Below are 42572 nucleotides of genomic sequence, written 5' to 3' on the forward strand. Positions count from 1 at the left end.
TCGTCCAGCAAAAGGTCGATCCGCTCGCGCGCTGTCAGCTTGCCCTTGGCGTGCTGGGCCGCCACACGCGCCTCGCCGCCGCCCGCACGCGCATGTTCGCGACGACGATCCAGTTCCTCGAGAATATGCTGCACGGATGGACTCCCCTACGCCGGCCGGCCTCGTGATCACTGGGGCCGTCTTGTCGATCGAGGGGTAGAGCCGCGCGGCCGGGCTGGCAAGCCAGCCCCTGCGGCAGCGCAACAACGCTCTTGCGGCTGACGATGCTCAGCGCAGCGCCGTGAACCACCGCTCCAGCGCCAGGGCCTCGATGGCCAGGTTATCTGCCCGCAACCGGGCCTCGGCGTCCTGACCCCAGATATCGGCCTGGAAGGTCTCTTCCAGACGCGACAGATCCAGCGCCCCCTGGCCGTCCAGTTCGCCCGCGCGAATGGCAAGGGCCAGGACCGTCGAGCCCAGCAGACCGGCGGCATAGGCGACACCGGCCAGACTGAAATCGTCCAGTGACAGCGCCAGACCTTCGACGGCGTCGAGGGTCTGTTGCGGTTGCGGCGTATGGATGATCCCCGTCACGGGCGTGAAGGTCACGCCCAGCGTCTTGCCGGCCCAGTCCAGCACCGGCTGCCACTCGCGCGTCTGGCGCTCGACCAGGGGTGTCGGATGGTCAGCGCGGTAACACAGCAGGTCGGATCCGGCATAGGCGGCGACCTCCCTGGCAACCTCAGCGCGGGTCTCGGAAATGCGGTCGATGGCGGTGAAGGCCAGGCGCGTGGCCGGCATGATCGTGGAATCGATGACCTTGGCCTGAGCTTCCCACTCGTCGGCGACCAACTGCGCCAGGGCCTGACTGGGCAGCACCAAGGGCGACCTGGCCGGCGATTTGGGCGTACGACCGTCCAGCAGTACGGCGAAACCGCTCTCGACAAGTCCAATCGTCGCCGCCTTGTAGAACCGGCGGGGCTTTTCGATTGGCGGGGTCTTTTCGGCCACGGATAATGGTCCTTTAAGCGGCGGTTTTGCGGATCCGGCGACGGATCGTCATCTTCCGGGCGTTGAATGATCAAGAACGGCCTCGAACACAAGGCCCGGACACATCAGGCCGGACACACAAGGAGAGAGCGCACTTGTCCCTGCCCTCCAAGGATATGATGGCGGCCCTGGCCGTGACGCGCTTTGGCCTCGGCGCGCGTCCGGGCGACATCGCCGCCGCCCGGCGCGATCCGCGCGGCTCGCTCATCGCCCAGATCGACGGACGCGGCGCCGATCAGCCGCAGGACAACCCGGAGACCTCGGCCCAGCGTTTCATCGCCATGCGCGCCTATCAGGAGCTGCGCCGCGAAGCCAGGGACGACGGCGACCCCAAGACGGTCGCCGTCCAACAGGCCAACAAGGCCATTCGCGAGAAGGCCGCCGCCGACTTCCTCGCCCGGGCGAGACTGGGGGCCGGCACGCCGGACGGCTTTCGCGAGCGCTGGGCATTGTTTTGGGCCAACCATTTCACCGTCTCGGGCACCAAGGAGCTGACCGCCGTCATGGTCGGTCCCTTCGAGCAGGAGGCGATCCGGCCCTACGCCTTTGGCCGTTTCGAGGACATGCTGGTGGCATCCAGCACTCATCCCGCCATGCTGACCTATCTGGACCAGAGCCAATCGGTCGGGCCCGGCAGCATGGCGGGCGCCCGCAATGGCCGACGCGGCCTGAACGAGAACCTGGCCCGCGAGATCCTGGAACTGCACACCGTCGGCGTCGAGGCGGGCTATGGCCAGGCCGACGTCACCGAATTCGCCCGCGCCCTAACCGGCTTCACCGTCGGGCGTGAAAACGAGGACCGGGCCGGCCAGTTCGTGTTCCGGGAAAATGTCCACGAGCCGGGCGCCCGGAGCGTCATGGGCAAGACCTACAAGGACGGCGACATGGGCCAGGGCCTGACGATCCTGAAGGACCTGGCGGCCCACCCGGCCACGGCGCGCCACGTCGCCTTCAAGATCGCCCGCCACTTCGTCGCAGACGATCCGCCGCCGGCCCTGGTGGCGCGACTGGAGCAAAGCTTCCTCAAGAGCGGCGGCCGGCTGGACCGCGTGGCCCGCACTCTGGTGGAGTCGCCCGAAGCCTGGGATCCGGCTGCGACCAAGTTCAAGGCGCCCTACGAGTTCCTCATCTCGTCCTGGCGGGTGATCGGCGCGCAGCCGTCGGCCTATGAGCGCATCACCGTGCCGCTGATCGGTCTCGGGCAACGCGGCTTCTCGCCGCCTTCGCCCAAGGGCTGGTCCGACATGGCGGGCGAATGGTGCTCGCCCGACGGCCTGATCAAGCGGCTGCAATGGAGCCAGGCCTTCGCGGCTGTGGTCGCCGACCGCTTGGATCCCAACGAGGCCGCCTCGGCCGCCCTGGGCGCTCGCCTCACGGCCCCGACCGCCCAGGCGGTGGCGCGGGCCGAGACCCGCAGCGAAGCCGTCGCTCTGTTGCTAATGAGTCCGGAGTTCCAACGCCGATGACCGATCTGCCAATGATGAACCGTCGCCGCGTGCTGGCTTCCGCCGCAGGCCTTGGCCTGTCGGTCACCTTTCTGGGCCGCCCCGCCCTAGCCGGCACCGACAGCGCGTTGGACAAGCGCAAGCTAATCGTCGTGATCTGTCGCGGCGGCATGGACGGCCTGTCGGTCAGCCCACCGGTCGGCGACAGGGACTATGAGGGCCTGCGGCGGGGCATCGCCGTCAAGCCGGAGGATGGCCTGAAGCTGGACGGAACCTTCAGCCTGCATCCGGCCCTGACCTCGGTCCACGCCCTAGCGCTGAAGGGTCAGGCCCGGATTGCGCCGGCAGTGGCCTCGCCTGACCGCGCCCGCTCGCACTTCGAGGCTCAGGACGTGCTGGAGAGCGGCTCGGCCCAGGTCTATGCCACTACGTCGGGCTGGCTGAACCGCGCGCTTGAAACCCTGCCCGCCTCGCGCAGGGCCGGCGGTCTCTATGTGGGCGCGACAACGCCCCTGATCCTGCGCGGCAAGGTCCAGGCGGCCAGCTGGTCGCCGGGCAAGGGCGTGGACGAAATCGCGCGTCTGCCGACCCTGCTGCAGGACCTCTACAAGACCGATCCCCTGATGGGTCCGGCCTTCGCGCGCGGCCTGGAGACCGAAAGCATGGCCCAGGTCGCCATGACCGCAATGCCCCCCCCCGTCGAGAAGGACGGCATGGCGGCGTCCGGCATGATGGCCCAGCCGGCCGCTGGCCGGGGCGGACGCGAAGGCCGCGACGCCGCTCGCAAGCTAGGCGCGACCCTGGCGGGTTTCATGGTCCAGGACGGCGGCCCGCGCATCGCCGCCATCTCGCTGGACGGCTGGGACACCCATGCCGGTCAGGTGGGCCAGATCAATACGCGCCTTGCCTATCTCGACGCGGTGCTGTCGGGCCTCAACACGGGTCTGGGCGACGAGTGGAAGAATACCGTGGTGGTCACGGTCACCGAATTTGGCCGCACCGCTGGAGTGAATGGCACCAGCGGCACCGACCACGGCACGGCCTCGACGGCGCTGGTGCTGGGCGGCGCGCTGAAGCCGGGCGGGATCATCGGCGACTGGCCGGGCCTGTCCCAGATCGCCCTCTATGAGAACCGCGACCTGGCGCCGACACTCGACATGCGCGGTTTGTTCAAGGGCCTGCTGGGCGACCATATGGGCGTCGATCGCGCGGCGCTAGAGACCAAGGTGTTCCCAAACAGCGCCGAGGCGCGGGCTGTGACGGGGCTCGTCTAGAGCCCAAACCGTTGTCATCCCGGACAAGCGCATAGCGCGCAGATCCGGGACCGCGGCAAGCGCGACGCTTTGGGCGGTCCCAGATCTGCGCTTCGCTACGGCCGGGATGACAAGGTTTTGGACGCGGCGCTAAGCAGGCACGACGTCAAACGCCATCGTCAGGCGATGCTCGGGCGAGGTGAAAGCCCGGGTGCCGTGCCACATATAGGACGGGAACAGCACCAGCATGCCAGGCTCTGGCCGGACCTCGTGCTCGGGTTCCAGCGCCGGGCGGGTGACGCAGCCGGGCTGACCGAACTTGATCCAACCTTCGCGCTTGTCGTGATCAGCTACGCCGCTGGGCAGGTCCAGATAGAAGGCCGACGAGATCCACCCCTGTGGGTGCACGTGGTCGGCATGGAAGCCGTTGGGTTGCAGGCGCACCGACCAGCCACCGCTGAACCGAAAGTCACCAGTCGCCCGGCTCCGCAGCGGATCGTCACCCGGAGCAACTTCGGCGAGATATTGGGTCACGACCTTGCGGGCCTGAGCATAGAAAGCTTGGAACAGCGGGTCGGGCGACTGGTGCAGCGACGGAACCTGGCTGCCGCCGCGGAGCGATTGCTGCAGCGGGTGGGTCTTCAGGTCGTGGCGCTGCGCCAGGCGCGCGCGCAGGGCGTTGAGATAGGCCTCAAGGCTCTCCCAACCATCCGGCGTCGGCAGGGTGTAGGACCGCACCAGCGTTAGGTAGTCGGCCAGCACCGCTCGGCGTGGGTCGTCGGTCAGCCGCCAGGCCGTCGATTGCAGAGCCAAGGCGTACTGATCGAGCGGCGCGGCGGCGCGCTGGCGTTGGGCGGCCTGTGCGGCAGCCAAGGCGTCGCCGGCCGCCAGATGGGCTTCGGCGAGGGCCGTAAGCACCTGCGGCGCTTGCGGGGCGAGGCGCTCAGCGGCTTGGGCGTGAGCCAGCATGGCCGTGACCTGGCCCAGCTCTCCGGCTATGTGCGACGCGGCCAGCAGCAGGAGGGCGTCGTTCGGTTGCCCGATCAGCGCGTCGTTCAGGGTGGCGGAGGCGGCGGTCTTGTCGCCGGCGAACTCCTCGACCGTGCTCTTGAGCAGGATGAGCTGACTGTCCGAGGCGCGAGCCAGCGACTCCTTCAACGGCTGCAACGCGTGCTCGAGATCGCCCGACCGCATCCAGCGCAGCTGGGCCAGATTGCGGTGGGCGGCGGCGAAGGCGTCGCGGCGAGCAATGGCGGCTTTGAACGCGGCTTCCGCCTCATCGTAGCGGCTCTGGCCCTGCAGGGCGCGACCCAGCACCAGCCAGGCCTCGGGCGCATCCAGACCCAGGGCGATGGCCTTGCGGACCGCCGCCTCGGCCTCTTCCGCCTGGGCTAGGTCGCCCAGGGTGGCGGCTAGATTGTACCAGACAATGCGGTCGTTCGGCGTTGCGGCCACGGCCCGGCGATTGAAGACCACAGCCTCATCGTGGCGGTCGACGCCTTTCAGCGCCGCCGCATGGACGACCAGCATTCCGAAGCCCGCCAGCGGCGAGGCCGCAAGAGCGCGCGTCAGAGCGACCGCATCGGCCGCGCGGCCTTGGCCCACCAGGGCCCAGGCTTCGCGAACGACGTCAGCCGTCATCGACGCTTGATCTGCTTTTTCGCGAACGGATCCTGATCGGCCTCGTCTTCCGAGAAGCCGAACTTGGCGAAGCCGGCCTTCAACTCGGGGCTGATCGGCGCCTCGATGAACAGCATGCCGACTGAGGGGTGAGGCAACATCACCGAACGGGCGTGAAGTTGCAGCTTCAGACCCTCCGACAGCTGGGTCGACTTTTCGTCGCTGTACTTAGGATCGCCCAGGATCGGGTGGCCGATGGCCTTCATGTGGGCGCGCAGCTGGTGCGTACGGCCGGTGTGCGGGCGCAGGGCCATGAAGGTGACCCGCGGACCGGCGCGGCTGATCGAGACGAACTCGGTCTCGGCCGGCTGGGCGTCCTTGTCCTTGGGCTCGGCGGGCACGACCAGTTCGCGATCACCGACGCCGCGCTTGGCGAGATGCAGCTCGATGACGCCTTCGACGGGGTGCGGATTGCCCTGGACGATGGCCCAATAGGTCTTCTGAGCCTTGCGCTTGGCGAACGAGCCCGAAAGCCGCGCCGCCGCGCTGGGCGTCTTGCCCAGCAGCAGCACGCCGGAGGTGTCGCGGTCCAGGCGGTGGACCAGCTTGGGCCGGTTGACGCCCTCGCCCCAGGCCGACAGCAGCTTGTCGATGTGGTGGGTGGTCTTGGTGCCGCCCTGCACGGCCAGGCCGGCGGGCTTGTTCAGCGCCAGGACTTCCTCGTCCTCGTACAAAACGAGCGACTTGGCGAAGGCGATGTCGCGCTTGGACAGGGCCTGCTTCTCGTCCGGATCAGGCGCCTCTGGCAGCGGCGGCACGCGCACCTGGCTGCCGGCGACCAGCTTGGTGTCGGCCTTTACGCGCGAGCCATCGACCCGAACCTGGCCGGAGCGGAACAACTTGTTGAGCTGGATATGGTTGAGGTGGGGCCAGCGGCGCTTGAACCAGCGGTCCACCCGAGTCCCGTCCTCGCCCGCGTCCACATAGAGCGTGCGTACTTCTTTCATGCCGCGAACATCCTGCGGGCAATCAGAAGGCCCGCGAAAAGGGCCGCCACGGACAAGAGCACGCTGGCGGCGGAATAGGTGAAGGCCTGGCCGTAGGCGCGCTTCTGAATCATCAGCGCGGTCTCCAGCGAAAAGGCCGAAAAGGTGGTGAAGCCGCCCAGCACGCCGACGGCGAGAAGGACGCGCACTTGCTCGTGATTGGCGTTGCCACGGTGGGCCAGCCACGAAGCAAGGACGCCCATCAGAAACCCGCCGACCACATTGACGGTGAAGGTGCCATAGGGCCAAGCCGATCCCAGCAGCCGGTAGGCTTGAGCGCCCACCACATAGCGGGCGACCGAGCCGACGGCGCCGCCGGCGGCCACGAGAAGCAGTTTGGTCATTGGCTCCTTATGCGCCGAGCGCGGCCGAACGCCAAGTCGCGCGCCGCTTCACCGACGGGGCCCGTCTTTTGATAGCGCGATCCCGGTACATATCCCGGAGGTCGTATGCGCGGACTGTTTCTGCTGACGCTGGCCCTGATGGTCCCCGGCGGTGTCCAAGCCACGCTGCCCCCGCCGCCCGGTGGGCCGACGCCTGCTCCCCGTCTCGTCAGTTTCGCCCCACCGCCTTCCGTCGTCGTCTGCAAGGGCGGCGAAGCCAGGGTCGTCGAGAGTGCGCCGATCCATGCCCGCATCTGGCAACCCTGGATTCCACCAGTGATAGGCCGAGCGGCCCACCAGATTCCTCCGCCGCCCGCGCCGCCGACGGCCGACATCTATACATTCTCGATCGATGCTGACGGTGCGGTCATCGACCTGTCCCGCCCTATGGCGCCGACGATGTGGCCGGGCGATGAACAGGCCGCCGCGCTAGCCAAATGGCGGTTCGCGCCCGGCGCGCCGATCAAGGGATGTCGCCTGGATCTGGCCCCTACCACCGTCGCTCTCTCATAGGCCTCGCCGGCCAAGCTGTTCGAGATGATCGCGATTCAGGGGCGCCAAACGCCCGCGGTCGTACGCGAGGCCCTGTCGAAGCTGGGCGATTGCCGTCAACAGCCACAGCGACGGCCTCAGATTGTGGCGTATCCAGACCTGCGTGCGCTCGACAACACCAGCATCTCGCCGGCCTGGGCCGGTATCCAATATGGCGTCGACGCCAATGGCGCGGTGCGCGACGTGACCATCGTCGCGCGCTATGGCGAGGCCGCCTTCGCCGATACCGCCGCCGCCTCCGTCGCCGAAAGCCGCTTCCTGTCGGGCTCGCCCCGCACTGGCTGCTATGCTGTCTTCTCGGCGAGCGCCAGCGCCACGCCGGCGCGCCCCAGACCCCAGCTCAAGGCTTACAAGCGCTCGGGCGACGCCTGCGAAGCCACGCGGGAAGCCCTCAACATTCCCGAAGCCAAGATGTATCCGCCGGCCTACGGCGCGCGGAAGGTTCCAGGCTGGGCGATCCTGCGCTTCGACGTCGCGCCGTGGGGTCTGGTCGGCAATATCGAGGTGCTGGCCTCGCAGCCCAGCGACGCCTTTGGCGTGGCCGCCCGCTGCCTTGTTGCGAACGCGCGCCCGAGCCCGCCCGCCAGCGGTTGTCGCGGTTGTCTGGTCCCGGTCATATACAAGATCCCAGAACCGGCCGAAGAGGACTACTGAGCCCCGCCAACCGCGTTCTGGATCGTGGTGAACCGACACGGTAGTCGCATTGGCAACCTTGTTTCCGAACGCCCCGTTAAGTGCGGCGCAGGCATTCTGGGCGCTCCTCTTGTGAACCGAGCCCATGCCCTTCGACAGCCACGTCCAGGACGATACGACCCAGCGTCTCGCTCTGCCCGCCCCAGTCCTGCACCGGCTGGCCGGGACCGAGCTGATCGCGCGCGGTTCTGTCAATGTCATCAGCGTCAGGGCGATCCGCGCCTGGGCCGGCGACTGGTGGTCGCAGAAGCGCGGCGACGTCTGGACCTATGTCGAGCGCAAGCTGTCCGAACACCTGGACCGCAACGACATGCGGGCCCGCATTTCCGACAGTGAATTCCTGATCGCCATGAACAGCGACCAGGGCCTGGCCGCCCAGGCGACCAGTGTTCGCATCCTGGAAGACGTGCTGACCCATCTTCTCGGCTCGGTCGAGGCGAGCGACATGGGCATCAGCTCTGTGATCGGGCTGGAAAACGGCGAAGCGGTGTGTCGCCGGATCGACGCCGCCACGGTGCTGGCGGCGCGCGCCCGGCGAGACTCCAGCCGCTCGCCCGTGCGCCGCGAGGTCGAGGCCGCCGACGAGTCGAGGCGCACGCCCGTGGCCTTCACCACGGCGGCCGGCGCGGCGCTGCGCGTCGACTTCACCCTGGAACATGTAATCAGCCTGCGTCGCAACGTGGCCACGGCGATCCGCATCGAGCCGGTGGTCACCCATCTGGCCAGCGGCCGTCAGGCCAGCTCGCGCGCGGTCAGCCGCCTGCCCGACCGCGACATCGCCTTCATCGACGAAGCGACCCTGAAATATGCCGCCCTGTTCGCGCGCGGCGCCCAGGGCCACAACGTTCCCGACCTGATCCTGCCCGCCTCCTTCCGCACCCTGGGCACCCAGCGCGGTCGCGACATGCTGACCGGCACGCCGGGCCTGTCGCTGGCCCTGCTGCGCGGCGGCGTGATGATCGAGCTGATCGACATCACACGCGGCACGCCTTCGGGTCGCCTGACTGAGGTGGTGGGTCTGCTGAAAGCCCTGACGCGCGGCGTCATCGCCCGGGTTCCGCCCGAGAAGGACGCTCTGAGCGGCCTCAAGGACGCACGCCTTGCCGGCCTGACCCTGGACGCCTCTGACCTGGTCGGTCCCGCCGAACGGGTCGCCGCCGACATCATGGCCTTTGGCCGCGACGCCAAGGGCGTGGCGCCGATGACGACGCTACAGGGCCTCGCCGCCGAGGGCTATTTCGCGGCGGCCGAGACGGCGGGCATGACCCACGCCGCCCTGCGCGCCAGCCACCCGCTGGCGCCGGCGACCAAGGCGGTCGCCTAGATCAGACCGCGCCGCGGCCGTGGCCGACCGAGCGAATGATCTCTCGGGCGACATAGGCGTCGGCGTCGCGCGGCGCGGCGCCCTTGCCGAACACGACTTCCAGCGAACTGGTTACGGCCGGACCAGGGCCGAGATTGAAGCTGGTGCCCAGACCCAATCCTACCGAACTGCGCCCGCCATAGCTGCCTGACCCGCCGCCGAGCGACAGGCGCGGGCCATTGCCTGCGCCGCTGCTCGACGTCATCCGGTCGGAAACCCTGAACCAGTCATAGCCGTCACGGACCGCCAGTTCGGCGGCGCGCAGCAGCGCGTAGTCGGAAACCTGCTCGACAGGCGCGCCCGGGCCTCCCTGGAAGGTGACACGGTATCTCCCGGGCTCGAGCCGGAACTCGGTATAGCCGACGCCCGCGGGCGTGGCCTTGGCGGCATAAAGGGTGGGCGCGCTGGCGCAGCCGCTCAGCAGCGCGAGGGACAGAACCAGACCGACGAGGCGTTTCATGGCGTTTTCTCCTGCCCGTTTAACGGCTTGGCTAGGCGCGCTGTTCCGGAAGGGACAATCCCAGCTTTTCCAGCATGCCCGTCATGTCGGCCGGGATTGGCGCAGCTATCCGGCGCTCGCCGCCTTCGGGATGGGGAAACACCAAGTGTGCCGCGTGCAACATCAGGCGCGGAACCGCCGTCCCGCCGAGCATCAGCGCCCCGCCATAGCGGCTGTCGCCCGAGATTGGCCGACCAATTGAGGCCATGTGGACCCGCAACTGATGCATGCGGCCGGTGTCCGGCGACAGTTCGACCAAGGCGGCGATAGGATTGGCCGACAGGGTGCGATAGCGGCTGCGAGCGGTCTCGGCGTCGGGGTGGTCAGGCGGGCAGACCCGCATATAGGCCTCGCGGCCGATGGCCTCGCGGCGCAGCGGGCTGTCGATCATGCCACCCTTGGGCTCCGGCGCGCCCGGCGCGACGATGGCCATGTAGGACTTGCGGAAACGCTTGCCCATCAGCGCCTTGCCCAGGAACGCCGCTCCCGGCTTGGTCTTGGCGGTCAGGATCACGCCGGAGGTGTCGCGGTCCAGCCGGTGGATCAAGCGCGGACGGGGCCGCCCCGGGCGCGCGAAGGCCCACAGCAGGTCGTCGAGCGTATGGGCCTGGATGCGACCACCCTGGCTGGACAGGCCCGAAGGCTTGTTCAGCACGATGATGCTGTCGTCCTCATGGATCACCCACGACCGCGCCAAGGCGATCTCGTCCTCGGTCAGTGTGATAGGGGCGTCAGAGGCCTTGGGTTTCGGCTGGGCGGGCGGACGGCGAGGCGGGCGCGGGGTCATCGCCCGTCTTTGCGCAGCTTGTCCCACGCGTCCAGCCGTTCGCGCACCTTTGCCTCGGCCCCCACCGCCTTTGGCTCATAGAACCTCGGCCGCGCCATGCCGTCGGGGAAGTAGTTCTGGCCCGAGACACCGCCTTCGACGTCGTGGTCGTAGGCGTAGCCGTCGCCATAGCCGAGCGACTTCATCAGCTTGGTCGGGGCGTTGAGAATGTGGGCCGGCGGGGCAAGCGAACCGGACTCCTTGGCGGCGCGCTTGGCGGCCTTGAAGGCGGCGTACACGGCGTTGGACTTGGGCGCGCTGGCCATGTGGACCACGGCCTGAGCAAGGGCCAGTTCGCCCTCGGGCGATCCCAGAAAGTCGAAGGCGTCCTTCGCCGCCGTGGTCAGCAGCAGGGAAAGCGGATCCGCCGCGCCAATGTCTTCGGACGCCATCCGCACCAGACGCCGCGCGATGAACAGCGGGTCCTCGCCGCCCTCCAGCATCCGCGCCAGCCAGTAGAGCGCCGCGTCGGGATCACTCCCGCGCACCGACTTATGCAGGGCCGAGACGAGGTTGTAGTGCTCCTCGCGGTTCTTGTCGTAGGCGGGCCGACGCTTCTGCAGAAATTGGCCCAGTTGCACGGCGTTCAACGGACTGTCCGTGCCCACTGACAGCAGGGTCTCGGTCAGGGTCAGCAGATAGCGGCCATCGCCGTCGGCCATGGCGATCAGGGTGAAGCGCGCCTCGGCGTCCAGGGGCAGCTTGCGACCCTCGACCCCCTCGGCCTTGGCCAACAGGGCTTCCAGCGCCTCCTCGTCCAGCCGCTTGAGCACGAAGACCTGGCAACGCGACAGCAGAGCGCCGTTCAGCTCGAACGACGGGTTCTCGGTGGTGGCGCCGACCAGGGTAATCACCCCCTCCTCCACGAAGGGCAGGAAACCGTCCTGCTGGGCGCGATTGAAGCGGTGAATCTCGTCGACGAACAGCAGGGTGCTCTGGCCTGCCAGACGGCGACCGCGCGCCTGCTCGAACGCTTTCTTCAGGTCGGCGACGCCTGAGAACACCGCCGAAATCTGCTGGAACTCGTAGCCGCCGGCCTTAGCCAGCAAACGAGCGATGGTGGTCTTGCCGGTGCCAGGCGGGCCCCAAAGGATCATCGACGACAGGCGTTGGGCCGCCGCCATTCGGCCAATGGGGCCTTCGGGCCCCAGCAGATGCTCCTGCCCCACCACCTGCTCAAGCGTCTGGGGCCGCAGGCGTTCGGCGAGTGGTGTCGGCGCGTGCGGCGTCAGGCCGGCGGCTTGGAAAAGATCGGACATGGCTTTGGTCTACGAAATCCAGCGACCCATGACCAACGAAGAAGACCCGGCGCGAGGTTCCGCGCCGGGTCTCGGTTTCGACCGATCAGGTGTTGAATCGCGCCGTGATCCGCTGGCCGCCGCGCTCAATGGTCACGGTCCAGGCCCGGCTGCCGCTACCGGACAGCGCCGCCAGGTCGGCCACGGTGTTGATCGGGCGGCCATTGACCTCGCGAATGAAGTCGCCCGGGCGCAGGCCTGCGTTGAGCGCAAAGCCCTGGCCGATCTTGCTGACCAGCACGCCTCGGCCCGCGAAGGGGTCGGCGCCCAGGTCCTGGGCTACGGCGGGCGACAGGTTCAGCACCGTCGCCCCGTCGAAGGGATTGCGACCAGTCAGGGTCTTCTGGTCGCGGGGCGGGTTTTCAGGCGCGGCCTCAGCGCGGACGGTCAGGGTCTGCTCGCGCTCGCCCCGACGGATCACCATCGGCACGCGGTCGCCGACCTTGTGGGTGCCAATCGCGAAGGCGCCGCCGCCTTCGTCGTTCACGACCTTGCCGTCGATCGACAGGATGATGTCGCTTTCCTGCAAGCCTGCCTTGTCTGCCGAGGAGCCGGGATAGACCTGGGCCACCAGCACGCCGCGCGGCGCAGCCATGCCCAGGCTGCGGGCGATCTCGGCGGTGACGGGCTGGCCCTTCACGCCCAGCCACGGACGCACGACACTATTGCCGCCGCCTAGAGCGGCGTTGACGACCTGCTTGACCACGGCGGCCGGGATGGCGAAGCCCACGCCGCTGGACGAGCCCGAGCGCGAGATGATGAAGGTGTTGATGCCGATCAGGTCGCCATCCATATCGACCAGCGGACCACCGGAATTGCCGGGATTGATCGAGGCGTCGGTCTGGATGTAGCTGCCGAAATCGGCCGCGCCCACGTCGGTGCGGGCCAGGGCCGAGATGATGCCGTTGGTCACCGTCTGGCCGACGCCGAACGGGTTGCCCAGGGCCAGGACCAGATCGCCGACTTCCAGCACTTCCTGGTCGTCGATGGCCATGACCGGCAGGCGCTCGCCCTTGGTGTCAATTTTCAGCACAGCGAGGTCAGCGCGCGGATCGTCGAGCAGGACGGTGGCGATGAATTCGCGGCGGTCGGCCAGCTGGACGGTGATCTCGCCCCGGCCTTCGACAATGCCCTCGATATTGTGGTGGTTGGTGATGATCACCCCATCAGCGCGGACAATGGCGCCCGAGCCCAGAGAGCCTTGCACCTGTTCGCGCGGCGCGCCGCCGCCTCCGCCCATGAAGAAGTCCCAGAACGGATCGACGCGCTGGCGCACCACGCGCTTGCTGGCGACGTTGACCACGGCCGGCGCGGCCCTTTTCACCACGGGCGCGAATGAGGCCTTCATCGAGACGGGATCGCTGGGGGCGCGACGCGTGGGCTGCGCCAAGTCCGGAATCGACTGGGCGCTGGACTGGTCTTGCGGCGAACACGCCGCCAGCAGGACAAGAGCGGGAAGCAAAGCGCGATGGGCTCGCATGGGTGTGGAGCATCTCCTTGGAAGCGACCCGGACATCAGCCGAGCTTTCAGGCGCATTGATGGCCGCGCGGTGACCTAACCTGTCAGGCCGGGCGCGGTTCCGCTGAGATAGGGTGTGCGAAACGGAACGCCAGACCCGTCGCGGCCAGCATCAGCGCCGCGGCGATCAGCACCGGCAGGCCCGGCATGTGCAGGGTCGCATCGTTCCGCACCGCCCAGGCGAAGGGAGCCAGATACAGCGTCGGCCCGATGATCGAGGCGATACCCATCATCGCCGAATTGGCCCCCTGCAGCTGTCCCTGCTCCTGCGGTGAGACCCGGCGGGTCATCAGCCCCTGCAGACCCGGCTGGATCAGGCCCGAGAAGGCGAAGATGGGCAGGCCGCACAGATACAGCCATCCGGTCGGGGCCAGGGCGTAGATCAGGAAGCCGACACAGCCCGAAAACAGGCCGATCATCAGCGCGCCGCGCTCGCCGACCGCTTTGACGATCCGTCCGACCAAAAACGCCTGCAGCAGGATGCCTGCCACGCCGCTGCCCATCAGGGTCAGGCCGATCACCTGCGGCGACCACTGATAACGGAAGCCCATATAGAGCACGAAGACCGACGGCAGGACGTTGTGGGCCAGCTGGAACAGGAAGCCCACGCCAGCCAGACCCATCAGGTTGGGCTTGCTGGCCAGCAGGTTCAGCGAACCGACCGGATTGGCCTTCTTCCAGTCGAACCGCTTGACCCGACGCTCGGGCGGCAGGGATTCGGGCAGCACGAAGTAGCCATAGAGCCAATTGCACAGGGCCAGGGCCGCGCAGACCAGGAACGGCAGACGATGGTCGAACTGCCAAAGGAAGCCGCCCAGAGCCGGGCCGAAGGTGAAGCCGACGCCGAACGCCGCGCCCATCAGACCAAAGCCCTTGGCGCGGTTCTCCGGCGTTGTGACGTCGGCGACATAGGCGCCGGCCGTCGAAAAGCTGGCCGCCGTCATGCCGTTGAATATCCGGCCGATGAACAGCCACCAAAGGCTGGGCGCGAAGGCCATGAAAAGGAAGTCGATCCCCAGGCCGAAGATCGAGGTCAGGATCACCGGACGACGACCGAAGCGGTCGGACAACATGCCCAGGACCGGCGAGCAGAAGAACTGCATCACCCCCCAGGTGGTGGCGAACAGCACGGTCCAGTCAGCCGCCGCAGCCGTGTCGCCACCGCCAAAGCGCTTCAACAGTTCCGGCAACACAGGGATCATCACGCCCAGCGACAACACGTCGAGGACGGCGGTGATGAAGATGAAACCGAGCGCCGCCTGTCGCCGTCCGCCCTTGATGGTCTGAGTCATGTGTCGCCCTCCCCGGCGGCCCCTAGTTGCCGTTCCGCCGCCTTGACCGCAAGGCCGTCTAGCAGCTCGCGCCACCATTCCCCGTGCCGGCGCAGGAACAGGCCGTCGGGGAAATTGTGACGCGCCACATGCGCCTTGGGCACGCTGTCCCAGCCACGATGCTCGACGGTCACCCGCGTTTCGTCCTCGACGGCTTCGAAGCGCACCTCGACCTCGGTGTCCATCTCGGGCGCGAAGGTCGCCTGCCGCCAGCCGACCATCAGGCGCTGGCCCGGCTCCCAGACCCTCACCTTGCCGACCTCAAACACCTTGCCGGACGCCAGGCGCTCGACCAGGCGATGACCGTCTTCGTCCTCCTCGAAGGCCATGGTCCCCGGCGACTTGGGCGTGAAGGCAAACAAGGAATTGGGCCGCCACCAGGCGCCGATCTCGGTGGTGAAGGCCTCGAACACCCGGGCCGGCGGCGCCTTGATGCGCAGGGCGACGACGACGCGCGAGCTCATGAGCCCTCCACATGGGCCTTCAGCGCCGACAGCTGGTCGACCCAATGGGTCTCGGCGATCTCCAGCCAAGCCTTGAGCTCGTCCATAGGTCCGGCCCTCAGGTGATAGACGCGCACGCGGGCGTCGAAATCGGGATGGCTTTCCTCGACCAGATCCGCTTGGCGCAGGGCGCGCAGGTGGCGGCTCATGGCCGGCGGGGTCAGGCCGACGGCCTCGGCCAGTTCTCCGGCCCGATGCGGTCGCTCGCGCAGCAGGTCGACGACCCGTCGGCGGTGCGGATCGGCCAAAGCGGCCAGGGTTCGATCGATGGAGGCGGTCACGAGGCCCCATTGGCGGCATCGAACGCCTTCAGCAGGGTCTTGGAGGCCACGCCTTGCCAAGCCGAGGTCAGGGCGCCGGTCGCCGTCGCCTCGCCGCAAGTCGTCAGACACAGCAGCGTCGCGCCCTTGGCGCCCCAGCCGCCCTTCACGGGCTCGAAGATCGCCGGATCGACCAAGACCAGCATCTCTTGCCGCTCGGGCGTCAGCTTGACCATGCCGAAGCCAGCGTCGGGATAGCCGAGCGTGGCGAAGATGCGGCCGGCCCGGAAGTCGACCGTGCCCATGTGAGAGCTCTCGATCGCGCCAGGCAGCGACAGGGCGATGCGGCGAAAGTCGTCCTGCGTCACACCTGCCCCGTGATCTTCAGGCCAATGCGGCGCTCCATTTCCTCGACGGACACCTCTTCGACGTTGCGCGACACCGTCCAGATGTGCCCTTCCGGGTCCCGACAGCGATAGGTGCGGTCGCCATAGAACTGAGTCGAGGGCTCGGCGATGATCTCGGCGCCGGCCGCCCGCGCGCGTTCGCAATGGGCGTCCAGCTCGCCGTCCACCAGCTGGATATGAACCGTCTGGGTGTTCTTGTGGTCGATCGAGGCCGGGCTCTTGTGATCGGCGCTCCACTCATTGCCGATCATCACGCAGCCACTGCCGTAACGCATTTCGGAATGGGCCAGATTGCCCTCGGCGTCCTCGATCAGGAAGAATAGCTCAAACCCGAAAGCCTCCTCCAGCCACGCCAGAGCCGCCTTGGGGTTGCGGTAACAGACCGCCGAGATCAGGTTGGGACGCCAGTCAGCCATCGTGTCGCTCCGTTTCGGATATCGACAATATTTAACGCATATCGAAACTATATGCGTAACCCTCTCCAAATTTCCGCTCTCCCCGGCGAAGGCCGGGGCCCAGATCAGCCTGAGCGTTTTGAAGTGGGCGCGCCTTCGGTCTGGACCGGATCTAAGGGCGTCCCGGGTTCGATCTGGATCCCGGCTTTCGCCGGGAAGAGCGGTAGGGAGCCTACCGGAGCGCCTGACCCACCACCTTCAGACTGCCGTCGCCCTTCTCTGGCCTCACGCCCGAGACCCTGGCCAGCAGCGGATAGACGTCGACATTGTCGAACATCGGCAGCACTACGCCAGGCTTAATAGAAGGGCCGTGGGCAATGAACGCCGCGAGCATGGCCGGATCATAAGGGTCGAAGCCGTGCTGGCCGCCGTCCAGGCCATCCCACTTGCCGGGCTTGGCCATCATCTTGCGGGTCGTCACGTACCAGCCGGTCTCCGACAGGCAGACAATCGCCGGCACCCGGGGATTGCGGCCGTAGTGATAACGTTTCGGGATCTGCCCCTTCTTCCAGCAGGTCAGATGCGGCAGCGGCTTGAGCAGCGCCGCCTCGACCTCGGCCTCATGGCCAGGCAGCGGCGTTAGGCCGACGACCGCACCGGTGGTGACCAGCCTGACCTTGGACAGGTCGACCACGTCATCCAGCGGCCAGCGCTGGGAAGCCGGCACCGCGGCCATGCCGTGGTCGGCGACGACGACGATATCGGTGGTCTCGAACCGGCCGCGCGCCTTCAGGCCCTCGACCAGCCTCGCCATGGCCTGATCGACCTCGACGACGGCGGCGCGCGCCTGGGGCGAGCCTGGTCCGTAATGATGCCCCTCGGTGTCGACGATATCGAAATAGAGGGTCGAGAGCCGCAGTTCCGGCCCCTTAGGATCATCCAGCCAGGCCAGCAGCGTATCGACGCGGTCGTTCGACGGCATGGCCTGATTGAAGGCCATCCAGCGCGACGGACGCACGCCATCGATTTCGGTCTCCGAGCCCGGCCAGAACATCGCCGCCGCCTTCAGACCCTGCTTTTCGGCCGAGACCCAAAGCGGCAAGGCCTGGTTCCACCAGCGCTGGTCATGCACGGCGTCAGCGTTGGACATCGAGAACCGCACGCCAGGAATATGCTCGTCTTCCATGACGTTGTTGACGATGCCGTTTCGGTCGGGCCGCTTGCCGGTGATGAGGGTGTAGTGGTTGGGAAAGGTCAGGGTCGGGAACGACGGTCGCATGCCGCCGCGCGCGCCAGCGGCGGCCAGAGCATCGAGCGTCGGGGTGTCGCCCTTGCCAAGATAGTCGGCCCGAAAGCCATCGCTGGAGACCAGAATGGTCAGCCGGCTATTGGGCGCCGCGACACGCTCGCCCATCGAGGCGCAGGCCGACAGCAGCAGCGCCGCGCCCAAAGTCGCCCCCAGGGCCAAAACGCGGAACAGGCTTTTCATCTCGCACCTTCTCGGCAGTCTCGCGGCGTCGATGCCAGCCGCACGTCTCGCCCGTATGACAGGGGCGTGTGACAGCGCGCATGACCTCGTCTTAACTTGGCGGGCGAGAACCGCACCCCCATAGTTGTCGCCTTCGACAGGATTCTCCCGTCATGGAAGCCGCCCCCGCATGAGCATCGCCCTTGAGGCCACTGGCCTCACCAAGACCTACGGGGCGGTGCGCGCGCTCGACGACTTTTCCATCGCCATACCGGCCGGCGGCGTATTCGGTGTCCTGGGTCCGAACGGGGCCGGCAAGAGCACCCTTTTCCGCATCGCGCTTGGCCTGGTGCGGCCGACCAGCGGAACCGCGCGACTGTTCGGCGCGCCAGCTGGCGACCTGACCGCTCTGCGCCGGGTCGGCGCGATGATCGAGACGCCGCGCTATCCGCCCTATCTGACCGCGCGCGACACTCTGCGGATGCTGGCCCTGGAGAGCGGAGCCCTTAAAGGCGGCATGGGGGACGCCGACATCAACGGCTGGCTGGACCGCGTGGGTCTGAGCGACGCCGCCGATCGCCCGACCAATGGCTTCTCGGTCGGCATGAAGCAGCGCCTGGGACTCGCCGCCGCCTTCTTCACCCGGCCCGAACTGGTGATCCTGGACGAGCCGACCAGCGGCATGGACCCTGCTGGTATCCAGGAAATCCGCGCCCTGATCGTCGACCTCGCCAAGCGCGAGGGCGTGACGGTGATCCTCGCCAGCCACCAGCTCGACGAGGTCAGGCGCATGTGCGACCGGGTGGCGATCCTCTCCAGAGGCAAGATCGCGGCCGAGGGCGCGGTCGACGCCCTGACCGCTGGTCAGGCGCGCCTGCGGCTGGTCGCCTCCCCCGTCGCCCAGGTGCTGGCGACGCTGGGGAGCAAGGGCGAGGCCGATGGCGAGGGCGCCGTGCTGGCCGACATCCGCAAGGACGAGGCCCCTGCCCTGATCCGATCGCTGGTCGAGACCGGGGTCGAGATTACCGAGGCCCGCTGGCGCGAGGCCGATCTCGAGGGCGTCTATCTCAAGACCCTCGAACAGACGCCGCAAGCGCCAAAGGGAGCGATCTGATGCTGGCCGACGCCATCGCCGCCGAACGCTTCCGCCTGCTGCGCGACCGCTCGGCCCTGTTCTGGGGTTTCGGCTTCATGCCGCTGGTCGGCTTTTTCCTCGCCATCGGCGGCGACCTGTTCGTCCGCAACATCGTCAAGCGGCCGATGCCGGGCGCGACCATCGATCTGGCCGCCCAGGTCATCAAGGCGCTGGGCAATGGCGCGTCGACCATGGCGGCGCTGTTCCTGATGATCGGCGCAGCCTCGATCCTGGCCGGCGACTATCGCTGGGAGACCTGGCGCCTGCGCACGCCGCGCAACAGCCGCTTCAACCTGCTGGCCGCTAAGCTGGTGGTGATTGGCGAGGCCATCCTGTGGAGCCTGGTCCTGACCGTGGCGCTGACCCTGGCGGCCGCCGTGATTGGCGCGGCCCTCAATGGCAAGGCCATCATCCCCTCCCCGCTGGGCCTTTCCGAAATCGCCGGCGTCTTCGTGGTCACCTGGCTGGAGGCGATGAGTCTCGCCGCGCTCGCCGCCTGCGTGGCGGTCGTGGCGCGCTCGCCGATGGCGGCGGTCGTGGTCTGCCTGGTGGTCCGCTTCGTCCAGTCGATCCTGGCGGCTGCCCTGGGAGCCATGGCGCCCGAGCCGACCTGGAAGGTGCTGGCCATCCCGGCCTATGACGCCGACCTGCTCCGCGCCTTCGTGACCGCGCCGTCGCATTCGGGGCTGGACGGCGGACCGGCGGGCTGGGCGCTGCTGGCTTTGTTGGGCTGGATCGCGGCGCTGACGGCCGGGGCCATTGTGCTGTTCCAGCGGCAGGATCTGACGCGGGAGTAGCGGCGGCCTGCGGGTTGATCAGCTGGCGCCAGCGCGTTCGGCGGCGTGCAATGCCCGAAGTCGCGCTTGGGGCAACACCCTGTCCGGCAGTAGCCCACGTCCGCTTCGAGACACCTCTGAAGGTGCCTATTGCGCAGGCTTGCGCTCGGCGCGGACCTTCACGCCGCGCCCCGTCAGGGTCAGCCCGTGCGGATCGAAGGTAACGTCGAGATCCGCCGTATAGGCGTAGAAGCGGCCAGCGCCGTTCGGCAACCAGTAGACGGCGGGTTGGTCATCTAGTTGGGCTGCCAGATATCTGTCGAATCCCGGCTTGATGGTCAGGGTGTGCCCATCGGGCAAGGCATAAGCGCCGAGATAGCGCGCCAGCTCGCCTTGGGACAACGGCGCGTAGGGCAAGTCGACTGGAACGGTGGGCGGCAGCACAAAGCGAAAGCCGTCGAGCATCAGGTTCGGATAGTAGGAGATGTGGTTCTCGCCGGGATAGGATTTGGCTTGCAAGGTCACGCCAGGTTTCCTCCTGAACGCTGCGGCCAAGGTCGCGAAGCCTCGTTTCATTTCACGCTTCTCCGCCTCCGTAGCGTCCTCGGCGCCGCCGACGGCCAGGAAGATTCTTTGGCCCCGCGCCCTGGCCGTCGCCTTGGCGACCCGGTCCACGAGGCCGGGATCTCGCGGAACCACCACGCTGCCGATGATATAGCCGGCGAAGGCGTCGGGATTACCCGCGAACACGTTGGCGGCGAAGACCCCGCCGAGCGAGTGGCCGAAGGGGACGGAGCCCGCCGGATCGGCTGGGTACTTCTCGTCGATAAACGGTTTCAGGTCCTGAAGCAGAAACGCCTCGAAGGCCGCGCCCCCGCCACCGGAAGTCTTTCCGTCCAAGGTAAAAGGGCGGTGGGTGAAGTCCTCGTTCCGGGAGGAACGGTTGGCCGGGAGCAAGACGGAGGCTGACGACGATCGCCGGCGCCATCATGGCCCGCGCGCTGAGAAAGACGCTGTTCGGCCCAGCCAGTCCGTAGCCGCCGTCGAGCGCATAGATGGCCGCCAGCTTCTGCCCAGGCAGAGCGACCTTGGCGTTAGGAAGCTGGACCGTGACCTCGTAGTTGCGCGCCAGTCGGTTGGAGTGGACGACGAACCGCGTCGAGTTCTGCTCGGCGACGGAGGCCTCGGAGACGACTGTCAGGGTATCGGCGACCGCCACCGACGCCAATGTTGCAACGCCGATCAACAAGCATGCCGCCAAAGTCCGGTGCATAGCCCCTCCTGCATCCCTGCATCCCTGCATCCCTGCATCCGAGGGTGAAGCTGAATGTCCTTGGTGTCCGAAAGGTGGCCCGGTGGCGATTTCCTCTCGCCGCCTCAGCAGAACGTCGAAACGTCCGCTCTCAGCCAGCACACAACTCTCTCCCCGCCCAAACCCCCAAAACGCAAAAAGGCCCCGGATCGCTCCGGGGCCTTTTTCGTTCAGCCTGGGCTGAGAATTAGTCTTCGGCTTGGGCCGAATAGTCAGGACCCGAGTCCTTGCCCTTGGCCGAGACGTCGCGGTCGACGAACTCGATCACGGCCAGCGGGGCGTTGTCGCCATAGCGGAAACCGGCCTTCAGGACGCGGATATAGCCGCCCTGACGTTCCTGGTAGCGCGGGCCGATGGCGGCGAACAGCTTGCCGACCTGTTCGACGTCGCGAACGATGCTGATGGCCTGACGACGGGCGTGCAGGTCGCCGCGCTTGGCCAGGGTAACCAGCTTTTCGACGAAGGGACGCAGTTCCTTGGCCTTGGGCAGGGTGGTGACGATTTGCTCGTGCTTGATCAGCGAGGCCGACATGTTGGCGAACATGGCGGTGCGGTGAGCGGACGTGCGGCCGAGTTTACGGTGAGCTTTACCGTGGCGCATTGTAGTGTCTCCTGGGCCTTGGCCCGCAGGCGCGATCTAGCGCTGATTGTCACCAATCCCGGCTTGTTCCCGGCCGGGGTCAGAGCGAAGCGCCGGGGCCCTCCACCGCTGTAGCGGCTTCAAAAGGCCCGGGCCGCCCTCCATCCCCGAGGGGTGGCGAGCGGCTCGGATCGAGCGCGGCCTTAAATCTTAGATCTGGTCTTCGAACTTCTTGGCCAGGTCTTCGATGTTCTCGGGCGGCCAGTTCGGCACATCCATACCCAGGTGCAGCGCCATGCCAGCCAACACTTCCTTGATTTCGTTCAAGGACTTGCGGCCGAAGTTCGGCGTGCGCAGCATCTCGGCTTCGGTCTTCTGGATCAGATCGCCGATGTAGACGATGTTGTCGTTCTTCAGGCAGTTAGCCGAACGAACCGACAGTTCCAGCTCATCGACCTTCTTCAGGAGCGCCGGGTTGAACGGCAGTTCCGGCTTGGCCTCGTCGGCCGACTTGGCCTTGGGCTCTTCGAAGGTGATGAAAATCTGCAGTTGGTCTTGCAGGATCCGGGCAGCGTAGGCCACGGCGTCCACCGGAGTGACGGCGCCGTTGGTTTCGACTTCCAGGATCAGCTTGTCATAGTCCAGCGACTGGCCTTGACGGGTCGGCTCGACGCGATAGGCGACGCGCTTGACCGGCGAGTACAGGGCGTCGACGGCGATGAGGCCGATCGGCGCGTCTTCCGGACGGTTCTTGTCTGCCGGGACGTAACCCTTGCCGGTGTTGACCGTGAACTCCATACGCACGGTGGCGCCGTCGTCCAGCGTGCAGAGCACGTGGTCGGGGTTCAGGATCTCGATGTCCGACGGCGTTTCGATCTGACCAGCGGTCACCGGGCCGGGGCCCGTGGCGCGCAAGGTCATGCGCTTCGGCCCCTCGGCATGCATGCGCACGGCGAGTTGCTTGATGTTCAGAACGATGTCGACGACGTCTTCGCGGACGCCTTCGAGCGAGGAGAATTCATGTACGACGCCATCGATCTGGATGGCGGTGACGGCTGCACCCTGAAGCGACGAGAGCAGAACGCGACGAAGCGCGTTGCCGAGCGTCACGCCGAAGCCACGCTCGAGAGGCTCAGCCACGATCCGCGCCTTGCGGGTCGCGTCGGCGCCAGTCTCGATTTGCGGCTTCTCAGGACGGATCAGCTCGTTCCAGTTTCTTTCGATCACGTGGTCGATCCCTTGAACGCGGCTCGCCGGCCGCGTTTTGCGCAGCCGGCGAAGGAGAATTGTGTCTGAAAAGTACTAGACGCGACGACGCTTGGGCGGACGGCAGCCGTTATGCGGGATCGGCGTGACGTCGCGGATCGTCGTAATGGTCATGCCTGCGGCCTGAAGGGCGCGCAGAGCCGACTCACGACCCGAACCCGGACCCGACACGTTGACCTCGAGGGTCTTCACGCCGTGCTCGGCAGCCTTCTTGCCCGCGTCTTCCGCAGCCATCTGAGCGGCGTACGGGGTCGACTTGCGCGAACCCTTGAAGCCCATCGCGCCGGCGCTGGACCAGGAAATCGTGTTTCCCTGAGCGTCGGTGATGGTGATCATGGTGTTGTTGAACGAGGCGTTCACATGCGCCACGCCCGAGGTGATGTTCTTGCGTTCGCGCTTTTTAACGCGACCCGGTTCCTTGGCCATCGTCAGGCTACCTTATTTCTTCTTGCCGGCGATCGGCTTGGCCGGACCCTTGCGGGTGCGAGCGTTCGTGTGCGTACGCTGACCGCGGACCGGGAGGCCCTTACGGTGACGCAGGCCACGATAGCAGGCCAGGTCCATCAGGCGCTTGATGTTCATGGAGTTTTCGCGGCGCAGGTCGCCTTCGACGGTGAAGTCCTTGTCGATCGTTTCACGGATCTGGAGGACCTCAGCATCGGTCAGCTGATTGACGCGGCGGGTGTCGTCCAGGCCCACCTTCGTGACGATGTCACGAGCGGACTTCTGGCCGATGCCATGAATGTACTGAAGCGCGATCAAAACGCGCTTGTTCGTCGGGATGTTGACGCCTGCGATACGGGCCACGTCTAATGTTCTCCTAGTCACGCACTAAAGACGCGAACGGCGCGCCCGGCCCGGTCTTTCGACCCAGTCCGGCGCGCACAGATCGCGCCCTTTCGCGGAAGCGCCCCGTTATAGGGATCGTTGCGCCGCCGTCAATGGTTGAATCCGCCGAAAATCAACGAATTGAAAATGTCTTACGCCGCGCCCGAAAGCGCCGCGTCGATAGAGGCTGCGACCGTTTCCACGTCCGCCATGCCATCCAGCTCGGTCAGCTTACCCTGCCCCACATAGTAGGGCAGTAGAGGGGCCGTCTGAGCGTTGTACTGGGCCAACCGCATCACGAAGACTTCCGGGTTGTCGTCGGCCCTGCCCTGCTCGGCAAATCTCTTGGAGATCCGTTCGATCAAGGACGGTTCGTCTACCTTGAGTCGGAGGACAAGGTCGATCTTCTGGCCGCGAGCAGCCAGTATTTTATCCAACGCCTCGGCCTGGGCCACGGTGCGGGGAAATCCGTCGAAGATGGCGCCGCCGGCGGCTTCCGCCTCAGGCAACCTGTCCTTGATCAGGGCGATGACGATCTCGTCGGTCACCAGCTCGCCACGGTCGAGTACACCCTTCACACGAGCGCCCAGCTCGGAGCCCGACGCGATAGCCGCGCGAAGCATGTCGCCGGTGGAAAGCTGGACCATGCCGCGCTCGGTGACGAGCCGCTTGGCCTGGGTCCCCTTCCCCGCCGCCGGCGGTCCGAACAGGATCAAGTTCATGAATACCCCTTCGCGCGTCGCCGAGTCTGCGCCCGGTCCATCTTCCCCGCAGACCTAGAGTGCGGGTGAAAAAAACGGAAGCCGGTTTTATGACAAACCGGCTTCCGAAACGCTTTATCGCCCTAGCGGCCTTTGCCGCCCCGGAGTTTCGACTTCTTGATCAGACCTTCGTACTGGTGCGCCAGCAATTGGGACTGAATCTGAGCCACGGTGTCCATGGTCACCGTCACGACGATGAGCACCGACGTGCCGCCCAAGGCAAACTGGGTCGCGCCCAGGCCCGCCATGAGGATTTCCGGCATGATACAGACGGCGGTGATGTAGGCCGCGCCGATCACCGTCAGACGGGTCAGGACATAGTCCAGATACTCGGCCGTGCGCTTGCCAGGTCGGATGCCCGGCAGGAACCCGCCGTACTTGCGCAGGTTCTCGGCCGTCTCCTCGGGATTGAACACTACCGAGGTGTAGAAGAACGAGAAGAACACGATCAGCGCCGCGTACAGCAGCATGAACGCCGGCTGGCCGTGCTGCAGCGCGCCAACCGTGCCCGGCAGCCAAGCCGCCCATGCCGGCAGAGTGGCCGTCGACAGGAAGCCCATGGCGGTCGTCGGCAGGAGCAGCAGGCTCGAGGCGAAGATCGGCGGGATGACGCCGGCGGTGTTGATCTTCAGCGGCATGAACGAGGTGTCGCCGCCGATCATGCGGTTGCCCTGCTGACGCTTTGGATAGTGGACCAGCAGGCGGCGCTGCGAGCGCTCGATGAAGACGATCGCCCAGACAGCGGCGACGGCCAGCAGCACGATCACGAACAGCGGCAGGTAGTTGCCCGAGGTCTGCGACTGCACCAGCAGCTGGCCGATGCCGCGCGGCAGGCCCGCCACGATGCCGGCGAAGATGATCAGCGAGACGCCATTGCCGACGCCGCGGCTGGTGATCTGCTCGCCAAGCCACATCAGGAACAGCGTGCCCCCGGTCAGGGCCACCACGGTGGAGGCGATGAAGAACGGGGCGCTGATGCCTTCGAACACCAGGCCGGGCTGGCCATGCAGGCCGACGGCGATCGAGAACGACTGCACGATGGCCAGAACCACGGCGAGATAGCGCGTGTACTGGTTGAGGGTCTTGCGGCCGGCTTCGCCGCCTTCCTTCTTCAGCTTTTCCCACGGCGGATACACCGAGCCCATCAGCTGCACGATGATCGAGGCGCTGATGTAGGGCATGACGTTCAACGAGAATATCGCCATCCGTTCGACCGCGCCCCCCGAGAACATGTTGAACATGCCCAGGATGCCCTTCGACTGGCCCGCGAAGGCGTTGGCGAAGGCGTCCGGATTGATGCCGGGGATCGGCACATAAGTGCCAAGGCGGAAGACGACCAAGGCGATGATCGTGAACCAGATGCGCTTGTGAAGTTCGGTCGCCTTTTGGAACGACGCGAAATTCATGTTGGCTGCGAGTTGTTCGGCGGCCGAGGCCATTCAATTCCCCACGACTCTAATACTGAGCCACAAATAGGTGAGGCCCGCCGTGATGTCACGGCGAGCCTCAAAAAGAACTGTCATTCCGGCCGAAGCGGAGCGAAGAGCCGGGACCTTGAAGGGCGCCGACGCATGCCGCAGTTCCGGCTCGGCCTTACGGCCGTCCGGGATGACAGCTTTATCGATTAGGCCTTGGCGTCTTCGGCCTGAACCTTGACCTTTTTGGTCACGGTCACCGAACCACCAGCGGCTTCGACGGCCTTGATGGCCGCTTCGGTCGCCGAATAGACGGTCAGCTTCAGGGCCGACTTGATCTCGCCCTTGCCCAGCAGCTTCACGCCGTCCAGTTCGCGACGGATCACGCCGGAGGCGACCAGGTCGGCCACGGAAACGTCAGCGCCGGCCTTCAGCTTGCCAGCCGCGACGGCCTGCTCCAGGCGCCACAGATTCACTTCAGCGAACTCGAGACGGAAGGGGTTGTTGAAGCCGCGCTTGGGCATACGCATGTGGAGCGGCATCTGGCCGCCCTCGAAGCCGGCGATGGCGACGCCCGAGCGCGCCTTCTGGCCCTTAACACCGCGACCGGCGGTCTTGCCCTTGCCCGAACCCGGGCCCCGGCCAACGCGCATGCGGCCCTTGGTCGAACCTGGGGCCGGAGCCAGTTCATTAAGCTTGGTCATATGTGCCTCTCCTTGGAGATCTGCGCCTGGCTAGCGGCCAGACTCGGCTTGAAAATTGGAGCTCGTCCGCTGCCAAGCCGCTTTTCCTGAAAGATCAAGGGGCCAGACTTCAAACGAAAACCACCCCGGCTTTCACCGGGGTGGCGATTTCGGCGTCTCGTAACAGAACTACTCGACGATTTCCAGCAGATGCTGGACCTTGCGAATCATGCCGCGAACCGAAGGGGTGTCTTCCAGCTCGGACTCGCGGCCCAGCTTGTTGAGACCCAGGCCAGCCAGCGTTGCGCGCTGGGTGGCGTTGCGGCGGATCGGGCTGCCGGTTTGGCGAACCTTGACGGTTTTAGCTTCAGCCATGTCTTAGCCCTCGATGGCGTCCGGAGCCGAAGCTCCGTCGGCGCGACGGCCGAGAATGTCGCCAACCTTCTTGCCGCGCTTGGCGGCGATCTGGCGGGGCGACGATTGAACCTTCAGGGCCTCGAACGTGGCGCGAACCATGTTGTACGGGTTCGAAGAACCCGTCGACTTGGCCACGACGTCCTGGACACCCAGGGTTTCGAGAACCGCGCGCATCGGACCACCGGCGATGACGCCCGTGCCGGGAGGGGCAGCGCGCATCATGACCTTGCCAGCGCCCCAACGGCCGTAGCCGTCGTGGTGCAGGGTGCGCGATTCCCGCAGGGGAACGCGAACCATGGTCTTCTTGGCTTCTTCGGTCGCCTTGCGGATGGCTTCCGGCACTTCACGCGCCTTGCCATGACCGAAGCCGACGCGGCCCTTTTGGTCGCCAACGACCATCAGAGCAGCGAAGCTGAAGCGACGGCCGCCCTTAACGGTGGCGGCGACGCGGTTGATGTGAACGAGCTTTTCGACGATGTCGCTGTCGGCCCGCTCTTCGGGGGCGTTGCGGTCGCGACGGCCACGATTGGGGCCGCCGTCTCCACGCTGTTGATCACCACGAGCCATGCTGTGATTTCCCTTAGAAATTCAGGCCGGCTTCGCGCGCGGCGTCGGCCAGGGCTTTCACCCGACCGTGGAAGATGTAGCCGCCGCGATCGAAGACGACGTCCTTGACGCCTTTTTCGATGGCGCGCTCGGCGACGAGCTTGCCGACCAGTGCAGCCGCGTCCTTGTCCGCGCCCTTGGTCTTGCCTTCACCTTCGAGGGTGGAGGCGGCAGCCAGGGTCACGCCGCGTTCATCATCGATGATCTGGGCGTAGATGTTCTTGGACGAACGGAAGACCGTAAGACGCGGACGACCGTTGGATAGCGCCTTGAGGCGGGTGCGAGTGCGTTGGGCACGACGCACGGCGGATTCGCGAGGTGTGAGCGCCATGGCTTACTTCTTCTTGCCTTCCTTGCGGCGAACCTTTTCGCCAGCATAGCGCACGCCTTTGCCCTTGTAGGGCTCGGGCGGACGAATGCGGCGAATCTTCGCGGCAATCTCGCCAACCGCCTGCTTGTCAGCACCGGCGATCTTGATTTCGGTTTGCTTCGGAACCGCGAAGGTGACGCCGGCCGGAGCCTCAACGTTCACATCGTGGCTGAAACCGAGCTGGATGGAGAGCGCAGTGCCCTTCATCGTGGCGCGGTAACCAACGCCCACCAGTTCGAGGGTTTCCTCGAAGCCGGCGGTGACGCCTTGCACCATGTTGTCGATCAGCGTGCGGGACAGACCCCACATCGACTTGGCGCGCTTGCTTTCATCGCGAGCCGTCAGGAGGAGGTCGGAACCTTCCTGGGTGACGGCGATCTCGTCGGCGATGGTCCAGGCGAGTTGCCCCTTGGGGCCCTTCACCGTGACCGTCTGCCCGTCGATCGTGATATTCACGCCCGAGGGGATCGCGACGGCTTTTTTACCGATACGTGACATGCTCTTTCCCTCCCGCGCCTAGTAGACGCGGCAGAGGACTTCGCCACCGACATTAGCGTCGCGTGCGGCGGAGTCCGACATGACGCCCTTCGGCGTCGAAAGGATCGAGATGCCCAGGCCGTTCTTGATCGGCTTCAGGTCCTTGATCGACGAATAGACGCGGCGGCCCGGCTTGGACACGCGTGCGATTTCGGCGATCACGGGCTCACCGTCAAAATACTTGAGCTCGATCTCGAATTCGGGGAACGCACCGGGCTTCTCGACCAGCGAGTAGCCGCGGATGTAGCCTTCGTCGGCCAGCACGTCCAGGACACGGGCGCGCAGCTTGGAAGCCGGCGTCGCGACCTTGGCGCGCTTGCGCGTGGCGGCGTTCTTGATGCGAGCGATCAGGTCGCTCAGGGGATCGTTCATCGACATATGATCGTCCTCACCAGCTCGACTTGACGAGGCCGGGGATCTGGCCCGACGAGCCGAGCTCGCGGAGCGCGATACGGCTCATCTTCAGCTTGCGATAATAGGCGCGCGGACGGCCCGTGACTTCGCAACGGTTACGAATGCGAACAGCGGAGGAGTTACGCGGCAGCTTCGCGAGCTTCAGACGAGCTTCGAAGCGATCCTCGAGCGGCAGGCTCTCGTCATTGGCGATCGCCTTGAGCGCAGCGCGCTTGTCGGCGAATTGCTTGACGAGGGCCTTGACCATCTCGTTACGATTGACGGCGCTTTTCTTAGCCATGGTGTGTTTCCCTGCCCGCTCTTAATTCGTGAACGGGAACTGGAATTCCTTCAGGAGAGCCTTGGCTTCCTGATCGGTCTTCGCAGTGGTGCAGACGATGATGTCCATGCCCCAGATCTGGTCGATCTGGTCATAGTTGATTTCCGGGAACACCAAGTGCTCTTTCAGACCCATGGCATAGTTGCCACGGCCGTCGAAGCTCTTGCCGTTCAGGCCGCGGAAGTCCTTCACGCGCGGCAACGCGATCGTGACCAAGCGGTCGAGGAATTCGTACATCCGGTCCTTGCGGAGGGTCACCTTCCCGCCAACCACCATGCCTTCGCGCAGCTTGAAGCCGGCGATGGACTTACGGGCCTTGGTGGCGACAGGCTTCTGACCGGCGATAGCCATCAGATCCTTCAGCGCAGTCTGGGCCTTCTTGGAGTCGGCCACAGCTTCGCCGATACCCATGTTCAGGACGATCTTGTCCAGCTTGGGGATCTGCATTTCATTCGTGTAGCCGAACTGTTCCTTCATCGCGGCGCGGATGCGCGCGCGATATTCGGACTTCAGCCGCGGCTCGTAAGCTTGATCAACCATTGATCACCTCGCCCGTGGTCTTGGCCACGCGCACCTTCTTGTCGCCTTCGATCTTGAAGCCGACGCGGGTGGGCTTGCCGTTGGAGTCCACGATTGCAACGTTCGAGACGTGCAGCGCGGCTTCCTTGCTCTTGATGCCGCCTTGCGGATCGGCTTGCGTCGCCTTGGTGTGGCGTTGAACCAGGTTCACGCCTTCCACGATGACGCGGTTTTCCTTGGGACGAACTTCGGACACAGCGCCTTGCTTGCCCTTGTCCTTGCCCGCGAGGACGACAACGCGGTCGCCCTTCTTGATCTTGGCAGCCATTACAGCACCTCGGGGGCGAGGGAGATGATCTTCATGTGGTTCTTAGCGCGCAGTTCGCGAGGAACCGGGCCAAAGATCCGCGTGCCGACCGGCTCGCTCGCTTTGTTGACGATGACCGCGGCATTCTTGTCGAAGCGGATCAGCGAACCGTCCTTGCGCTTCATGCCTTGGTTGACACGAACGACGACGGCGCGAAGCACGTCACCCTTCTTCACGCGGCCGCGAGGAATGGCTTCCTTCACGGACACGACGATCACGTCACCGACGCTGGCATAGCGACGACCTGCGCCACCCAGCACCTTGATGCACATGACCCGGCGAGCGCCGGAGTTGTCGGCGACTTCCAGGTTAGTTTGCATCTGGATCATGGTTTAAACCTTCCAGACTTAAGCGGAAGCCTTGGGAAGTGCTTCCCAGGTCTTCAGCTTGGACTTCGGAGCGCACTCGATGATCTTAATGGACTCACCGGTCTTGTACGCGTTGACTTCGTCATGAGCGTGGTACCGCTTGGAGCGGCGCACGATCTTCTTCAGAAGCGGGTGAACGATGGTCCGTTCAACCTTAACTACTACGGTCTTGTCGCCCTTATCGGAGACGACAACCCCTTCGAGGATACGCTTGGGCATATCGTTCTCCTTAAGCCGCGGCCTTGGCGCGCAGCACGGTCTTGATGCGGGCGATATCCTTGCGGATCTCGCCAACGCGGTGGGTCTTTTCCACCTGACCGGTCGCAGCCTGGAAGCGCAGGTTGAACTGCTCCTTCTTGAGGCTGAGCAGCTGCTCGGCGAGTTGGTCGGGCGTCATGCCCCGGATGTCAGCAATCTTGGTCATGCCGCTTCGGCCTCCAGAGCCGCACCAGCGTCGATGCGGGTGACGACACGGGTACGGATCGGCAGCTTGGCCGCGCCGAGGCGCAGAGCTTCGCGAGCGATATCGTCCGGCACGCCGTCGATTTCGAACATGATCCGGCCCGGCGCGACGCGCGCGGCCCAGTGATCAACGGCGCCCTTGCCCTTACCCATCCGGACTTCGGCCGGCTTGCCGGTGACCGGCACGTCGGGGAAGATGCGGATCCACACACGACCTTGGCGCTTCATCTGGCGAGTGATCGCCCGACGAGCCGCTTCGATCTGGCGAGCGGTGATGCGTTCCGGCTCAACGGCCTTGAGGCCGTAGGAGCCGAAGTTCAGCAGGGTGCCGCCCTTGGAGACGCCATGAATGCGCCCCTTGAACTGCTTGCGGTACTTGGTTTTTTTCGGTGACAGCATAGCGCTCTATCCTTAGCCCCGATCGCGACGGCCGCGGTCGCCCCGGTCGGGACGATCGCCGCGCTCGCGCCCACCACCTTCGCCGGCAGGGCCGGACTCGGTGGCGAGACGCTTGTCGAGCGCCATCGGGTCATGCTCAAGCACTTCGCCTTTGAAGATCCAGGTCTTCACGCCGATGATGCCGTAGGTGGTCTTGGCTTCCGCAAAACCGTAGTCGATATCAGCGCGCAGGGTGTGGAGCGGCACGCGACCTTCGCGATACCATTCCATCCGCGCGATTTCAGCGCCGCCGAGGCGGCCCGACACGTTGATGCGAATGCCCTTGGCGCCAAGACGGACGGCCGATTGGATCGACCGCTTCATGGCGCGACGGAAGGCAATCCGGCGCTCGAGCTGCTGGGCGATGGACTCGGCCACCAGCTGGGCGTCGGTTTCAGGCTTACGGATTTCGACGATGTTCAGGTGAACCTCGCCTTCCGTCATGATCGACAGATCCTTGCGGAGCTTGTCGATGTCAGCGCCCTTCTTGCCGATGATGACGCCCGGACGGGCGGCATAGATCGTAACACGGCACTTCTTGTGCGGGCGCTCGATGATGATGCGCGAGACGCCAGCCAGATAGAGGCGCTTCTTGAGCATCTTACGGACAGCGATGTCCTGATGCAGAAGCTTGCCGTACTGGGCGCCGTCGGCGAACCAACGGCTGTCCCAGGTGCGGTTGATGCCGAGCCGAAGCCCGACCGGATTGACTTTCTGACCCATCAGGCGGCCTCACCCAGTTCGCGGACCACGATGGTGATCTCGGAGAACGGCTTTTCAACGCGCGTCGCACGGCCGCGGGCGCGGGGCGAGAAGCGCTTCATAACCAGGTTCTTGCCCACATAGGCCTCGGACACGACAAGCGAGTCGATGTCGAGGTTGTGGTTGTTTTCGGCGTTGGAGATCGCCGAATACAGCGCCTTGCGGACGTCCTGAGCGATACGCTTGTGGCTGAATTCGAGCTCGTTCAGAGCGCGCTGTACGTTCAGGCCACGGATGGACTGAGCGACCAGGTTCAGCTTACGAGCGCTGGTGCGCAAGGTACGAACCTTGCACATCGCTTCGTTGGCCGGCAGGCGGCGAGGTTGTTTATCTTGGCTCATGGCCTACTTCCTCTTCGCCTTCTTGTCGGCGGCGTGGCCGGGGAAGTTACGGGTCGGAGCGAACTCGCCGAACTTCATACCAACCATGTCTTCCGACACGATAACGGGGACGTGCTTCAGGCCGTTGTGGACGCCGAAGGTCAGGCCGACAAATTGCGGCATGATCGTCGAGCGACGCGACCAGGTCTTGATGACGTCCTTGCGGCCCGACGACAAAGAGACGTCGGCCTTCTTCAGGAGGTACCCGTCGACAAACGGGCCTTTCCAGACGGAGCGTGTCATGGCTTAGCGGCCCTTTTTCGCTTTGTGGCGCGAACGGATGATGAACTTATCCGTGGCCTTGTTGACGCGGGTCTTGGCGCCCTTGGTCGGCTTGCCGGCCGGGGTCACCGGGTTACGACCGCCCGAGGTCCGACCTTCACCACCACCGTGGGGGTGGTCGACCGGGTTCATGGCGACGCCGCGAACGTGAGGACGACGACCCATGTGACGAACACGCCCGGCCTTGCCGAGGTTTTGGTTCATGTGGTCGGGGTTAGAGACGGCGCCGATCGTGGCCATGCAGGTGTCGAGGACCATGCGCAGCTCGCCCGAATTCAGGCGGATCTGGGCGTAGCCGGCGTCACGACCGACCAGCTGGGCGTAAGCGCCAGCCGAACGAGCGATCTGACCACCCTTGGCGGGCTTCAGCTCGACGTTATGGATGATCGTGCCGATCGGCATGGTCCGCAGCGGCGAGGCGTTGCCCGGCTTCACGTCGACCTTGTCAGCGGTGACGACTTCGTCACCAACCTTGAGGCGTTGCGGGGCCAGGATGTAGGCGAGCTCGCCATCGGTCTGATATTTGATCAGGGCGATGAACGCGGTGCGGTTGGGGTCGTATTCGATACGAACAACCGAAGCCACGCCTTGCGTGCGACGCTTGAAGTCGACCAAGCGATACAGGCGCTTGGCGCCGCCGCCGCGGAAGCGGACAGCGATACGGCCATTGCCGCCGCGACCGCCCGACTTGGTCAGGCCTTCGACGAGCTTCTTCTCGGGACGACCCTTGTAGAGCTCGCTGCGGTCGATCAGGACCAGGCCGCGTTGGCCTGGGCTGGTCGGGTTAAAGTGCTTCAAGGCCATCTGACTAGAGCCCCGTCGTGATATCGATCGACTGGCCTTCGGCCAGGGTCACGATAGCTTTCTTGACGTCGGAACGACGACCAATGATGCCGCGGAAGCGCTTGGTCTTGCCCTTGGTGACCATGGTGTTGACCTTGGTGACCTTGACCTTGAACAGCTCTTCGACTGCGGCGGCGATTTCGTCCTTGGACGCATCGGCGGACACCCGGAAGACAACCTTGTTCTGCTCGGAAAGCAGGGTGGCCTTTTCGGTGATCACCGGCGACAGGATCGTGTCGTAGTGGCGGGCGGTTGCGGCCATCAGGCGGCTTCCTTCTCAGCGAAACGGGCCGAGATCGCTTCCACCGCGTCCTTGGTGAGGACCAGGGTGTGGCGACGCAGCACGTCATAGACGTTCAGGCCGGCGTTCGGCAGCACGTCGATGTTCGGAATGTTGCGGGCGGCGAGCTTGAAGTTGCCGTCTACTTCCGGACCCGCGATGACCAGCGCGTTCTTCAGACCCATCTTGTCGAAGGTAGCGCGCAGGGCGGCCGTCTTCGGATCGGTCAGAGCGACGTTGTCCAGCACGATCAGCGAGCCGGCCTTGGCCTTCGACGACAGAGCGTGACGCAGAGCCATCGCACGGATCTTCTTGGGAAGATCGAACGCGTGGCTACGGACGACAGGGCCGTGGGCCTTGGCGCCGCCGACGAACTGAGCTGCACGGCGCGAACCGTGACGAGCGCCGCCGGTGCCCTTTTGCTTGTACATCTTCTTGCCCGTGCGAGAGACCTCGTTACGGACCTGAATCTTGTGGTTGCCGGAGCGGCGCTTGGCCAGCTGCCAGGTGACGACGCGCTGCAGGATGTCGCCGCGGATGTCGGCGATGCCAAAGATGGCGTCGTCGAGATCAACGGAACCGGCTGCGCCGCCGTCCAGATTGATGACGTCGAGTTTCATTAGCCTTCGCCCTCTTCGGTCGATGCCGCAGGGGCTTCCTCAGCGGGGGTTTCAGCAGCGGCGGTCGCCGGAGCCTGGCCAGCCTTGCGGAAGGCGCCCGGACGCGGCAGGTCGGCCGGAGCGGCCTTCTTGATCGCGTCGCGAACCTTCACATAGCTGCCTTCGTGGCCGGGGACGGCGCCCTTGACCAGGATCAGGCCGCGCTCGACATCGACTTTCCAGACGGTGACGTTCAGCGTGGTGACCGTTTCCTGACCCAGGTGGCCGGCCATCTTCTTGCCCTTGAACGTACGACCCGGATCCTGGCGCTGACCAGTCGAGCCGTGCGAACGGTGCGAAACCGAGACGCCGTGGGTGGCGCGCAGACCACTGAAGTTCCAGCGCTTCATCGCGCCGGCGAAACCCTTACCGACCGTGACGCCCTGGATGTCGACCTTCTGGCCGGCAAGGAAGTGGTCGGCGGTAATTTCCGCGCCCACTTCGATCAGGGCGGCTTCTTCGACGCGGAACTCGGCGACGATCCGCTTGGGTTCGACCGAGGCCTTGGCGAAGTGGCCACGCATGCCATTGGGGGTGTTCTTAGGCTTCTTCGCGCCAGCGCCGAGTTGGAGGGCGGTGTAACCGTCCTTCTCCTGGGTGCGTTGAGCGGTGACCTGGCAACCGTCGAGCGACAGGACGGTGACCGGAATGTGCTGTCCAGCTTCGTCGAAGAAGCGGGTCATGCCCAGCTTCTTGGCGATCACGCCGGTGCGTTGTGCGGGGAGAGTCATAAAGCGGGCCCTCCTTACAGCTTGATTTCGACGTCAACGCCGGCCGACAGGTCGAGCTTCATCAGCGCGTCCACGGTCTGCGGAGTCGGGTCAACGATGTCGAGGACGCGCTTGTGCGTACGGATCTCGAACTGCTCGCGCGACTTCTTATCGACGTGCGGCGAGCGGTTGACGGTGAATTTCTCGATAAGCGTGGGCAGGGGGATCGGGCCCCGTACCGTCGCACCAGTGCGCTTGGCCGTGTTGACGATCTCGCGCGTGGAATGATCCAGCACGCGGTGATCGAAGGCCTTGAGCCGGATGCGGATGTTCTGACGATCCATATCGCTCGGTTTCCTAGTGGGCTGCGCCCGCGTCTCGAACCATTTCAAAGACCAACTCGAACCCCCGAGAGGGTTCGCACGCAGCGTCCGCAAAACAAATTACCCTCACGGTTGCCCGTGGGGGCTTATGTCCAGATATTGCGCCCCTCCCGAAAGAGGTTGGCGGCGCTATGTCCAGGCGTCTCGCGAACCGCGTTTGAACTCGAAAGTTCACAGCCGGTCCAACAGAGGCGCGCTTGTACGTTCCGAATCCGGTTTCGTCAAGCGCTCCGCTTGCCTTGTCGCGACGCAAAATGAGGCGACTCGGCGAGCCGCTTCTGGATAGGCGCCCAGCCCCCGCTCCGCAACCCCTCATCTGTCATCGTATTGTCGAATAACAGCGTCGCATGGGAAGGAACGTGCGCGGGCATGCACGCAGACGGCCACATCGGTCTTTCAAGTGTCACAAACGAGCATCAACCGACCCTCAGGCGCTACCATCGCCCCTTGCGGCGCCCAGCGACGCGCCATAGATGCCGCCCCTCCCCGGCGGACTGGTGGCCCCTCCCCCACAACGACCGCCAGCGCCGGGGCTGTTTCACCAAGGGGATTACCCACTATGAAGACCCAACTTTTCGCCGCCGCCGCCATCGCGGTCGTCGCCTTCTCGGCTCCCGCCTTTGCTCAGCAGGTCGGTTCGGTCGGCGCCGCCGTGAACTACAGCGACATCGAGACCAATGCGTTCGGCGCTGACGGCACGTCGGTGAAGATCGACGGCTCGATCGCCGTTCCCGTCGGCGCGGCCTGGACCGTTACGGTCAATGGCGACGTTTCCGTCTCGGACAACGACATCAGCGACGAAACCGTCGCCTCGGGCGCCGTCCACCTGACCACCAAGATCGGCGACAGCTGGCGCGTCGGCGGCTTCACGGCCCTGTCGCGTCCCGGCAACGACACCCTCTGGGCCGTCGGCGCCGAAGCCCACAAGTATCTGGCCAACGTCACCCTTTCGGGTCTGGCGGCCTATGGCCAGTCCAACGATCTGGACGCTGATCTCTATGCCGTTCGCGGTGAAGCCCGCTACTTCGTGACCGACGACTTCCGCCTCGACGCTGGCCTGGGCTATTCCAAGCTGGACACCCTGATTGAAGCTGATGCGTGGGACGCCGGCGTGGGCGGCGAATACAAGTTCGCCAACACCGGCTGGTCGACCTTCGGCAAGTACACCCACACCGAAAGCGAAGACCTGGCCGACCTGAAGTCGGACGCGGTCAAGGTCGGCGTGCGCTATACCTTCGGCGGCAGCCTGAAGGCCCGCGACGCAGCCGGCGCCGACCTGATCGACGCCGGTACGCTGTTCGGCTTCGGCGTCCGCTAAGCGCGCGACGACAGCCTGAAAAGCGGAAGGCCCCGGGACATCCGTCCCGGGGCCTTCACTCTATATATAGCGTGGTCGGCGAACGCCGGCTTACTTGCCGATATAGACGTCGCCCGAACCGGCTACCGACTTGCTGACATTGCCTGTCGCCTTGGCCACGCGAACATCGCCCGAGCCGGCCACCGAGACTTCCACGTCGCCGGCTTCGCCGTCATGGCTGACGTCGCCCGAACCCATGATGCTGACCTCGACGGACCGGGACTTGCCGCCGGAGATCGCTACGTCGCCCGAACCGGCGATGTTGATCTCGACCTTGCCGCCGACGCTGGCCGCGCCCGCATTGCCCGAGCCGGCGATCGAGACGGTGAAATCGCCAGCGACCTCCTGCGTCTTTACATTGCCGGAGCCGGCGATGCTGATCTCGGCCGAACCCGCCGAACCGACATTGGTTTCGCCCGAGCCGGCCTGACTGACTTCAAGCGCGCCCTTCACATTGGCGACCGTCCAGTCGCCGCAGCCGGCATTGGCCAGTTCCAGGCTGTCGCTGCGACCCACGCTGCCGAACACCGCGCCGCCGCCAGACACATTGACGTTCATCGGCGTGCGCACAACGATCTGCGGAATGTCTTCCCACTTCACTTCGCCGATGCCGCGCACGTTGATGGTGGCCTCGCCCATCTTGGTGTTGCAACTGCCGATCTTGTTCATCCGCAGATCGCCATCGACGATCGTGTCCGAACCGTCCTGACGGATGGTCAGGGGCAGGCTCTTGTTGGTGGTGAGGAACTCGACCTTGATGTCGTTGCGGGCTTCCGGGATCACGACGACGCGGGCGACCGCGTCCTTGATGCGGACTGAAGGCGCGGCCGAGGCGACGCCAGCGAAACCCAGGGCGGCCGCGCCGGCGGCCAGAATGAGAAGTGCGCGCATCGAGATAATTTCCCCTTCGGATGGCGTTGATGAGGGAAAGCTAGCGGCCGTCGCCGAGAGACACGACTTAATTCGAGGTCATGACCGCGATGTCACAAATCGGCCTTAAGGCCGTGCTTCCGCCGGCGTGTCCATACCCAGCTCGAAACTGCGCTCGAACCCCTTGATCCGGTCCTCGACCAGACGCGCGCGTTTCAGGCCCAGAGACGCCGCCCAAAGGCCAGCCCGGGCAAAAGCGGGAGTTTTCTCCATCGCCGCGACGGGCATTCCCCAGCGCCGGAAGACGCCGTTGGCGTAGTGCGCGCCGTTGATCAGGCGCGACTCCCAGGTCTGGTAGTCCACCGACAGGGAGACGTTGAAGGTGCCAAGGTTCTCGATCCGGTGCGGCGCATGCAGCGGCCATGCGGCGGCCATGCCGGGCTCCAAGTCGAAGACCTGCGCGGCTGCGTCCATGTCGCGCTGGTACGGCAGGTCTTCGGTCTGCTGCTTGAGCAGGATGTTCTCCATGCCTTTCTGAGGCATATGGGTCTCGTCGGCCGGGTAGATCCAGATCCGCTTGCGACCACGCAGGTGGAACAGCACCACCCCTGGCGCATCGGCGTGGAAGGGCACCTTAGCCCCCGGGGCCGACAGGATCAGCTGGCCGTTCATCTGGATCGGCTTGAAGCCCTGGGCCTGGCCGGACATCCCGGCGAAAGCTTCCTGGATCAACGCGCCCAATTGCGGATACCAGGCCTCGGCCCGGCGCAACTGCACCCAGATTCGTCCTTCCTTGACGCCCTCCAGCACTTCCTTGCCGGACCGCCGCCCCCGCGCGCCGGTGCGCATGGTGTGCTGCCCGTCGGCGTCGAAGTCGAACAGGTTGATGTCGTAGAGCTCGGCCGGATAGGCGTCGAGCACGCGCGCCAGAGCGTCGTCCTCGAACAGGCGCGACTCCACGAGCTTGTGCTGGAAGGCGATCGGCGTCTTGCCAAAGGCGCTTTTCTGTTCGGGCGACCAGTCGGCGATAAGATCGGACATCGAGAACTCCTAGTCGGCCAGAAGGGTGAGGCTAAGACCAATGCCGACCCCAAGGCCGACGCCCGCGCCGATGCGGGGGTGGCGGCGGGTCATGGCCGTAACGAAAGACGAGGCGCCCCGCACACGACCGACCAGGCCGGGCTCGCAGGCGGTTATGCCGTCGAAGCGGCGTGACAGCTTGGTCATGCCCGGCAGGCCAGTCAGTCCGACCGTCCGGGGACGGGTATGGATCATGCCCTCGAACACCGGTTCGGCCGGCTCGGCGAAGTCGCGCTTGTAGGCTTCTCCCCCCGGACCGAAATCAACGCGGGCGATCCCCTGTTCCGCTGCGGCGCGCAAGGTCTCCAGGGTCATCAGACTGCCAGGCGAATAGCGGGCATAGGCGGTGTCGTAGATCGGGAACCACAGGTGATGACGATCGCCGCTGGTCATGCCCAGCTCGGCGGCGACAATGGCGTCGCCGGCCCGCAGGACCGCGAGCTTCAGGCCAAAGTCGGCTTCCGTGATTTCAGCCAGGCGGTGCAGAAGGGCGCCGGTCCAGCCGCACGCGAAGATGTCGTACTGGTGGGTTCGGCGAAGCTGTTGACGCTTGCCCGCGATGATCCGGTCCAGCATCTCAGCCGTGGGCTTTTCGAAGCTGAAATGGACGGGGCCATGGTCGCGCTCGAGCGTCCGAAACCGGCGGCGCTTGTCCTTGAGAAACCCTGCGCTGCGCCCGGCCTCATAGGTCGCGAACCCGGACGACACATCGGCGGCCATCGCGTAGCGCACCGAAAGACCGCGTCCCTCGTTCGTGCCCGGAGCGATCAATCCGCTGAACCGCGCGCGGTCGGCGCCGAGCCGGCTCAGGATGTCGGTCAGGTTCAGACACGTGTCGGTCGGCGCAACCAGACCATGGATGTCGCTCATAGGGGCAGCCATCGGCTGGATCAGGGTCCCGCGCCGCTGGTATGGCAGAAAGCCCAGGATCTCATCGCCCCGCCGGATGATGGCGATAGCGGCGCCCGGCGCGATTTCGCCGGCGACATCAACGAATCGAAGGTCGAAATAGGGACTGCCCAGCAGCGGATTGGTTTGACGCAGGGCGTTCCACCGGGCGCGCTGCGGCGCACCAAGTTCCGAGACCTTGACCGTCTCTACGGAAACCCCGTCGTGCAAAGCCGCCCTCCCCCAGGTGCCGGGAGGTTACGCAGGCTTTCCCTAACAACCGCTTTAGTTGAGCCTCTTAGCTGCGGCCACCGTCAAGCGCACGGGAACCGACTTGGAGGCCGGCGTGCTGCTACGGGTATCGCGGTCGTCCCCAGCGCCAAGGGCTGCGAGGATTGCCTGAAGGTCGGCGGAAGCTGGGTGCATCTGCGCCTGCGCCGAACCTGCGGCCATGTCGGCTGCTGCGACGACTTTCCGGCCCGGCATGCCACAGCTCATTTCCACGCCACCCGTCATCCGTCAGCGAAGGTCATGACCCGCCCGAGGGCTGGGGCTGGTGCTTCGTCGACGAGGTGTTCGTGGAGCTACCGGACCAGACGCCACAGGACGGACCGATACCGAAGTTCATGTGAGGCCAGGACGCACGGGTTCGCGCCCTCGCCGGTTCGACCGGCGAGTTGGCCCCGAGAAACTTGAGGAGGCGGCGGAGCGTCCGGGCCAGGCCCGGATGGGTTTGTAGTGGAGTACCGTTTCGGCCGTGGCCGGAGCGCTCCGCGCGATCGTTTTCCCTCTGGCCGGGGTGCGCAGGCCTGTTCAGCCTTTTGCCCCACCCGGGCTTGTCCCCTTCGAGACCGGACCCAGCCCTGAAGCTGCAAGCCACGGTCCTCCCGGGAGCCCGGAGCGAACCTTCGGACGGGCGGGGGCTTTGGCTTTCCCCCGATGGACAGGTTTACGTCCCCTGTCCTCACTTTAAGCCGGCCGGCACGGACATTCGTCCGACCGGTGGCCCCGCTCAACCGCCCCCACCGCCCGTCAGGTCGCCAGCTGGACGCCCTCCCCTTGCGATGAAGCGAGGAGAAGTATGCGGGCGTTTTTGAGGGTGATGCGTCGATTTTGGATCGTGACGCTGGGGCGGGGATTTAGGGCGTTGAATTTGTTGGGGGCGAGGGGTGGTTATCCCCGTGGGAGCGCGGGGATAGAGGCCGGGCGGACCTCTCCCTCGCCTCTACCAAACCCCGTCATCCCGGGGCTTGTCCCCGGGACCCATGGTTCAGCCGCCCGCCCTTGGTCACCGCCGCGCCGCCCGTGCGGCGGATAGATGGGTCCCGGGAACAAGTCCCGGGATGACGGGCATTATGAACTTTAAGGGCTAAGCCACCGCCCCTCGGGCAGAGCCATCCTTACATCTCACGGCGAGACGATCGCCGGTCTGTCCAGGTCACTCAAGGACCGGTCTTCGACCGGCCGCACCGCGGCGACGCGAGAGCGTCGTCCTTGACTGACCTGGACAGACCGGCACGCTGCAGCCTCCAAGAGATGTAAGGACGAGCGGGACGCGGAGCGTCCGCTTGTGGGGTGATAGGTAAAGGGCGCTTTCGACCGAGGCTGTGTAAAAACGTCGGGCAGAACCCGCTCACGAAAGAAAACTTTCGCGTCCCGATCGGCCGCCATGCGCGACAAAGCGCCAGATCAGCTATTTCGTGACCCGGTCAACGGGCGCCTCCAGGTCCGAAACGTGTTTTTACACAGCCTCGACCCATTGCGGACAGTTACATCTCAAGCATACTCACTCCCATGACAGATAAAGCTGCAGCGCAGGCACTCAAGCGCGTGCTTCCTTGGGCGATTTGCAGTCTGGTGAGCGTCGTGCCGGGTGTTGTGTATGCCCTGATTGGTTTGATTGGCGTCGGTTTCGCCCGTGCTTGGCAGGACCACTTTTTCAACTGGACGGCAGTTGCTTATCCTCTCGTGGCCCTTTTCGCTGGAGTGGGTGCGATAAACTTGGCGCGAGAGGGAAACCAAAGAGCGGCCTTTTGGCTGCTGAGTGCCCCGATCTTGAATATCGGCCTTTGCATAGCTGCGAACCTTTTCGGGCGAGCGCTTGGTCTTGCAGGTCCGTGATCCACCGTTGCAGACGCTGCGAAGGTCAGCACCTAGCTCCTCTAGTCCGCTCTCCCCGGCGAACGCCGGAGCCTGAACTCGCTAGAGCACCGCCCCTGCCACCAAAGCAAAAGGCCCCGGAGTTTCCTCCGGGGCCCTCGCATTCTTTAGTCGTGGCTAGAAAGTCGAGACTACTCGACGATCTTGGCAACCACGCCGGCGCCGACGGTGCGGCCGCCTTCGCGGATGGCGAAGCGCAGGCCCTGGTCCATGGCGATCGGAGTGATCAGCTCGACGTCCAGCTCGGCGTTGTCGCCCGGCATGATCATTTCCACGCCTTCCTTCAGCTTGATGATGCCGGTGACATCGGTCGTGCGGAAGTAGAACTGCGGGCGATAGTTGGTGAAGAACGGGGTGTGACGACCGCCTTCTTCCTTGCCCAGGATATAGGCTTCGGCCACGAACTTGGTGTGCGGGGTGATCGAACCCGGCTTGCACAGCACCTGGCCGCGCTC

General features: G+C 65.5%; 56 protein-coding genes and 1 pseudogene. 9 read left to right on the plus strand and 48 right to left on the minus strand.

Annotated features, from left to right (window positions below; translation table 11 throughout):
- The coding region (locus tag ACP69S_RS18790) for a hypothetical protein (protein WP_425999928.1) at nt 1-134 on the minus strand (134 nt) is incomplete at its 3' end.
- 133 nt (nt 135-267) lie between these two features.
- Complete coding sequence (locus tag ACP69S_RS18795) at nt 268-990, minus strand: ATP12 family chaperone protein (protein WP_425999846.1); 723 nt, start codon at nt 988-990, stop codon at nt 268-270.
- Nucleotides 991-1124: 134 nt separating this feature from the next.
- Here ACP69S_RS18795 and ACP69S_RS18800 point away from each other — a divergent pair, with 134 nt between their 5' ends.
- Together ACP69S_RS18800 and ACP69S_RS18805 are read left to right on the plus strand one after the other, a co-directional pair.
- Nucleotides 1125-2495: a DUF1800 domain-containing protein gene (locus tag ACP69S_RS18800; RefSeq protein ID WP_425999848.1), complete on the plus strand. Its 1371-nt coding sequence runs from the start codon at nt 1125-1127 to the stop codon at nt 2493-2495.
- Nucleotides 2492-3748, plus strand: coding sequence for a DUF1501 domain-containing protein (locus tag ACP69S_RS18805; protein WP_425999850.1), 1257 nt, complete (start codon nt 2492-2494; stop codon nt 3746-3748). The genes ACP69S_RS18800 and ACP69S_RS18805 overlap by 4 nt, the downstream gene beginning before the upstream one ends.
- Nucleotides 3749-3877: 129 nt before the next feature.
- On the opposite strand, the gene ACP69S_RS18810 is transcribed toward ACP69S_RS18805, so the two are convergent.
- The 3 genes from ACP69S_RS18810 to crcB are packed head-to-tail and all read right to left on the minus strand — an operon-like array spanning nt 3878 to nt 6737.
- Nucleotides 3878-5368: a putative 2OG-Fe(II) oxygenase gene (locus ACP69S_RS18810; RefSeq protein ID WP_425999851.1), complete on the minus strand. Its 1491-nt coding sequence runs from the start codon at nt 5366-5368 to the stop codon at nt 3878-3880.
- Nucleotides 5365-6354, minus strand: coding sequence for an RluA family pseudouridine synthase (locus ACP69S_RS18815; protein WP_425999853.1), 990 nt, complete (start codon nt 6352-6354; stop codon nt 5365-5367). Before ACP69S_RS18815 ends, ACP69S_RS18810 begins: the two co-directional genes overlap by 4 nt.
- Nucleotides 6351-6737: a fluoride efflux transporter CrcB gene (gene crcB / locus ACP69S_RS18820; RefSeq protein WP_425999855.1), complete on the minus strand. Its 387-nt coding sequence runs from the start codon at nt 6735-6737 to the stop codon at nt 6351-6353. The genes ACP69S_RS18815 and crcB overlap by 4 nt, the downstream gene beginning before the upstream one ends.
- 105 nt (nt 6738-6842) lie before the next feature.
- Here crcB and ACP69S_RS18825 point away from each other — a divergent pair, with 105 nt between their 5' ends.
- From ACP69S_RS18825 to ACP69S_RS18835, 3 genes are all read left to right on the plus strand, one after another.
- Nucleotides 6843-7289 (plus strand): hypothetical protein, encoded by a 447-nt coding sequence (locus tag ACP69S_RS18825; RefSeq protein ID WP_425999857.1) that lies wholly within the window; start codon nt 6843-6845, stop codon nt 7287-7289.
- Nucleotides 7290-7412: 123 nt separating this feature from the next.
- A complete protein-coding gene (locus tag ACP69S_RS18830; RefSeq protein ID WP_425999859.1) occupies nt 7413-7982 on the plus strand; it encodes an energy transducer TonB in 570 nt (189 codons plus the stop codon).
- A gap of 124 nt (nt 7983-8106) precedes the next feature.
- Complete coding sequence (locus ACP69S_RS18835; RefSeq protein ID WP_425999861.1) at nt 8107-9345, plus strand: hypothetical protein; 1239 nt, start codon at nt 8107-8109, stop codon at nt 9343-9345.
- A gap of 1 nt (nt 9346) precedes the next feature.
- Here ACP69S_RS18835 and ACP69S_RS18840 read toward each other — a convergent pair whose 3' ends face one another.
- The 10 genes from ACP69S_RS18840 to ACP69S_RS18885 all read right to left on the minus strand — a co-directional run bounded on the left by ACP69S_RS18840 (nt 9347) and on the right by ACP69S_RS18885 (nt 17911).
- On the minus strand, nt 9347-9844 hold the full coding sequence (locus tag ACP69S_RS18840; protein ID WP_425999863.1) for a CC0125/CC1285 family lipoprotein: 498 nt from the start codon (nt 9842-9844) through the stop codon (nt 9347-9349).
- A gap of 31 nt (nt 9845-9875) precedes the next feature.
- Nucleotides 9876-10670 (minus strand): RluA family pseudouridine synthase, encoded by a 795-nt coding sequence (locus ACP69S_RS18845; protein WP_425999865.1) that lies wholly within the window; start codon nt 10668-10670, stop codon nt 9876-9878.
- Nucleotides 10667-11968 (minus strand): replication-associated recombination protein A, encoded by a 1302-nt coding sequence (locus ACP69S_RS18850; RefSeq protein WP_425999866.1) that lies wholly within the window; start codon nt 11966-11968, stop codon nt 10667-10669. The genes ACP69S_RS18845 and ACP69S_RS18850 overlap by 4 nt, the downstream gene beginning before the upstream one ends.
- 85 nt (nt 11969-12053) lie before the next feature.
- Nucleotides 12054-13523: a Do family serine endopeptidase gene (locus ACP69S_RS18855; RefSeq protein WP_425999868.1), complete on the minus strand. Its 1470-nt coding sequence runs from the start codon at nt 13521-13523 to the stop codon at nt 12054-12056.
- Nucleotides 13524-13570: 47 nt separating this feature from the next.
- Nucleotides 13571-14818 carry a TCR/Tet family MFS transporter gene (locus ACP69S_RS18860; RefSeq protein ID WP_425999870.1) on the minus strand — a complete coding sequence of 416 codons (1248 nt, stop codon included), beginning with the start codon at nt 14816-14818 and terminating at the stop codon, nt 13571-13573.
- Nucleotides 14815-15321, minus strand: coding sequence for an SRPBCC domain-containing protein (locus ACP69S_RS18865; RefSeq protein WP_425999872.1), 507 nt, complete (start codon nt 15319-15321; stop codon nt 14815-14817). The genes ACP69S_RS18860 and ACP69S_RS18865 overlap by 4 nt, the downstream gene beginning before the upstream one ends.
- A complete protein-coding gene (locus ACP69S_RS18870; protein ID WP_425999874.1) occupies nt 15318-15641 on the minus strand; it encodes an ArsR/SmtB family transcription factor in 324 nt (107 codons plus the stop codon). Before ACP69S_RS18870 ends, ACP69S_RS18865 begins: the two co-directional genes overlap by 4 nt.
- Nucleotides 15638-15988, minus strand: a complete 351-nt coding sequence (locus tag ACP69S_RS18875; RefSeq protein WP_425999876.1) for an MmcQ/YjbR family DNA-binding protein — start codon at nt 15986-15988, stop codon at nt 15638-15640. Before ACP69S_RS18875 ends, ACP69S_RS18870 begins: the two co-directional genes overlap by 4 nt.
- On the minus strand, nt 15985-16443 hold the full coding sequence (locus tag ACP69S_RS18880; RefSeq protein ID WP_425999877.1) for a VOC family protein: 459 nt from the start codon (nt 16441-16443) through the stop codon (nt 15985-15987). Before ACP69S_RS18880 ends, ACP69S_RS18875 begins: the two co-directional genes overlap by 4 nt.
- A 211-nt stretch (nt 16444-16654) precedes the next feature.
- Nucleotides 16655-17911: an ectonucleotide pyrophosphatase/phosphodiesterase gene (locus ACP69S_RS18885; protein ID WP_425999879.1), complete on the minus strand. Its 1257-nt coding sequence runs from the start codon at nt 17909-17911 to the stop codon at nt 16655-16657.
- Between the two features lie 169 nt (nt 17912-18080).
- Between ACP69S_RS18885 and ACP69S_RS18890 the strand changes: the two genes are divergently transcribed.
- Both ACP69S_RS18890 and ACP69S_RS18895 read left to right on the plus strand, forming a co-directional pair.
- The gene (locus ACP69S_RS18890; protein ID WP_425999881.1) at nt 18081-19004 is read left to right on the plus strand and encodes an ABC transporter ATP-binding protein; all 924 of its coding nucleotides are present in this window, start codon (nt 18081-18083) and stop codon (nt 19002-19004) included.
- Nucleotides 19004-19822: an ABC transporter permease gene (locus ACP69S_RS18895; protein ID WP_425999883.1), complete on the plus strand. Its 819-nt coding sequence runs from the start codon at nt 19004-19006 to the stop codon at nt 19820-19822. The genes ACP69S_RS18890 and ACP69S_RS18895 overlap by 1 nt, the downstream gene beginning before the upstream one ends.
- A gap of 126 nt (nt 19823-19948) precedes the next feature.
- Here the strand turns inward: ACP69S_RS18895 and ACP69S_RS18900 are convergent, their stop codons facing one another.
- The 29 genes from ACP69S_RS18900 to ACP69S_RS19040 form a co-directional block, all read right to left on the minus strand.
- The gene (locus tag ACP69S_RS18900) at nt 19949-20758 is read right to left on the minus strand and encodes an alpha/beta hydrolase (protein ID WP_425999885.1); all 810 of its coding nucleotides are present in this window, start codon (nt 20756-20758) and stop codon (nt 19949-19951) included.
- A 542-nt stretch (nt 20759-21300) separates the two neighbouring features.
- Nucleotides 21301-21714 (minus strand): 50S ribosomal protein L17, encoded by a 414-nt coding sequence (rplQ, locus tag ACP69S_RS18905; protein WP_425999887.1) that lies wholly within the window; start codon nt 21712-21714, stop codon nt 21301-21303.
- 189 nt (nt 21715-21903) lie between these two features.
- Complete coding sequence (locus tag ACP69S_RS18910; protein WP_062145568.1) at nt 21904-22920, minus strand: DNA-directed RNA polymerase subunit alpha; 1017 nt, start codon at nt 22918-22920, stop codon at nt 21904-21906.
- A gap of 75 nt (nt 22921-22995) precedes the next feature.
- Nucleotides 22996-23385 (minus strand): 30S ribosomal protein S11, encoded by a 390-nt coding sequence (gene rpsK / locus ACP69S_RS18915; RefSeq protein ID WP_035049391.1) that lies wholly within the window; start codon nt 23383-23385, stop codon nt 22996-22998.
- A 12-nt stretch (nt 23386-23397) separates the two neighbouring features.
- Nucleotides 23398-23766, minus strand: coding sequence for a 30S ribosomal protein S13 (rpsM, locus tag ACP69S_RS18920; protein ID WP_425999889.1), 369 nt, complete (start codon nt 23764-23766; stop codon nt 23398-23400).
- Nucleotides 23767-23939: 173 nt separating this feature from the next.
- Entirely contained in the window at nt 23940-24509 is a 570-nt protein-coding gene (locus ACP69S_RS18925; protein WP_425999891.1) for an adenylate kinase, read from the minus strand.
- Nucleotides 24510-24631: 122 nt separating this feature from the next.
- Complete coding sequence (gene secY, locus ACP69S_RS18930; protein WP_425999893.1) at nt 24632-25987, minus strand: preprotein translocase subunit SecY; 1356 nt, start codon at nt 25985-25987, stop codon at nt 24632-24634.
- A gap of 185 nt (nt 25988-26172) precedes the next feature.
- A complete protein-coding gene (rplO, locus tag ACP69S_RS18935; protein WP_425999895.1) occupies nt 26173-26667 on the minus strand; it encodes a 50S ribosomal protein L15 in 495 nt (164 codons plus the stop codon).
- A 168-nt stretch (nt 26668-26835) separates the two neighbouring features.
- Entirely contained in the window at nt 26836-27021 is a 186-nt protein-coding gene (gene rpmD / locus ACP69S_RS18940; protein ID WP_419321093.1) for a 50S ribosomal protein L30, read from the minus strand.
- 3 nt (nt 27022-27024) lie between these two features.
- Nucleotides 27025-27630, minus strand: a complete 606-nt coding sequence (gene rpsE / locus ACP69S_RS18945; protein ID WP_425999898.1) for a 30S ribosomal protein S5 — start codon at nt 27628-27630, stop codon at nt 27025-27027.
- Nucleotides 27631-27643: 13 nt separating this feature from the next.
- Nucleotides 27644-28000, minus strand: coding sequence for a 50S ribosomal protein L18 (gene rplR, locus ACP69S_RS18950; protein WP_035049377.1), 357 nt, complete (start codon nt 27998-28000; stop codon nt 27644-27646).
- Nucleotides 28001-28003: 3 nt separating this feature from the next.
- Nucleotides 28004-28537: a 50S ribosomal protein L6 gene (rplF, locus tag ACP69S_RS18955; RefSeq protein WP_425999900.1), complete on the minus strand. Its 534-nt coding sequence runs from the start codon at nt 28535-28537 to the stop codon at nt 28004-28006.
- Nucleotides 28538-28555: 18 nt separating this feature from the next.
- Nucleotides 28556-28954 carry a 30S ribosomal protein S8 gene (gene rpsH, locus ACP69S_RS18960; RefSeq protein ID WP_062145548.1) on the minus strand — a complete coding sequence of 133 codons (399 nt, stop codon included), beginning with the start codon at nt 28952-28954 and terminating at the stop codon, nt 28556-28558.
- A gap of 10 nt (nt 28955-28964) precedes the next feature.
- Complete coding sequence (gene rpsN / locus ACP69S_RS18965; RefSeq protein ID WP_425999902.1) at nt 28965-29270, minus strand: 30S ribosomal protein S14; 306 nt, start codon at nt 29268-29270, stop codon at nt 28965-28967.
- A 21-nt stretch (nt 29271-29291) separates the two neighbouring features.
- Nucleotides 29292-29849 carry a 50S ribosomal protein L5 gene (gene rplE / locus ACP69S_RS18970; RefSeq protein ID WP_425999904.1) on the minus strand — a complete coding sequence of 186 codons (558 nt, stop codon included), beginning with the start codon at nt 29847-29849 and terminating at the stop codon, nt 29292-29294.
- Nucleotides 29842-30156: a 50S ribosomal protein L24 gene (gene rplX / locus ACP69S_RS18975; RefSeq protein ID WP_425999906.1), complete on the minus strand. Its 315-nt coding sequence runs from the start codon at nt 30154-30156 to the stop codon at nt 29842-29844. Before rplX ends, rplE begins: the two co-directional genes overlap by 8 nt.
- Nucleotides 30156-30524 (minus strand): 50S ribosomal protein L14, encoded by a 369-nt coding sequence (gene rplN / locus ACP69S_RS18980; protein ID WP_035049365.1) that lies wholly within the window; start codon nt 30522-30524, stop codon nt 30156-30158. Before rplN ends, rplX begins: the two co-directional genes overlap by 1 nt.
- 18 nt (nt 30525-30542) lie before the next feature.
- The gene (rpsQ, locus tag ACP69S_RS18985) at nt 30543-30782 is read right to left on the minus strand and encodes a 30S ribosomal protein S17 (RefSeq protein ID WP_035049363.1); all 240 of its coding nucleotides are present in this window, start codon (nt 30780-30782) and stop codon (nt 30543-30545) included.
- Between the two features lie 10 nt (nt 30783-30792).
- Nucleotides 30793-30987 (minus strand): 50S ribosomal protein L29, encoded by a 195-nt coding sequence (gene rpmC, locus ACP69S_RS18990; RefSeq protein ID WP_035049361.1) that lies wholly within the window; start codon nt 30985-30987, stop codon nt 30793-30795.
- Nucleotides 30984-31424, minus strand: a complete 441-nt coding sequence (rplP, locus tag ACP69S_RS18995) for a 50S ribosomal protein L16 (RefSeq protein ID WP_035049360.1) — start codon at nt 31422-31424, stop codon at nt 30984-30986. The genes rpmC and rplP overlap by 4 nt, the downstream gene beginning before the upstream one ends.
- Nucleotides 31425-31436: 12 nt before the next feature.
- Nucleotides 31437-32186, minus strand: coding sequence for a 30S ribosomal protein S3 (gene rpsC / locus ACP69S_RS19000; RefSeq protein WP_419251729.1), 750 nt, complete (start codon nt 32184-32186; stop codon nt 31437-31439).
- A complete protein-coding gene (gene rplV, locus ACP69S_RS19005) occupies nt 32186-32566 on the minus strand; it encodes a 50S ribosomal protein L22 (protein ID WP_425999908.1) in 381 nt (126 codons plus the stop codon). The genes rpsC and rplV overlap by 1 nt, the downstream gene beginning before the upstream one ends.
- A 3-nt stretch (nt 32567-32569) precedes the next feature.
- Nucleotides 32570-32848: a 30S ribosomal protein S19 gene (gene rpsS, locus ACP69S_RS19010; RefSeq protein ID WP_425999909.1), complete on the minus strand. Its 279-nt coding sequence runs from the start codon at nt 32846-32848 to the stop codon at nt 32570-32572.
- Between the two features lie 3 nt (nt 32849-32851).
- Entirely contained in the window at nt 32852-33691 is an 840-nt protein-coding gene (gene rplB, locus ACP69S_RS19015; protein WP_425999911.1) for a 50S ribosomal protein L2, read from the minus strand.
- 4 nt (nt 33692-33695) lie between these two features.
- Nucleotides 33696-33992, minus strand: a complete 297-nt coding sequence (locus ACP69S_RS19020; protein WP_419251732.1) for a 50S ribosomal protein L23 — start codon at nt 33990-33992, stop codon at nt 33696-33698.
- Nucleotides 33992-34630 (minus strand): 50S ribosomal protein L4, encoded by a 639-nt coding sequence (gene rplD, locus ACP69S_RS19025; protein ID WP_425999913.1) that lies wholly within the window; start codon nt 34628-34630, stop codon nt 33992-33994. Before rplD ends, ACP69S_RS19020 begins: the two co-directional genes overlap by 1 nt.
- On the minus strand, nt 34630-35400 hold the full coding sequence (gene rplC / locus ACP69S_RS19030; protein WP_425999915.1) for a 50S ribosomal protein L3: 771 nt from the start codon (nt 35398-35400) through the stop codon (nt 34630-34632). Before rplC ends, rplD begins: the two co-directional genes overlap by 1 nt.
- Before the next feature lie 14 nt (nt 35401-35414).
- A complete protein-coding gene (gene rpsJ / locus ACP69S_RS19035) occupies nt 35415-35723 on the minus strand; it encodes a 30S ribosomal protein S10 (RefSeq protein ID WP_004616952.1) in 309 nt (102 codons plus the stop codon).
- 13 nt (nt 35724-35736) lie between these two features.
- Entirely contained in the window at nt 35737-35937 is a 201-nt protein-coding gene (locus ACP69S_RS19040) for a hypothetical protein (protein ID WP_425999930.1), read from the minus strand.
- A 384-nt stretch (nt 35938-36321) separates the two neighbouring features.
- Here ACP69S_RS19040 and ACP69S_RS19045 point away from each other — a divergent pair, with 384 nt between their 5' ends.
- On the plus strand, nt 36322-37080 hold the full coding sequence (locus tag ACP69S_RS19045; protein WP_425999918.1) for an outer membrane protein: 759 nt from the start codon (nt 36322-36324) through the stop codon (nt 37078-37080).
- 90 nt (nt 37081-37170) lie between these two features.
- Here ACP69S_RS19045 and ACP69S_RS19050 read toward each other — a convergent pair whose 3' ends face one another.
- The 3 genes from ACP69S_RS19050 to ACP69S_RS19060 all read right to left on the minus strand — a co-directional run bounded on the left by ACP69S_RS19050 (nt 37171) and on the right by ACP69S_RS19060 (nt 40188).
- Nucleotides 37171-38010 carry a GIN domain-containing protein gene (locus tag ACP69S_RS19050; protein WP_425999920.1) on the minus strand — a complete coding sequence of 280 codons (840 nt, stop codon included), beginning with the start codon at nt 38008-38010 and terminating at the stop codon, nt 37171-37173.
- A 105-nt stretch (nt 38011-38115) separates the two neighbouring features.
- Entirely contained in the window at nt 38116-39030 is a 915-nt protein-coding gene (locus ACP69S_RS19055) for a transcriptional regulator (protein WP_425999922.1), read from the minus strand.
- 9 nt (nt 39031-39039) lie between these two features.
- Nucleotides 39040-40188 carry a GNAT family N-acetyltransferase gene (locus ACP69S_RS19060; protein WP_425999924.1) on the minus strand — a complete coding sequence of 383 codons (1149 nt, stop codon included), beginning with the start codon at nt 40186-40188 and terminating at the stop codon, nt 39040-39042.
- 189 nt (nt 40189-40377) lie between these two features.
- Between ACP69S_RS19060 and ACP69S_RS19065 the strand changes: the two genes are divergently transcribed.
- Nucleotides 40378-40653 (plus strand): UBP-type zinc finger domain-containing protein, encoded by a 276-nt coding sequence (locus tag ACP69S_RS19065; RefSeq protein WP_425999926.1) that lies wholly within the window; start codon nt 40378-40380, stop codon nt 40651-40653.
- Nucleotides 40654-42248: 1595 nt separating this feature from the next.
- On the opposite strand, the pseudogene tuf reads toward ACP69S_RS19065, so the two are convergent.
- Nucleotides 42249-42572, minus strand: a pseudogene (gene tuf, locus ACP69S_RS19070) (elongation factor Tu); the annotation flags it as partial.

The sequence above is a fragment of the Caulobacter sp. DWR1-3-2b1 genome, from assembly GCF_049895765.1.
Classification (GTDB): domain Bacteria; phylum Pseudomonadota; class Alphaproteobacteria; order Caulobacterales; family Caulobacteraceae; genus Caulobacter.

Bases quoted from the DNA above. Each gene is read 5' to 3' on its own strand.
- secY (WP_425999893.1), bottom strand. From the start codon at position 25,987: ATGGCCTCGGCCGCCGAACAACTCGCAGCCAACATGAATTTCGCGTCG.
- ACP69S_RS18885 (WP_425999879.1), bottom strand. From the start codon at position 17,911: ATGAAAAGCCTGTTCCGCGTTTTGGCCCTGGGGGCGACTTTGGGCGCG.
- rpmD (WP_419321093.1), bottom strand. From the start codon at position 27,021: ATGGCTGAAGCTAAAACCGTCAAGGTTCGCCAAACCGGCAGCCCGATC.
- ACP69S_RS18835 (WP_425999861.1), top strand. From the start codon at position 8,107: ATGCCCTTCGACAGCCACGTCCAGGACGATACGACCCAGCGTCTCGCT.
- ACP69S_RS18845 (WP_425999865.1), bottom strand. From the start codon at position 10,670: ATGACCCCGCGCCCGCCTCGCCGTCCGCCCGCCCAGCCGAAACCCAAG.
- crcB (WP_425999855.1), bottom strand. From the start codon at position 6,737: ATGACCAAACTGCTTCTCGTGGCCGCCGGCGGCGCCGTCGGCTCGGTC.
- rpsE (WP_425999898.1), bottom strand. From the start codon at position 27,630: ATGGCTCGTGGTGATCAACAGCGTGGAGACGGCGGCCCCAATCGTGGC.
- rplP (WP_035049360.1), bottom strand. From the start codon at position 31,424: ATGCTGTCACCGAAAAAAACCAAGTACCGCAAGCAGTTCAAGGGGCGC.
- ACP69S_RS19020 (WP_419251732.1), bottom strand. From the start codon at position 33,992: ATGGCCGCAACCGCCCGCCACTACGACACGATCCTGTCGCCGGTGATC.
- ACP69S_RS18925 (WP_425999891.1), bottom strand. From the start codon at position 24,509: ATGAACTTGATCCTGTTCGGACCGCCGGCGGCGGGGAAGGGGACCCAG.
- rpmC (WP_035049361.1), bottom strand. From the start codon at position 30,987: ATGACCAAGATTGCTGACATCCGGGGCATGACGCCCGACCAACTCGCC.
- ACP69S_RS19045 (WP_425999918.1), top strand. From the start codon at position 36,322: ATGAAGACCCAACTTTTCGCCGCCGCCGCCATCGCGGTCGTCGCCTTC.
- rpsN (WP_425999902.1), bottom strand. From the start codon at position 29,270: ATGGCTAAGAAAAGCGCCGTCAATCGTAACGAGATGGTCAAGGCCCTC.
- ACP69S_RS18825 (WP_425999857.1), top strand. From the start codon at position 6,843: ATGCGCGGACTGTTTCTGCTGACGCTGGCCCTGATGGTCCCCGGCGGT.
- rpsQ (WP_035049363.1), bottom strand. From the start codon at position 30,782: ATGCCCAAGCGTATCCTCGAAGGGGTTGTCGTCTCCGATAAGGGCGAC.
- rplF (WP_425999900.1), bottom strand. From the start codon at position 28,537: ATGTCACGTATCGGTAAAAAAGCCGTCGCGATCCCCTCGGGCGTGAAT.
- ACP69S_RS18895 (WP_425999883.1), top strand. From the start codon at position 19,004: ATGCTGGCCGACGCCATCGCCGCCGAACGCTTCCGCCTGCTGCGCGAC.
- rplO (WP_425999895.1), bottom strand. From the start codon at position 26,667: ATGACCAAGCTTAATGAACTGGCTCCGGCCCCAGGTTCGACCAAGGGC.
- ACP69S_RS19050 (WP_425999920.1), bottom strand. From the start codon at position 38,010: ATGCGCGCACTTCTCATTCTGGCCGCCGGCGCGGCCGCCCTGGGTTTC.
- rplV (WP_425999908.1), bottom strand. From the start codon at position 32,566: ATGAGCCAAGATAAACAACCTCGCCGCCTGCCGGCCAACGAAGCGATG.
- rpsH (WP_062145548.1), bottom strand. From the start codon at position 28,954: ATGTCGATGAACGATCCCCTGAGCGACCTGATCGCTCGCATCAAGAAC.
- rplN (WP_035049365.1), bottom strand. From the start codon at position 30,524: ATGATCCAGATGCAAACTAACCTGGAAGTCGCCGACAACTCCGGCGCT.
- ACP69S_RS18880 (WP_425999877.1), bottom strand. From the start codon at position 16,443: ATGGCTGACTGGCGTCCCAACCTGATCTCGGCGGTCTGTTACCGCAAC.
- ACP69S_RS18865 (WP_425999872.1), bottom strand. From the start codon at position 15,321: ATGAGCTCGCGCGTCGTCGTCGCCCTGCGCATCAAGGCGCCGCCGGCC.
- rplX (WP_425999906.1), bottom strand. From the start codon at position 30,156: ATGGCTGCCAAGATCAAGAAGGGCGACCGCGTTGTCGTCCTCGCGGGC.
- ACP69S_RS19055 (WP_425999922.1), bottom strand. From the start codon at position 39,030: ATGTCCGATCTTATCGCCGACTGGTCGCCCGAACAGAAAAGCGCCTTT.
- ACP69S_RS18860 (WP_425999870.1), bottom strand. From the start codon at position 14,818: ATGACTCAGACCATCAAGGGCGGACGGCGACAGGCGGCGCTCGGTTTC.
- rpsK (WP_035049391.1), bottom strand. From the start codon at position 23,385: ATGGCCAAGGAACCGGGTCGCGTTAAAAAGCGCGAACGCAAGAACATC.
- ACP69S_RS18805 (WP_425999850.1), top strand. From the start codon at position 2,492: ATGACCGATCTGCCAATGATGAACCGTCGCCGCGTGCTGGCTTCCGCC.
- rplB (WP_425999911.1), bottom strand. From the start codon at position 33,691: ATGGCCTTGAAGCACTTTAACCCGACCAGCCCAGGCCAACGCGGCCTG.
- ACP69S_RS18855 (WP_425999868.1), bottom strand. From the start codon at position 13,523: ATGTCCGGGTCGCTTCCAAGGAGATGCTCCACACCCATGCGAGCCCAT.
- rpsJ (WP_004616952.1), bottom strand. From the start codon at position 35,723: ATGGATCGTCAGAACATCCGCATCCGGCTCAAGGCCTTCGATCACCGC.
- rpsC (WP_419251729.1), bottom strand. From the start codon at position 32,186: ATGGGTCAGAAAGTCAATCCGGTCGGGCTTCGGCTCGGCATCAACCGC.
- ACP69S_RS18840 (WP_425999863.1), bottom strand. From the start codon at position 9,844: ATGAAACGCCTCGTCGGTCTGGTTCTGTCCCTCGCGCTGCTGAGCGGC.
- rplQ (WP_425999887.1), bottom strand. From the start codon at position 21,714: ATGCGCCACGGTAAAGCTCACCGTAAACTCGGCCGCACGTCCGCTCAC.
- rplR (WP_035049377.1), bottom strand. From the start codon at position 28,000: ATGGCGCTCACACCTCGCGAATCCGCCGTGCGTCGTGCCCAACGCACT.
- ACP69S_RS18815 (WP_425999853.1), bottom strand. From the start codon at position 6,354: ATGAAAGAAGTACGCACGCTCTATGTGGACGCGGGCGAGGACGGGACT.
- rpsS (WP_425999909.1), bottom strand. From the start codon at position 32,848: ATGACACGCTCCGTCTGGAAAGGCCCGTTTGTCGACGGGTACCTCCTG.
- ACP69S_RS18890 (WP_425999881.1), top strand. From the start codon at position 18,081: ATGAGCATCGCCCTTGAGGCCACTGGCCTCACCAAGACCTACGGGGCG.
- rplD (WP_425999913.1), bottom strand. From the start codon at position 34,630: ATGAAACTCGACGTCATCAATCTGGACGGCGGCGCAGCCGGTTCCGTT.
- ACP69S_RS18850 (WP_425999866.1), bottom strand. From the start codon at position 11,968: ATGTCCGATCTTTTCCAAGCCGCCGGCCTGACGCCGCACGCGCCGACA.
- rplE (WP_425999904.1), bottom strand. From the start codon at position 29,849: ATGGTTGATCAAGCTTACGAGCCGCGGCTGAAGTCCGAATATCGCGCG.
- ACP69S_RS18810 (WP_425999851.1), bottom strand. From the start codon at position 5,368: ATGACGGCTGACGTCGTTCGCGAAGCCTGGGCCCTGGTGGGCCAAGGC.
- rplC (WP_425999915.1), bottom strand. From the start codon at position 35,400: ATGACTCTCCCCGCACAACGCACCGGCGTGATCGCCAAGAAGCTGGGC.